Below are 56,371 nucleotides of genomic sequence, written 5' to 3'. Positions count from 1 at the left end.
GCCCCGGTCAGCGCGATGGAAGCAAATGCGGTCGGCTCCACATGTTTGTAGTTCCGCGTAATGTTCAGTGTCACGGCGTAGCAGAGCGTGGCGCCCAGGCATGCTGCCACGGCCCAGAGTTGCGAATTGCCACCCGACGCCAATGCCGGGGACACCAGCAGAGCAGCGCCGGCAAAGCCAATCGCAACCCCGGTGAACTTGGTCCGCGTCGCCCTTTCGCCGCCAATCCAGAAATGTGAGATAACGGCAGTCACCATTGGCGTAAGGGCATTGATGATCGCGGCAACGCCACTCGCCAGGTGCGCCTGGGCCAGCGGAAACAGCGCGAATGGGATGGCATAGGCCACTACGCCCAGAAGCCCCAGTTGCAGCCAGAGCGCAGACTCGCGCGGTATCGGCTTGCGCAGCGCCAACATGGCCAGCCAGCATCCCAATGCGCCTATCGATACCCGGAAGCTGGTGACCCAGAGCGGACCAATCTCGCGGATCAGGACGGCATTGAAGACGAATGAGCAACCCCAGATGCCGCCCAGCAGGACGATCCAGAACCAATCACGCAAGGACATGCGATTCCCCTTTGTGCCCAGACGCTACGCCCGTGCGGAACAAAGGTCGAACCGATTTTGACGATGGTATCGATCAAATCGCGTGATGGTTCCGGCTAGCCTGGAAAGCGGATCTCGCCGCGGACCACCATGGCAAGCGCCCGCGGGTAGGTCTTATGTTCCTCCACCAGGATCCGCTCCGCCAGGGTGTCGGCGGTGTCGCCCAATTCGACCGGTACACGCGCCTGTAGGATAGTGGGGCCATCGTCCAGGTCGGGGATGACCCAATGCACCGTGCAGCCGCTTTCGACGTCTCCGGCGTCCAGCGCCTGCTGCTGTGGCTTCAGGCCCTTGTGAAGGGGCAGCAGGGAAGGGTGGATATTGAGCATCCGACCCACCCACTTCTGCGCAAACCCGGCAGAAAAGATGCGCATGAAGCCGGCCAGGCAGACGTAATCCACGTTCCACCCGGCCAGGGTTTCGTCGATGACCGCATCGAACGCTTCGCGGCTGGCAAAATCCTTGTGCGAGACGGCGGCGGTGGGAATTCCGTGGTCTCGGGCAAAGTCGAGACCGGGAGCGTCGAGCTTGTTGGAGAATACGCCCACGATCTCCGCCGGATAGTCCGGCGCCTCTGCTGCATCGATCAGCGCAGCCATGTTGGATCCACGTCCGGAAATGAGAATGGCGACGCGTTTCCGACTCATGGGTTGGGCTCCGAGGCTGGATCGTAACAGGCAAATTCCTCGGCGGTTGGCCGCTCGATCGTCGCCCAGTACGTGCGAAGGTCGTCGAGGGTCAGGGGTGGCGTTTCCCGGCCCCGCGCCGAGGTGCGTTGATGCAAAATCTCGGGCAACGCGTCGAGAAAATGCAGTTCGACGGCGGCGCCGAGGGCACGGGCACCCTCGCGGAGCAGATCGCGCTCGGCACGCGCCCATGTACCCCATTCGATAATGGCCACGCCACCGAGGCGCAGCAGGTCCTGCGCTTGCTGCCACTGCAGCTTTTCGATGCGATCACGCGCAGTGGTGTCCCAAAGATCGATGCCCAGCGCGTCCATCCAGTCGTCCGGAGAAAAGATGACGCCGTGATGCCGCGCTGACAGAAGCTTGGCCAGCGTTGTCTTGCCTGTCCCCGGTAGACCACTGATGATGATCAGGCGGCCGTTCCCGGCCATTCAGAGCGCCAACCGGCCCTGGAATGTTACAGAATCCCCGGTGCGGGCAGTAAGATTGCCGACCACCGAAGCGATCTCGCCCGCCGCATTGAGGTGCTCCACTAGCCGCTGCGCATCATCGGGCGCCACCGCGACCAACATCCCGACGCCGCAGTTGAAGGTGCGCAGCATCTCGCGCTCGTTCATGCCGCCGACTTGGCTCAGCCAGCCGAAGACCTTGGGCACGGTGACGGCGTCGAGATCGACATGGGCTGCGAGGTGGTCGGGCAGCACACGCGGAATATTGTCGATAAAGCCGCCGCCGGTGATGTGTGCCAGCGCCTTGATGCCGATGCCGGCCTTGAGCGCCGACAGCAACGGCTTCACATAGATGCGCGTCGGCGTCAGGAGTGCTTCCGACAGCGACTGGCCGGGGGCAAAAGGGGCATCGGCAGTCCAGGCCAGGCCGCTCAGCTCGACGATCTTGCGAACAAGCGAATAGCCGTTGGAATGCACGCCCGATGAGGCAATCGCCACCAGCGTGTCGCCCTCGGCGATATCGGCGCGGGGCAGCAGGGAACCGCGCTCGGCTGCGCCCACCGCAAAGCCGGCAAGATCGTAATCGTTGCCGTGATACATGCCCGGCATCTCGGCGGTCTCACCGCCGATCAGGGCGCAGCCAGCAATGCGGCAACCTTCGGCAATGCCGGTGACAATTGCAGTACCCTGTTCGACATCGAGCTTCCCGGTGGCGAAGTAGTCCAGGAAGAAGAGCGGCTCGGCACCCTGGACGATGATATCGTTGACGCACATGGCGACCAGGTCCTGCCCGATCGTGCCGTGGTTGCCGGTATCGATGGCAATCTTGAGCTTGGTACCAACGCCGTCATTGGCCGCCACCAGCACCGGATCCGTGAAGCCGGCCGCCCGGAGATCAAACAGCCCGCCAAAGCCACCGATCTCGCCGTCGGCGCCGGGGCGTCGGGTAGACCGCACGGCCGGCTTGATGGCCTCGACCAGGGCATTTCCGGCATCGATGTCGACGCCCGCCTGCTTGTATGACAGACCGTTTGATGTCAGGTTTTGCGGATCGGACATTGGCCTCAATACCGTGTGGGGAAAGCGTGCGCAAAGCCGTTACCGGAAGACCAAGGCGGTTGCCAATTCCGGAGCCGGAAGCTAGACGGCCTGATAGCTTCTCCACCACATCGACGCAAGGGCTGCCCGGCACCATGACACTGCGAAATCAAGTGCTGATCTGGGTGGCTTTCCTCGTGGTGCTGGTGGTGCTGCTCTGGCTGTTCCGCGGCATCCTGCTGCCCTTCGTGGTCGGCGCGGCGCTTGCCTATCTGCTCAATCCGCTCGTCAATCAGTTGCAGACGTGGCGCTTCAGCCGCGGCTGGGCAACGGCCGTGGTGCTGCTCAGCGTGATCACCATCGTGGTCAGCCTGTTCTTCATGTTCGTGCCGTTGATCGGGCAACAGATCATCGGGCTGATCCAGCGCATGCCCGGCTATGTTTCCGATCTGCAGGGCCTCGCCATCCGCTGGTCTCCCGAAATCAACGAGTGGCTCGGGCCCGAACGAGCCGCCCAGCTCGAAGCAACCATCAGCGACATGGCCAGCCAGGCCTTGGGCTTCATCGCGACTCTACCGGCAGAGCTGGTCAATATCGGCCTCACCGGCGCCGGCGTCATCGGCTTCACCCTGCTGACCCCGGTCGTAGCCTTCTATCTGCTGCTGGATTGGGAGGGGATGGTCCGGGGAATGCAGGGCCTTCTGCCGCGCGACTCGCGGACCGAGATCAACCAGATCCTAAACGACATCGACAAGTCCATGGCCGGCGTCATTCGCGGGCAGGGGGGGGTGCTGCTGATCGATGCCGCCTTCTACGCGACGGCACTGAGCCTGGTCGGCCTCAATTTCGGCCTCGCGGTGGGCCTCATTGCCGGTTTGCTCAGCTTCATCCCGTTCGTCGGCTTCGTGTTCGGGTTTGTGCTGTCGGTCGGTATCGCCATCGTGCAGTTCTGGCCCAACTACTGGATGGTCGTGGGTGTGTGCGCCATTTTTCTGGGCTGGCAATTCGTCGAGGGCAACATCCTCTATCCGAAGCTGGTGGGCGGCTCGATCAACATCAACCCGGTATGGCTGATGTTCGCCCTGTTGGCGTTCGGCGCCCTGTTCGGATTTGTCGGCCTGCTCCTGGCAGTGCCGCTGGCCGCCATCGTTGGGGTGCTGGTGCGCTATGGCGTGGCCAAGTACAAAGCCAGCACCCTTTATCTCGGGCAGAATGGTGGCCCCGGTGACGCTTCCAGCCAATCCTGACCAGCCCAAGGGGCAGTTGACACTGGAGTTGGGTCATACCCCTGCACAGGGAGAGGCCGATTTCCTGGTGGGCGAGGGCAATGCACTTGCCCACGGGCGCATCATGGCGTTTCCTCACTGGCCAGATCCGGTAACGCTGGTCACCGGTCCCGCCAAATCCGGCAAGTCCCATCTGGCTCGCATCTTCGCTGACCGCAGCGGCGCCCGCTTCGCCGGCATTGACGACCTGGAGTTCCTGGCGACCGAAGGGGGCACGCTGCCGGTTATCGTCGAGGATGTCGATCGGTTGGACTATGACGAGGCGGGCCTTTTCCATCTGCTCAATCAATCCATGCGACAACAGCGGCCGCTCTTGCTGACGGCCCGGGAAGACGTTGCGAATTGGCCGCTGGCGACCGATGATGTGCGCTCGCGGGTCCGACGGGCAACCGCGTATGCGTTGGAACTGACGGACGACATTCAATTGTCACAGATGTTCGTGAAACTGTTCGGGGATCGCCAGATCAGGGTCGATCCCAAAATCATCGGCTATCTGGTGGCGCGCATGGAGCGCTCCGCTGAAGAAGTCGTGACTCTGGCTGACCTCATGGACCGCCTCGCGCTGGCCAAGGGGACGGCCATCACGCGCAGTATTGCGGCTGACGCGCTCAACCGGCGCCGCCTCGCACGCGGCGATGCAAGCCTGGAACAGGATTGGGACACCCAAGACGATGAATGAAATGAGCGAGTTCGCCGAAGCCGATGTTTCGGTCCCCGATGTCGAAGCGCTGCGCAAGAGCCCGGCACGCTTCGTCAATCGCGAGGTGAGCTGGCTTCAGTTCAACATGCGCGTGCTCGAGGAAGCCGGCAATTCAAACCATCCGCTGCTCGAGCGGCTGCGTTTTGTTTCGATCTCGGCCAACAACCTCGACGAATTCTACATGGTCCGCGTCGCGGGCCTCAAGGGCCAGCTGCGCGCCGGGCTGTCCAAGCAGAGCGCGGACGGCCTGACACCCGCCGAGCAGATGGAAGAAATTGCCACGCTGGCCCAGCACCTGCAACTCGAACAGCAGGATCATTGGCAGAGCCTGCGCGAGGAACTGTTTGCGCAGAACGTCGTGATCCACGAGGCCGATGACCTGACGCAGGACCAGGTGAACTACCTGCAAAAGCTGTTCCGCGAAGAAATCTTCCCGGTACTGACGCCGATCGCGGTCGATCCTGCCCATCCGTTCCCGTTCATTCCCAACCTGGGCCTGGCGCTGGCTTTTGAGCTGAAGCGTCCCGACAATGACCTGCCGCTCACCGCCCTGGTGCGTATTCCCGGCAATCTGGATCGCTTCATCAACCTGCCGACCGGGCTGGTGTCGGAGGGACGCAGCGAGGTCGTGACCATCGATACGCTGGTCAAGCTCTTCTTCCACAAGATGTTTCCGGGCCACGAAGTGGTCGGTTCCGGGGCCTTCCGCATCATCCGCGACAGCGAAATCGAAATCGACGACGAAGCCGCCGACCTGGTGGTGGAATTTGAGACTGCCCTTCGGCAGCGCCGCCGCGGGCAAGTGATCCGGCTCGAGATCGAAAGTTCGATGCCGCGGGCGCTCAAGCGCCAGATCGGCGAGCAGCTCGGCGTAAAAGAGGGCGACGTCTTCGAGGTCCAGGGCTTCCTTGGACTCGCCGATGCCCGCAAGATTTGCGACATCGAGCGACCCGATCTCAAGTTCACCCCTTACCATGCTCGTTTTCCCGAGCGCATTCGCGACTATAATGGCGACAGTTTTGCCGCCATCCGCGCCAAGGACATCCTGGTGCACCACCCGTTCGAGAGCTTTGACGTGGTGGCGCAGTTCCTGATGCAGGCAGCGCGCGATCCGGACGTCGTGGCCATCAAACAGACGCTCTACCGCACCTCTGCCGACAGCCCGATCATCAAGGCCCTGGTCCTGGCAGCCGAGGCCGGCAAGTCCGTGACGTGCCTGGTCGAGCTTAAGGCGCGTTTCGACGAGGAGGCCAATATCCGCTGGGCCCGCGACCTCGAACGGGCCGGCGCGCAGGTGGTGTTCGGCTTCATCGAGCTCAAGACCCACGCCAAGCTCAGCCAGGTGGTGCGACGCGAAAAGGGCAAGCTGGTAAGCTACTGCCACATCGGCACCGGCAACTACCACCCGATCACCGCCAAGATCTATACCGATCTCAGCTACTTCACGATCGATCCCTCGATCACCCGTGATGTCGCGCGCGTGTTCAACTTCATCACCGGATATGCCCGGCCGACGGAACTGGAGACCATCGCAGTGTCCCCGGTGAACCTGCGGCAGACATTGCTGGACAACATCGCCGCGGAGATGGATTTCGCGAGCAACGGTCAGCCGGCCAGCATCCTGCTCAAGATGAACTCGCTGGTCGACCCGCAGGTCATCGACGCTCTGTACGACGCGAGCCAAGCGGGCGTGAAGATCGATCTCATCGTCCGGGGCATTTGCTGCCTGCGGCCGGGCATTCCGGGATTTTCTGAGAACATCCGGGTGAAGTCGGTCGTTGGGCGCTTCCTAGAGCACTCCCGGATCTATTGCTTTGGCAATGGCGAAAGCATGCCCAACCCACGGGCCAAGGTCTATATTTCCTCTGCCGACCTGATGGGCCGGAACCTGGATGGTCGCGTCGAGGTTATGGTGCCGATTCTCAACAAGACCGTGCATAAGCAAATCCTCGATCGCATCCTGGTTGCGTATCTGCGTGACAACCAGCAGAGCTGGGAGGTATTGCCGGACGGCAGTTCGCACCGTGTGCGCAGTGGTGAGGGGGAAGAGCCCTTCAATGCGCATAACTACTTCATGACCAATCCGTCGTTGTCGGGACGCGGTAGCGCCGGCAGCGATGGCGAAGAGGGCCTGGCTTGAATCAATTCTGGGGCGTCGATGCCGATCCGACTGCGCAGGGCCGCATCAAGGGCGCCAAGCCGGTGGCCGTGCTGGATATCGGGTCCAATTCCGTGCGTCTGGTCGTCTATGAGCGCCATGCCCGCGCCCTGACGCCACTCTACAATGAAAAGTCTGCCTGCGCCCTAGGTCGCGGCGTAGGCCGCACGGGTCGGCTTGCCGATGCCAATGTGGCTCAGGCCCTCGATGCGATAAAGCGCTTTGCCTTGGTTGCCCGCATGATGCGCGTCGGCAAGGTGTGGGTGCTGGCAACTTCGGCCGTTCGCGACGCCGCCAACCGGCAGGAATTCGTGGATGCCGTCGAGGCGCTGATGGACAGCAAGGTCCAGGTGCTGACCGGTGAGCAGGAGGCCCACTATGCGGCGCTGGGCGCAGTCGCCGGCATGCCTGGCTTCGCTGGCGTCGTCGGTGACCTGGGGGGTGGTAGTCTGGAGCTGTCCAAAATAACCGAAGGCAGCGACACCGACGGCGCGTCTTTTGAGATCGGCGTTATCCGGCTGCAGGACGACGGCAATGGCTCGCCTGTGCGGGCCGCGGCCATCGTGCGTGAACGGCTGCTCCAGTCGTCACTGGGCGGGTTGGGGAAGGGTGCCTCCTTCGCCGCGATCGGCGGCACGTGGCGCTCCCTCGCCAAGCTGCACCAGATCGTGCGTAACTACCCGCTCCACATGGTGCAGCACTACATCGTGCCCGCCGCCGACATGATCGCCTTCTGCCAGGACATTGTGGGAGCGGGCTCGCTCAAGGGCTACGAGGGCGCCGAGCATGTCAGTTCGTCCCGCCGCGAACTTGTACCGTTCGGTGCTGCCGTCATGGCCGAGGTCCTCAAGGCCGGCCAGTTCGCCGATGTGGCATTTTCCGCGCTCGGTGTTCGGGAAGGCTATCTCTACGGACTGCTCGACAAGCGTGAGCAGGCCATCGACCCCCTCATCCAGGGCGCCGAGGAACTGTCGGTGCTGCGCTCACGCTCACCGGCCCATGCCAGCGACCTGGTCGAGTTCAGCGGTCAGTTCCTAGATGTCACGGGCACCCCGGAAACGGCCGAGCAGGCACGGCTTCGCACTGTCGCCTGCCTCCTGGCCGATATTGGCTGGCGCGCCCATCCAGACTATCGCGGCCCGCAAAGCGTCGATGCCGTGGCCTATAGCTCGCTGAGCGGTGTCGACCATCCCGGCCGGGCGTTTCTCGCCCAGACCATCGCGGTGCGCTACGACGGTCTCAAGAGCAAGGCGGCCGCACCGCTTGCCGGACTAGGTACACCGGAAATGACGGCACGCGCTCGATTGATCGGCGCCCTGTTCCGCGTTGCCTACCCGATGACGGCCGCGATGCCGGGTATCCTTCCACGCATTCGCTTCGAGGTCGCAGACGGGACGCTGTCGCTCTGTCTCCCCACCGATCTGGCTTTCCTCGACGGCGAACATCTACGCGGCCGCCTGGAGCAACTTGCCGGCGTGGCGAGCTTTAAGACGTCCTCGGTTCGGATCGAATAGCTACTCGGCCAGTGTGGCATCCTTGACGGCAAATTCGAGCACGCCTTTGCGGGTGGCCACCAAGCCAATGCGGCCATGCTTGATATCGAGCGCCTTGTCCCCGAAGAGCTTGCGGCGCCAACCCTTGAGGGCAGGGACGTCCGCCTCGTCGTCGAGCACCAGGGCGTCGATATCGTCGGATGTCGCCAGGATTCGTGCAGCGACACCGTGTTGTTCGGCAACTGACTTGAGCAAGACGCGAATGAGATCGCCCACCGCTCCCTTGGGCGACGGACCGCGATAGCGCTCCGGCATAGTGGGCAAATCGCTCTTGCCCATGGCCTCGACATCCTTCAGCAGCGCCATGATCTCGCCGGCGGCCGAGCTGCGTCCAAAGCCACGGGGCACGGCACGAAGTTTTTCGAACGCGTCCGGCGTCAACGGACGCTGCATAGCCAGCTCGAACAGCACGTCATCCTTGAGCACGCGGCTGCGGGGCTGGTCGCCGTCCTGTGCGCGCTTTTCCCGCCATGCGGCCAGCTTCATCAGTGCCGCCAGGTCGCGTGGCCGGTTGATCTTCATCTTGAGCCGTTCCCACGCCTGTTCAGGCTGGATGACGTAGGTGTCGATACTGCGCAGCACACCGAGCTCGTCTTCCACCCAGTCCCAGCGCCGTGTAGCGTCAACCTGCTTGCGCAGCTCGCGATAGATGTCGCGCAGGTGGGTCACGTCAGCGAGCGCGTAGAGGCGCTGCTTTTCGCTGAGTGGTCTTGCCGACCAATCGGTGAAGCGGGAAGATTTGTCGAGCTCCACATTGGTGATGGATCGAACGAGGTTGTCGTAGGATACGCTGTCGCCAAATCCGCAGACGCTCGCGGCAATCTGCGTGTCGAAGATATTGACCGGGACTTTTCCCGTGAGCTTGACGAAGATTTCGATGTCCTGCCTCGCGGCATGGAACACCTTGGTGACGCCTGGATTGGCCAGCAGTTGGAAAAAGGGGGTCAGGTCCAGCTCGCTTGCCAGCGGATCGATCAGAACCGCTTCATCATCGGTAGCAGCCTGGATCAGGCAGAGTTTTGGCCAATAGGTCGTCTCGCGAAGAAATTCGGTATCGACTGTCACAAAATCGAACTTCGCAGCGCGCTCGCAGAAAGCAGCGAGCACATCTGTGGAAACTATGAGGTCCATACCGGCGTCCGTCTAAAATTCGTCACGATCTTTCCTAGCAGGTGCGCGGGGCCCACTCCATACCGGATTTGTCCAGCAGTTGGGCAGGGTTAGCGTAGCGGACCCGGCCCCAGTTCCGAGGGTGGCTGTTCAACTTGACAAGCGGGGGCTCCCATGCGCTTTTCCCGCCCAAGATTCAGGCCTTTCCCAGAGTTCCGACATGACCTCACATCGCTACCGCTCGCACACCTGCGGCGCCCTTACCGCCAAGGAGGCCGGCCAGACCGTGCGCCTGAGCGGCTGGGTAAACCGCATCCGCGACCATGGCGGCCTGTTGTTTATCGACCTGCGCGACCATTACGGCGTGACCCAGGCCGTCATCGATCCTGATTCTCCCGCTTTCTCGGCGGCCGAAAAGGTGCGCTCGGAATGGGTGATCCGCATCGATGGCGAGGTAAAGCTCCGTGACGCCGCCGCAGTGAACCCCAACCTGCCCACCGGCACGATCGAGGTGTTCATTCGTGAGATCGAGGTGCTTTCGGCCGCCAAGGAGCTGCCGCTCCCGGTATTTGGTGACCAGGATTATCCTGAAGACGTTCGCCTGCGTTACCGCTTCCTCGACCTGCGTCGGGAGAAGCTGCATGCCAACATCGTCAAGCGCACCAAGATAATCGCGGCCATGCGGACAGGAATGACCGGACAGGGTTTTGCCGAGTATTCCACGCCCATCCTGACCGCGTCGTCGCCGGAAGGGGCGCGCGACTTCCTCGTGCCTTCACGCATCCATCCGGGCAAATTCTTCGCCCTGCCGCAGGCTCCCCAACAGTACAAGCAATTGCTGATGGTGGCCGGCTTCGATCGCTACTTCCAGGTCGCGCCCTGCTTCCGCGACGAGGACCCGCGCGCCGATCGCCTGCCGGGCGAGTTCTACCAACTCGACCTGGAAATGAGCTTCGTCACGCAGGAAGACGTGTGGAACACCACCCAGCCGGTGATTACCTCGATTTTCGAGCAGTTCGCCGAGGGCAAGCGCGTGACCAAGGACTGGCCGCGTATTCCCTACGAGACGGCCATCCGCAAGTATGGTTCGGACAAGCCGGACCTGCGCAACCCTATCGAAATCGAAGCCGTGACCGCGCATTTCGCCGGTTCGGGCTTCAAGGTGTTCGCCAGCCAGATCGAAGTCGATCCCAAGGTCGAAGTCTGGGCCATTCCGGCGAAGAACAAGGCGGGTGCCGAGCCGATCGGCCGTGCATTCTGCGACCGCATGAACGCCTGGGCGCAGGGCGAGGGCCAGCCGGGACTCGGCTATATCTTCTTCAAGGACGGGCAGGGGTCAGGCCCTATCGCGAAGAACATAGGCGAGGAACGTACTGCAGCCATCAAGGCGCAGTTCGGCCTGACCGACGGGGATGCCGTGTTCTTCGTCGCCGGGCGACCCGAGAAATTCTACAAGTTCGCCGGTGAGGCTCGCACCAAGATCGGCACCGATCTGGGCGTGGTCGATACCGAGCAGTTCGCGCTGTGCTGGATTGTCGATTTCCCGTTCTACGAGTGGAGCGAGGAAGAAAAGCGCGTGGACTTTGCCCACAACCCGTTCTCGATGCCGCAGGGCGGCATCGAGGCGCTCAACAGTCAGGATCCGCTGACTATCAAGGCGTACCAGTATGACGCCGTCTGCAATGGCTACGAGATCGCCTCGGGCTCAATTCGTAACCAATTGCCCGAGACCATGGTCAAGGCATTTGAGCTGACCGGCAAGAGCCGGGCGGAGGTCGAAGAACAGTTCGGCGGCCTCTATCGCGCCTTCCAGTATGGAGCACCGCCGCATGGCGGGGCTGCCTTCGGTATCGACCGCATCGTCATGCTGCTCTGCGGCGTCGCCAACTTGCGCGAGATCACGGCGTTCCCGATGAACCAGCAGGCGGAAGACCTGCTGATGGGCGCCCCAAGCCCCGCATCGGCCAAGGCCCTGCGCGAACTGAGCATCCGCCTCAACGTTCAGTAGCGCGGGCTCATTTCGCACCTCGGGCGCTCCGGCAACGGGGCCGCCTCACTTTGCCTGCAGATAATCCTTCAGGTGGTCAATAATCGGCCCCTGTTCCTCCTCGCGCCACTGCATCCGCACCTGCCGCTCGACGCCATTGATGACCGCGAAAAACGATAGTCCATCGTCATAGGGCAGGAAGCTTGAGCCAATAAAGGTCCAGTGCTCCCCCTCCGGATGCTCACCGCCATCAAAGTCGCGGAAGTGGCGGACGACGACGTAGTCATGCTCGCTCTGCAAATGGCCGAAGGACCCCGTCGGCCAGGTTCTAGCCAATTGACTTCTCCTTCATTTGCAACCGGTTAACCACCGTTAATGATCCGTTAAATGCTGGTTGATACCGCTTATAGGGCGAGAGACCGCGGCGGATTCGAATCTTGAAGTCCAGATATTCTCACATCCTGACCCTGATCGGAGCGCTGCTCGCGTTCGTGCCGATTATGGCGGTGGATTACCTGCTGGACAGCTATGTCCGGGTGCGAGAAAAAGAGCAGACACGGCAATATGTTGCCGGCGTTACCTCACAAATAGAAATCGGCGTGAACGACGCGATAGGTGCGCTTCGCCGCATCCTGGCGGAAAGTCCGTCCCTGTGCACGCCGACCTTTGTCGCAAATGTGCAGCGTGAGATCGAAACCAGCCTCAGCATGAAGCAGGTCCTGGTCGAGAACTCTGACGGTGTCCAATACTGCGACGCATTCGGACGTACGGTCGCCTATTCGCCGCTGTCGGAAAATCTGCCTGTGCCGGGCCATACGGAGACCATCACGCTCGTGCAGCTTGGTGACCTGGCCATGCCCGCACTCAAGATTACTCAGACTTTCGGCCAGACACGACGCGTCTCGGCCTTCATGCCGCTGATGGGGCAGACGTCGGAAGGGCTGACGCAGGCGCTCCCCAGCGCCGCCATGATGCGTGTGATGCTCACCAACGGCACCCCGGTGCTCACCATTGGCGATCCGGGTGCATATGACCGTCGCACATCCAGCGCCGAGTTCGTCATGGCTGAGGCGTTTGCTGGCGAGCTCCCGCTCAAGGTGGAGTACGCCATTCCCTTTGTCATGGCACGCGCGGCCTACGCCGACCTCGACGTCGCTTTCACGGCCATTGCCTGTGGCATGAGCGCCATCGTCCTGCTGTTGTCGCTGGGCTACGTCCGGCGTTCCCGTGTACCTGCCTTCGACCTCGAACGGGCAATCGCCCGTGGCGAAGTGAAGCCCTATTACCAGCCGGTCATCAACCTGCGGACCGGCGAACTTATGGGCTGCGAAGTTCTGTGCCGCTGGGAGAAGAAGAACGGGCAGATCGTGCCCCCGGGCGCCTTCATCGACTATGCCGAGGTCACCGGCCTTGCCATACCCATGACCCTGTCGCTTATGCAGCAGGTCAAGTTCGACCTGGGCGACCTCAGCCAGATGATGCCCGAACTCAAGATCTCCATAAACCTCTTCGAAGGCCACTTCCGCGACGACAGTATCGTCGAGGACGTCCAGGCCATCTTCGGCAATTCGCCGGTCAATTTCCGCCAACTGGTGTTCGAGATCACCGAGCGGCATCCACTGGCGAACTCGGCCGTCGCCAACAGTGTGATTGCCGGCCTCCACGCCCTGGGGTCGCGCATTGCCATGGACGACGCCGGCACCGGGCATTCCAACCTGGCTTACCTTGCCACGCTAGGCGTGGACATCATCAAGATCGACCGCATTTTCGTCGATATGGTCAAGCCAGGAACGACGCAGGTGCCGGTGCTGGACGGTCTGATATCGATGGCGAAGGATCTCGACTGCGAGATCGTGGCCGAAGGCGTCGAGACCGAGGAACAGGCACTTTACCTGCGGGCCCGCGGGGTAGTGCAGGCGCAGGGGTTCATCTTCGCACCCGCGCTCAAGATTGGCGCGTTCCGCGAACTGGCCACGGCGCTCCACGCGACGGCGACGCCGCGCAGCCGCATTGAAAGCATCGTTGCCAGCGCAGCGTGACGCGTTTTGCGACTTTAGTTGCAGCTTTGCGCCGACTTAGCCACTTTTCAACCGGGGCGATTGGTGGCACCAACGCTGTCCCAAACTATGTCCGCGAAACCAAGCAGCGGGCGAGGAGGACTGCGTGACGACCGACCTCAACGAGCAGCGGAAAGCCCTTCGCGAAGCCGCCCTGCATTTCCACGAGTTCCCCAAGCCCGGCAAGCTCGAGATCCAGCCGATCAAGCCGTTGGGCAACCAGCGCGACCTGGCGCTGGCCTATTCGCCCGGCGTCGCCGCGCCTTGCGAGGAAATCGCCGCCAATCCGGAATCGGTCGCCAAATACACCTCCCGGCAAAACCTGGTCGCAGTCATCTCCAACGGCACCGCCGTGCTGGGCCTGGGCAATATCGGTGCGCTGGCCAGTAAGCCGGTGATGGAGGGCAAGGCGGTGCTCTTCAAGAAGTTTGCCGGCATAGACGTGTTCGATCTTGAGATCGATGAGATCGATCCGCCCAAGTTCATCGAGGCCGTCGCGCCGCTATGGCCGACCTTTGGCGGCATCAACCTCGAGGACATCCGCGCGCCGGATTGTTTCGAGATCGAGGAAGCGCTGCGCGAGCGCATGCCGATCCCGGTTTTCCATGACGACCAGCATGGTACCGCGATCATCGTGGGCGCCGCGGTGCTGAACGGGCTTGAGCTCAAGGGCAAGAGGATCGACGAGGTCAAGATCTGCGCCTCGGGGGCAGGGGCCGCGGCAATCGCCTGCCTCAACGTGCTGGTGGCCCTGGGCGCCAAACACGAGAATATCTGGGTCGCCGACAAGGATGGCCTGGTCACCCACAAGCGCAATGACGTCAATGACAAGTGGCGCGGCCAGTTCCGGCGCACCAGCGACGCCACCACGCTGGCCGAAGTGATCGACGGCGCCGATATCTTCCTGGGTCTCTCGGCCGCCGGCGCATTGAAGCCGGAAATGCTGGCCAAAATGGCACCCAAGCCGCTGATCCTGGCGCTCGCCAATCCCAATCCGGAGATCACGCCGGAACTGGCCAGGGAGACCCGGCCCGACGCCATGGTCTGCACCGGGCGGTCGGACTATCCCAACCAGGTCAACAATGTCCTCTGCTTCCCCTTCATCTTCCGCGGTGCGCTCGACGTGGCCGCCACGACGATCAACGAGGAAATGAAGCTGGCCGCCGTGCGCGCCATCGCCAAGCTGGCCCATGAGCCCGGCCTCGAAGTGTCGCCTTCCGGAGCCCCGGCCGTCTTTGGTCCCGAGCACATCATTCCCAATCCGTTCGACCAGCGGCTGATCCTCCGCATCGCCCCGGCCGTGGCGCGGGCGGCGATGGAATCGGGTGTCGCCAAGAAGCCCATTGCCGACTGGGACGCGTACCAGGACAGCCTCAACCGCTTCGTCTTCCGCTCGGGCCTTGTCATGAAGCCGATCATCGATCGGGCCCAGGGGCAGCAGAAGCGCATCGCCTTTGCCGATGGCGAAGATGAGCGCGTGCTCCGGGCCACGCAGGTCCTGCTGGAAGAGCGTATCGCCCGTCCTATCCTCGTTGGCCGCCCTTCGGTCATCGAGGCTCGTATCGAACGCTTCGGGCTCAGCCTGCGACCCGGTGTCGATTTCGAGGTGGTGAACCCCGAGGACGATCCGCGCTATCGCGACTATGTAAGCTTGTTCCATTCCCTGGTCGGCCGCAGCGGCGTGACGCCGGATACGGCCCGCCAGGTCGTGCGCACCAATACCACTGTCATCAGTGCCCTAGCGGTCAAACGCGGCGAGGCCGACGCGATGATCTGCGGGCTCCAGGGGCGCTTCATCAAGCACGTGCGCGACATCCGCTCGGTCATCGGCCTGCAGGACGGGGTTGCGGACGTTTCGGCGCTTTCCATGCTGATCATGCCCCGTGGTGCGTTCTTCCTGGCGGACACCTACGTCAACCAGGACCCAACGCCCGACGAAATCGTCGGCATTACGCTGCAGGCGCGCAATCACCTCAAGCGCTTCAACATCGAGGCCAAGGCTGCCCTGTTGAGCTATTCCAACTTCGGTTCGCGTGACGGCGACAGCGCCTACAAGATGCGGGAGGCCTACAACAGGCTCAAGGCAATCGCTCCCGATCTGATCGTCGAAGGCGAGATGCAGGGCGACCTGGCACTGAGCCAGGAGCTGCGCGAGCGCTACATTCCCGACAGCGTGCTGGGCGGTGAAGCCAACCTGCTGATCTTCCCCAACCTTGACGCGGCCAACCTTTCCATGACGCTGCTCAAGGAAATGAACAATGCGCTGTCCGTCGGCCCGATACTGATGGGTCCGCGCGCGCCAGCCCATATTCTCGCCCCGTCGGTTACCAGCCGCGGCATCGTCAACATGGCGGCAATTGCAGCCACCGAAGCCATGGGAACCGAAGCATGATCCGCCACACTGTCGTCTTCACCCTCAGGCATGCAGCAGGTTCGATGGAGGAGGGCGCCTTCCTCCGCGACGCCAAGGCCCTTGCCGCAATTCCCGGTGTCCAGAAGTTCGAACAACTCCGGCAGGTAAGCCCGAAGAACGACTATGCGTTCGGCTTCTCGATGGAATTTGCCGATCAGGCTGCCTATTCGGGCTATAACGACCACCCCGACCACGTCGCCTTCGTCCGCGACCGCTGGGTGCCCGAAGTGGCAAGGTTCCTGGAAATCGATTACGTGCCCATCTAGTTTCGGCACGCGCATCGACGCGTAAACGCCTTTGCCGGAGCCGGCGGACATAACGGTTGCAATGGCGGGTGAGGGCGGCCGGCCGAAAGGGTATAACCTCAACCCAGCCTTAACCCCTTGTTGGGCATAGTGGTTGGGTTCAATTTTGGTTAGCCCATGCCCACCCGCCTCAAACGTCCCGCAATTTGGCGTCCGCTGGCTTTGACGGTAGCTCTGCTGGGATTCCAAGGCTATCTCGGCTTTTCGGCAATCGGCGGGCAGTTCGGCATCGAAAGCCGGACGCAGATTCTCCTCGACATCGACCAGCTCAAGGCTCGGTCTTCAGCCCTGCAGGCCGAAATCGACGCCTACCGGCACCGCGCCACCCTGATGGATACGCGGCGGCTGGACCCTGACATTGTGATTGAACGGGCGCGTGCGCTTCTGAACATGGCGAATGCAGACGATGTCATCGTAATGGTCGACCCGCATACGGGTAAACCACTTTCCGGTAAATTCGAAGAATTAGCCACAGATGAGTTAACTCAACTTATCCAAGCTGATTCAACGCTCTAGCGGGCATCCGCGGGCTTGTTGTGGCATTGCTTTCCGCCCGGCGCTTGCACTATGATGCGCAACTGTGGCCAGATCGGGCCAAGCGGCAAATCCATTTCGATGCGGAGCGTTCCCATGGCGCGTAAGGCTGTGGCCACCAAGGCCAAGACGCAATCCAACGTACCCGAATTCACCAAGGAACAGGACCTCGAAGCCTATCGCGAGATGCTGCTGATCCGGCGGTTCGAGGAAAAGGCCGGCCAGATGTATGGCATGGGCCTGATCGGCGGTTTCTGCCACCTCTATATCGGACAGGAAGCCGTGGTCACCGGCATAACCATGGCGTCCGAAAAGGGCAAGGACGCCCAGATCACCGGTTATCGCGACCACGGCCACATGCTGGTCATGGGCCTGGACCCCAAGGGCGTCATGGCCGAGCTGACCGGCCGCCAGGGTGGCCTGAGCAAGGGCAAGGGCGGCTCCATGCATATGTTCAGCAACGAGCATCGCTTCTACGGCGGCAACGGCATCGTCGGTGCCCAGGTGTCGCTGGGGGCAGGGCTCGCCTTCGCCGCCAAGTATAAGGGCGACGGCTCCGTTTCGCTCGCTTACTTCGGCGACGGCGCGGCCAACCAGGGCCAGGTCTACGAGACCTTCAACATGGCCAAGCTGTGGAACCTGCCGGTCGTCTTCGTCATCGAAAACAACAAATATGCCATGGGCACCTCGATCGAGCGCGCCGCGGCAACGACCGATTTCTCCATGCGCGGCGCTTCGTTCAATATTCCGGGCGAACAGGTCGACGGCATGGACGTCCGCATGGTCTATGATGCCGCCAAGCGCGCCATCGAGCATGCCCGTTCCGGCAAAGGCCCGTTCATCCTCGAAATGCTGACCTACCGCTATCGCGGCCACTCCATGTCCGATCCGGCCAAGTACCGGTCCAAGGACGAGGTCACCAAGTACCGTCAGGAGCGCGACCCGATCGAGCAGGTTAAGGCGCGGTTGCTCGACGGTGGTTTCCAGACCGAGGAAGATCTCAAGAAGATCGAGAACGACATTCGTGCCATTGTCACGGAAGCCGCCGATTTCGCCACCAACGATCCAGAACCGGCAGCGTCCGAACTCTGGACCGACATCACCATCAGCGCCTGAGAGCCATAAATGAGCATCTTGCTCGGTGTGATCGCGCTATTCGCCATTCTGTCGCTGGTGGTCGCGGCCATTCAGGCCATTGCCATTGTGCGTCTGGCTCCGGCCAGCGAGCGGCTCGGCTCCTACATGCTGCTGGGCTGGTGGAAGTTCGGTCAACTCGAGCAGAAGGCCGGTCCTGCGGCGGCCGAGCATCTGGCGATCTACAAGCGGGCTGCCATCGCCTTTATCGTCTTCATCGTGCTGGGCGTTGCGCTCAGCGGGTGGGTGGTCAATCAAACACCGGCCAGCGCCAGCGCTTCGGCCGAGCCGCGGTTGATCAACGATCCGCGCGTCATTCCTGCCAAATTCGCCCTCAATACTGACCTTCGCCGCGCGGCCGTTGTGCCCGGCGTGCCCAATATCCTGGAGAGCTGATATGCCCCAAATCCTGATGCCCGCGCTCTCGCCCACCATGGAAGAGGGCAAGCTTGCCAAGTGGCTCGTCAAGGTCGGCGACTCCGTCAAGTCCGGCGACGTGCTGGCCGAGATCGAAACCGACAAGGCGACGATGGAAGTCGAGTCGGTCGATGAAGGCGTGGTCAAGGAACTGCTGGTTGCCGAGGGCACCGAAGGCGTGAAGGTCAATACGCCAATCGCACTGGTGCTGGCCGAGGGCGAAACGGCCTCCACCGCACCGGTAGCGCAGACGGCGCCGGAGCCGTCCGAAGCGCCCGTGGTGGCCGCAGAGAAGGCGGCCGAAGCCGCGCCGTCGGCCGCTGCTGTACCGGCCGCACCCAAATTCGAAGCCCAAAGCGATCCCGACCTGCCCGAAGGCGTCGAGATGGTAGAAATGACCGTGCGCCAGGCGCTGAACGAGGCCATGGCCGAGGAACTGCGTCGCGACCCCGACGTCTTCGTCATGGGCGAGGAAGTTGCCGAATACCAGGGCGCCTACAAGATCACGCAGAACCTGCTGCAGGAATTCGGCCCCCAGCGCATCATCGATACCCCAATCACCGAGCATGGCTTTGCCGGTCTCGCCGTCGGCGCCGCCTTCGCGGGTCTCAAGCCGATCGTCGAATTCATGACCTGGAACTTCGCCATGCAGGCGATCGACCAGATCATCAACTCGGCCGCCAAGCAGCTCTATATGTCTGGCGGCCAGGTGACGGCGCCGATGGTGTTCCGTGGCCCGAACGGCGCCGCGGCCCGCGTGGGTGCGCAGCACAGTCAAGACTACTCGGCCTGGTACAGCCACGTCCCCGGCCTCACCGTCATTGCCCCCTATAGCGCCGCGGACGCCAAGGGCCTGCTCAAGGCGGCGATCCGTTCGCCGAACCCGGTGGTCTTCCTCGAAAACGAAATCCTCTACGGCTCGACGGGCCTGGTGCCCAAGGTCGACGATTTCCTGCTGCCGATCGGCAAGGCCCGTATCGCTCGCAAGGGGAAGGATGTGACCATCGTCTCGTTCTCGATGGGCATGCGCTACGCTACCCAGGCGACCGAGAAGCTGGTTGCCGCCGGCGTCGACGTGGAACTGATCGACCTTCGCACGCTGCGCCCGCTGGACAGCGATACTGTCATCGAATCGGTCAAGAAGACCGGCCGTCTGGTGACTGTGGAAGAGGGCTGGCCGCAGGGTGGTATCGGCGCCGAAATTTCGGCTCGCGTCATGGAACAGGCTTTCGACTATCTCGACGCCCCGGTGATGCGCGTCACCGGCAAGGACGTGCCCATGCCCTATGCCGCCAACCTCGAGAAGCTGGCGCTGCCGAACGTCGATGAAGTGATTGCGGCGGTGAATGCCGTGACCTACCGCTCGTAAGGAGAACCGGGATGCCAATCGATATCACCATGCCGGCGCTCTCTCCGACGATGGAAGAGGGCAAGCTTGCCAAGTGGCACGTCAAGGAAGGGGACAGCGTCTCTTCGGGTGACGTCATCGCCGAGATCGAAACCGACAAGGCCACGATGGAAGTCGAAGCGGTCGACGAGGGCAAGATCGGCAAGATCATGGTCGCCGAAGGCACCGAGAACGTGAAGGTCAATGCCGTGATCGCGGTGCTGCTGCAGGAAGGCGAGAGCGCCGACACGGTCGCTGCGCCCAAGGCCGCTCCCGCTCCCGCACCGGAAGCCAAGACAGAGCAACCCAAGGCGGACGCTGGCGCGACGATGCGTGAGAACACCGCGACGCAAGCGGCTCCGACCGCAAACGCCAATACCGGTACCAGCGCCCCAACGGCGGCCACCAAGCCTGCCGATGGCAATTTCCAGGGCAACGGCAAGGTGTTTGCCTCTCCGCTGGCCCGCCGGTTGGCCAAGGAAGCCGGCATTGATGTCTCGGGGATTTCCGGCTCCGGTCCCAAAGGCCGGGTGGTCAAATCCGACGTCGAAGCTGCCAAATCCGGCAAGGCGCCGCTCAAGGCGGCCGCATCCGCTCCGGCTACCGGGGCGGGGGTCGCGGCGCCTGCCGGCGGCATGACCAAGGCGCAGGTGCTCGCCCTCTATCCGGAAGGCAGCTACGAACTCGTGCCCAACGATGGCATGCGCAAGGTGGTGGCCGCGCGCCTCACCGAATCCAAGCAGACCGTGCCGCATTTCTACCTGACGCTCGATTGCAAGATCGACGCGCTGCTGGCCGCCCGCGAACAGATCAATGCCTCCGCGCCCAAGGGCAAGGACGGCAAGCCGGGCTACAAGCTGTCGGTCAATGACTTCGTCATGAAGGCCTGGGCTGTGGCTCTGCAGCGCGTGCCGACGGCCAATGCCACCTGGGCGGGCGACTCGATCCTCTATCACAAGCGCAGCGACGTGGCGGTTGCAGTCTCGGTGCCCGGCGGCTTGTTCACGCCCGTGGTCAAGTCCTGCGATACCAAGACGCTTCGGGAAATCTCCGAAGAGGTCAAGGATCTGGCAACTCGCGCCCGCGGCAAGAAGCTGGCGCCGCATGAATATCAGGGTGGCTCGACCTCGGTTTCCAACCTGGGCATGTTCGGCATCAAGGAATTTGCCGCGGTCATCAACCCGCCCCATGGCACCATTCTGGCCGTCGGCGTGGGTGAGGAACGCGTCTATGCCGACAAGGGCGAGATCAAGATCGCCCAGTTCATGACCGTTACCCTCAGTTGCGATCACCGCGCTGTCGACGGCGCGCTGGGGGCGGAAGTACTTGGGGTGTTCAAGGGCCTGATCGAAAACCCGGTGATGATGCTGGCCTAAGGGGCGAAGCACATGAAAACCATTCTCGCATATGGCGACAGCCTGACTTTCGGAGCCAATCCACAGAGCGGCGGCCCCCGCCATGCCTACGAGGATCGCTGGCCGACAGCTCTCGAGCGGGGCCTGGGTGGGAAGGTTCGCGTGATTGCCGAAGGGCTGGGCGGTCGGACTACCGTCTCAGACGATTGGTATGCCAATGCCGATCGCAACGGTGCCCGTATCCTGCCGACGCTCCTGGAGAGTCATTCCCCGCTGGACATGGTCATCATCATGCTCGGCACCAATGACCTCAAGCCCGCCATTTGCGGCTCGGCGCTCGAAGCCTCGTTCGGCATGCGGCGCCTGGTTCAGCTGATCCGCGGCCACTATGCCGGCAAGGGCGAGACCGCACCGCAGATCATTCTCGTGGCCCCGCCACTGATTTGCGACAGTGACAACGCCGACATGATAGGTCACTTCGGCGGCCTGGCGCATGGCCTGGAACAATCAGGCCAGTTTGCCACCCACTATGCGCGGCGCGCGCAGGAGTGGAATACCGGTTTCTTCGATGCCTCGACGGTGGCCAAGGCCGATCCGCTTGATGGCGTCCATCTCGACGCGGCCAATACCCGCGCGATCGGCGAGGGGCTCGTGCCGGTCGTCAAATCCATGCTGGGTCTTTGACCCACTCACTCGACTATTCTGGAGGCCCAAATGGCTGACCAATACGACCTTCTCGTCATCGGCGCCGGCCCCGGCGGCTATGTTGCCGCCATCCGTGGCGCGCAGCTCGGCATGAAGGTGGGCATCATCGAGCGTGAGCATATGGCAGGCATCTGCTCCAACTGGGGCTGCATCCCGACCAAGGCGCTGCTGCGCTCTGCCGAAATCTACGGCCACATGAGCCACGCCAAGGACTACGGCCTGACCGCCGAGACGTTCGGCTTTGACATCGACGGGGTCGTCAAGCGTTCACGCGCCATTGCCGCGCAGATGAACAACGGCGTCCAGTTCCTGATGAAGAAGAACAAGGTCGACATCATCTGGGGCGAGGGTGTCATCACCAAGCCAGGTGAAGTCAAGGTGGCGCCGACCAAGAAGGCCATCCAGCAGCCTCAGGTGCCGCCGCCGAAGAATGCGCTGGGCGAAGGCACATACAAGGCGAAGAACATCATCATCGCCACCGGGGCCCGTCCGCGCGTCCTCCCCGGCATTGAGCCCGACGGCGACAAAATCTGGACGTACTTCGAGGCCATGAAGCCGGCCACCATGCCCAAATCGCTGGTCGTGATGGGCTCTGGCGCCATAGGCGTCGAGTTCGCGTCCTTCTACCGCTCGATGGGCGCTGAAGTGACAATCATTGAGCTACTGCCGCAGATCATGCCGGTAGAAGACTCCGAGATCGCCGCCCTTGCCCGCAAGCGGCTCGAGAAGCGCGGAATCAAGATCTTGACCGATGCCAAGGTCGCCAAGGTCGAAAAGACCAAGGACGGCGTCGTCGCCCATGTGGAGACCAAGGATGGCAAAAGCCAGCAGATTGCCGGCGAGAGGCTGATCTCGGCTGTTGGCGTGCAGTGCAATATCGAAGGCCTTGGCCTCGAAACCGTCGGCGTCAAGACCGAGCGCGGCGCCATCGTCATCGACCACTATGGCGCGACCAACGTCGCCGGCATCTGGGCCATCGGCGACGTCGCTGGTCCCCCAATGCTGGCGCACAAGGCCGAGCACGAGGCCGTCATCACGGTCGAAAAGATCGCTGGCATGAACGTCCACGGCCTCGACAAGACCAAGGTTCCCGGCTGCACCTATTGCGAGCCGCAGGTCGCGTCGGTCGGCCTTACGGAAGCCAAGGCCAAAGAGGCGGGTCGCGAGATCAAGGTCGGCCGCTTCCCCTTCGTGGGCAACGGCAAGGCGATCGCCCTTGGCGAACCGGATGGTCTGGTAAAGACCATCTTCGATGCCAAGACCGGCGAGTTGCTGGGGGCCCACATGGTAGGCGCCGAGGTGACCGAGCTTATCCAGGGTTTCGTCGTTGCCATGAACCTCGAGACCACCGAGGAAGACCTGATGCACACCATTTTCCCGCATCCGACGCTGAGCGAAACGATGAAGGAAAGCGTTCTGGATGCCTATGGTCGCGCGCTGAACATCTAGCGCCGGCCCGAGGCAAACAACGCAAAGGAGTTATCCACATGGTCAAGGCGATCCAAGTCGGCCTGGGACACTGGGGATTCAGCTGGACCAAGGAAGTTATCCCCAAAGTTCCCAACATCCACATGGTTGGCTATGTGGACAGCAGTCCCGAGGCCACCAAGCGGGTTCAGACCGAACTGGGCATCGAAGAGAAGCGCTGCTTCAGCAGCCTGGACGAGGCTGCGCAGGGGGTGGAGGCAGACCTCGCCATTTGTACGCTGCGCACCGAGGCGCATTACCCTGTCGTCAAGCGTTGCCTGGAATTGGGCTTCAACGTCCTGGTTGAGAAGCCTTTCACTTCGACCATCGCGCAAGCCAAGGAACTCGTGGAACTCGCGCGGGCAAATGGCCGCGTGCTGATGGTCAGCCAGAACTATCGTTTTCAGCCGGCACCGATCGCGGCGGCCGAACTGATCGGCGCGCAGAAATTCGGTCCGGTAAACCTGGTTTCCATCGAGTTCCGACGCCATGCCCCCAGCCAGGGCTACCGCTATTGGGACATGCCTGATCCACTCCTGGCTGACATGTCGATCCACCATTTCGACCTGATGCGCATGGTGTTGAACGACAATCCCAAGCGCGTCTCCTGCCGCACCTGGAACCCGCCAGCCAGCCCGTTTGGCCACCACCCGATTGGCGTGGCAACGCTGGAATTCGAGAAGGGGACGATTGTCTCCTATCGCGGCAGTTGGATGAGCTCCGGCCCGGTGACGCCCTGGGCGGGTGAGTGGACCATGGACTGCTCGGAGGGCGAGATCGTCTGGAGTTCGCGCGACCATTTCATGGGCAAGGCCGGCCCCGACAGGCTGAGTCTGCGCGAGCGGGATGGCGAGGCTGTGCCCTTTCCCCTCGAACCAATTGAATTTGCCGACCGCACCGGCACCCTGGCGGCCATCGCCAAGGTTATCGAGACGGGCTCGATTCCGGCGCGCTTCAGCTCGGGTGAGGATAACCTTCACTCCCTTGCTCTCGTGCAGGCAACGATCTTGTCCGCCGCGCGCAACGGCGAATGGGTCGAAATCGCAGAGGTTCTGCAGTGACTGCGCATAGGGCCGCAGATCAGGTCGAGGCAGGGGGTAGGGGCTTGAAGGGCGCTCGCCGAGAGGCAATATCTCGTGGAGCGTTTGAGAGGGCAAAGCATGGCACTACCGGAACGGCAGTCCACAGGCGGGGGCTTCACCATGGGTGGCAATAATAATCGCGCGATCCTGATCTTTCTGGGAATCGGCATCTTGGCGGGCTTCCTCGCCAGCCTGGTCGTCGGAGGCGGCGGGCTTATCACTTACCTCGTGAGTGGGGTGATCGGTTCGTTCGTGGGAGGGTATCTGTTCACCGCGCTACGGATTGATCTGGGAATTCGCAACGATGTGGTTCGCCAGATCGTCACCTCGACCGTCGGCGCCATCATCGTCGTGCTGCTGGCACGGCTGATTGCCTAAACAGTCAGGACATCCATTGGTCACTCTGATCGACACCTCCGCGCTCAAGCCACGCCACCCTGAAAAGGCCAATCGGCCCGAAAGCGTGGTGTTGCGCAAGCCGGACTGGATCCGCGTCAAGGCGCCGGGTTCTCCGGTTTACAAGGAAACCCAGCAGATCGTGCGCGAGAACAACCTCGTCACCGTCTGCGAGGAGGCCGGCTGCCCCAATATCGGGGAGTGCTGGTCCAAGAAGCACGCGACCATGATGATCATGGGCGAGATTTGCACGCGCGCCTGCGCCTTCTGCAACGTGCGCACCGGCCTGCCGGGGCCGCTCGACCCCAATGAACCTGAGAACGTCGCGCGCGCCGTGGCCAAGCTTGGCCTCGAGCATGTGGTCATCACCTCGGTGGACCGGGACGACCTGGCCGATGGTGGGGCGCGCCACTTTGCCGATGTCATCCTGGCCATCCGTGCTGCGACGCCCAAGACAACCATCGAAATCCTGACGCCGGACTTCCTCCGCAAGGAAGGCGCGCTGGAAATAGTCGTGGCCGCCAGGCCCGACGTGTTCAACCACAACCTCGAGACGGTGCCGTCCAAGTACCTCAAGGTGCGCCCGGGCGCCCGCTATTTCCACTCCATCCGCCTGCTGCAGAAGGTCAAGGAACTCGACCCGACCATGTTCACCAAATCAGGCATCATGGTCGGCCTCGGCGAGGAGCGGAACGAAGTGCTGCAGCTGATGGACGACCTGCGCTCGGCCGATGTGGATTTCCTGACCATTGGCCAGTATCTGCAGCCGACCAAGAAGCATTATCCGTTGCAGCGCTTCGTGACGCCGGACGAGTTCAAGTCCTATGCCACGGTGGCGTCGGCCAAGGGCTTTGCGCTGGTCTCGTCCAGCCCGCTGACCCGTTCGTCCCACCATGCCGGCGAAGACTTCGCCAGGCTCAAGGCCGCCCGCATGGCCAAGATGGGTCACTAGGCGCTGTTGTGAGCGCCTCGAGCATTTAGTAGACCTCATGGTGAGCTTGTCGAACCACGAGGTCGTGGCAAGATTTATGTGCCCGACCTCGTGGTTCCACAAGCTCACCATGAGGTCTCATTTCTTCCAGAGCCCAAACTAATGAAGCGTTTCTTCGAGCGGCATGTGCCGCACCTACCCAACCGCATGTACGACATCGTCGCCGATCTCGGCGACTACCCGCGCTTCATTCCCAACTGCAAGGCGATGGAAGTCCGCGCCGACCCCGCCGCCGGCGCGGCGGACGTGCGCCTGGCGCGGATGACACTATCCTTTGGGCCGGTCACCCAGGCTTATACCAGCCGCGTTACCCTCGACGACAAGGCGCTCACCATCAAGGCCAAGGCGGTGGATGGGCCCTTCGCCTATCTCGACAGCGTCTGGAGTTTCGAGCCCGAGGGCATGGGCACCCGCGTACGCTTCGAGATCGACTTCAAGATCTCCAACCCGCTGATCGCAGCGGTAGCCGAACCTGCTTTTGCTGCCAAGCAAGACGAAATTATGCAGGCTTTCGTCGACGAGGCCGACCGGCGCTACGGAGACTGACTTCGCGCTGGAAGGTCATGAGGACTTAGTCCGCGTCGCTGGTCAGCACCTGCAGCACAAGGTCGAGCGCCGCACTAACGCTTGCGCGCCGAATTTCGTCCCGGCCGAGGTTGCCGAACTTGTGTTCGATGACCAGCGTGGCAAGTTCGGAGGACACGGCGATATAGACCAAGCCTACCGGCTTCTTCTCGCTGCCACCATCGGGGCCGGCAATGCCGGTGACGGCAACCGCATAATCCGCCCGGGCAGTGTTGCGAGCACCATCGGCCATGGCGCGGGCAACCTGATTGCTGACTGCGCCATAGTCGCGGATCAGGCGAGCCTGGACATGGATCATGCGGGACTTGGCCGCATTGGCATAGGTGACGTATCCCCCGTAAACGGCCGCCGATGCGCCGGGAATGTCCGTCAGGGCAGAGGCAACCATGCCGCCAGTGCAGCTTTCCGCGGTGACGATACTCTGCTTTTTCTCGGTGAGGATCTCGATGATCTGCTTGCCCGCGTCGACCGGGGCCGGTTCCGCTTTCCTGGCTGACATCAATCGACCCTCGGCACTTCTACGCTTGCGCTCGCCATCGCCACGATACCTTCCTCCCGCCCGGTAAACCCGAGCTGCTCGCTTGTCGTTGCCTTGATCGCGATCCTCGAGGTCGCGATGCCAAGTGTCTCGGCGATGATCCCCTGCATCGCTGAGACATGCGGTCCGATCCTCGGCGCTTCGCAGACGATTGTCACGTCCAGATTGACGATGCGCCCGCCGGCTTTGGCGACCAGGTCACCGGCATGCTTGAGGAAGACTGAAGACGCGGCGCCACGCCACTGCATGTCGGAGGGCGGGAAGTGCACCCCGATGTCCCCTTCGCCAATGGCGCCCAGGATGGCGTCGGTCAGCGCGTGCAGCGCAACGTCGGCATCCGAATGCCCCCTGAGCTTGGCCTTGTGCGGAATGCGGACGCCGCCCAGCCAGACAGCATCGCCGGGCTCGAACGGATGGACGTCAAAGCCGGTGCCGATGCGGGTTTCCATTTGCCTGTCTCCGGAAATGATACGCTCTGCCCGGGCAAAGTCCTCGGGATGGGTGATTTTGATATTGTCGCGATCCCCCTCGACCATGGCGACGCGCAGGCCGGCCCATTCGGCGATCTCGGCATCGTCGGTAAACTGGCGGCGAATGGTCGAAGCACGCATATGGGCCGAGAAGATTTGCCCGAAGCGAAAGCCCTGCGGCGTCTGCGCGGCGAAGAGCTGGTTGCGATCCTCGGTAGTACTGACCTGCTGGCCGTCCAACGAGCGCTTGATGGTGTCGGTGACCGGCGCAACGGGTAAGGCGCCCTCATAGCGCTCGAGCGCGGCGATAACGTTGGCTATCACAGTGGTCGTGGCGAAGGGACGTGCTGCGTCCTGTATCAGCACGAGATCGGGCCGCAGCGGCGCCAATGCCTTCAATCCTTCGAGCACCGAAGCCTGCCGCGTGGCTGCGCCGACAACCGGCGCCAGCAGCCGCTCATCGGCGAGCCGCAGGGTCGCATAGCGCTCCGCATGATCGGGATGGATGACGGGCACGATGGCCGTGATGCTCGGCAGGGCCAGGAACGCATTGATGGTGCGAGCCAGCACTGGCTTGCCAGCAAGCTGGCGGTATTGCTTGGGATCACCAGAACCGTCCGCGTTGACGCGCTTTCCCTTGCCGGCCGCCACAACGATGACTGCTATGGATTTTTCGCGCATGGAACCGGCTGACTCGGACTTGAAACCGTCATCTGGTCGTGGTCTAGCGCCCGCCACAGCATGCGGCAAGTGCAGGGCAGCCGCACCGCCATGAGCACCACATAGGGTGTTGCACTGTCAGGCGTTTTGGCTATTGTGCGGGCACTATTTCGAAAGTGATCATTTCTGGGGCAGTTTGTGTCTGTTGATGCCTGCAAGTTGAGCATCGGTGACCACTTGGTGCGCAACAACGCGTTCCTGGCGCCGATGGCAGGAATCACCGACCGCCCGTTCCGCAAGCTCGCCGAGCGCTTCGGCGCCGGCATGGTCGTGTCGGAAATGATCGCGAGCAACGCGCTGGCAGTTGGCAATCAGGACATGGCCCGCAAGCTCGGCCGGCCAGGTACGCTGCCTCATATGGTCCAGCTCGCCGGCTGTGAGGCCGAATGGATGGCCCGCGGCGCCCGCATCGCGCATGACGCCGGTGCCGACATCATCGACATCAATTTCGGCTGCCCCGCGAAACGCGTGACCAACGGTTATGCCGGATCGGCGCTGATGCGGGTTCCCGACCATGCGATGACGCTGATCGATGCGGTGGTGAAAGCCACCCCACTTCCAGTGACCGTCAAGATGCGGCTGGGCTGGGACGATGACAGCCTCAATGCCGCGGAGATGGCGCGACGCGCGGTCGATGCCGGCGTGAAGATGATCACCGTGCATGGCCGTACCCGGCAGCAGTTCTACAAGGGCTTTGCCCGCTGGGATCTGGTTCGAGCCGTGGTCGAGGCGGTGGACGTGCCGGTCGTGGTCAATGGCGACATCATCGACCTGGCAAGCGCACGCGAAGCCCTGCAGCAGTCAGGCGCTGCGGCGGTGATGCTGGGCCGCGGCGCGCAGGGGCGACCCTGGGCCGTGGCCCAGATCGGGGCAGGGCTGACGGGGCAGGCGGCTCCAATCGCTCCACAAGGCGCGGAACTGGCCCAACTGGTCGCAGAGCACTACCAGGACATGCTGATCGAGTATGGCACCGCCGTCGGCCTGCGCGCCGCGCGCAAGCACCTCGACTGGTACGTCGAGGGCGCCGGTATCGTGCTCGACAAACCCACCCGCAACGCCTTCCTTAACAGTGAAGACCCCGATGACGTCATCCGTCAGATCGGCACTATCTTCTCCAGCGAACAAAGGGCCGCAGCATGAGCGCCATTGAGGCAGCGGCGCCCGCCGTCAGCCCTGTTCCGTCAACGGCGGTACTGCAGGCGCTGCCGCAGCCGATCATCGTTTGCGCAGAAGACCGCCAGATCGCCTTCGTCAACTACGCGGCTGAAGCCTTCTTTGGCGCGTCGCTGAGCGTGCTGACCCGTCAGCGGCTCGATGACCTGATTGCCTTCGGCTCGCCAATCATCAGCCTGGTCGAAACCGTTGCCGCGCGTCGCGCACCCATGACCGAGTATCGCGTGCGCATCGGCTCCTCGCGCTTTGGCGACGAACGGATCGCGGATGTTTTCGCCAGTCCGCTATCGGACAATGACGGCCGGGTAGCGCTGCTGATCCAGGAACGCACCATGGCCGACAAGATTGACCGGCAGATGGTGTCACGCGGCGCGGCACGCTCTGTGACGGGCCTGGCCTCCATGCTGGCCCACGAGATCAAGAACCCGCTCTCTGGCATCCGTGGCGCAGCGCAACTGCTGGAGCAGACAGTCAACAACGACGAAATCCCGCTGGCCCGGTTGATCCGTGAGGAAACCGATCGCATCGTCCACCTGATCGACCGGGTGGAAGTGTTTGGCGACGAGCGGCCGATGGAGCGCGAGCCGATCAACATCCACGTGGTGCTGGATCGGGTAAAGCTGCTGGCCCGCAACGGCGTGGCGCGGGGCATCGCCTTCTCGGAAGAGTACGATCCGTCACTGCCGCCGGTCTATGGCAACCGCGACCAGTTGATCCAGGTATTCCTCAATTTAGTGAAGAATGCCTCGGAAGCCCTTGAACGTACACAGAAACCTGAGATCAAGTTCTCGACCGCGTTCCGGCCCGGCATTCGCATCAGCGTCACGGGCGTGTCCGAGCGCATTTCGCTGCCGCTCGAGATCGTCATCGAGGATAATGGCCCTGGTGTGCCGCCCGATATCCTGCCGTTCCTCTTCGATCCGTTCGTCACCACCAAGCAGAACGGCTCCGGTCTGGGGCTGGCGCTGGTGGCCAAGATCGTGGGCGACCATGGCGGCGTCATCGACTGCGACAGCCGGCCAGGCCGGACCAAGTTCAGAATATTGCTTCCCGTTGCGAGCGGGGCATTCCAGGCACCACTTGATGAGGAACCGGCCAAATGAGCCATGTCGTCCTGCTCGCCGATGATGACGCCGCGATCCGCATGGTGCTCAACCAGGCCCTGACGCGCGCTGGATACGAAGTCCGGCCCACAGGCAACATTTCGACCATGTGGAACTGGGTTAGCCGGGGGGAGGGCGATATCCTCATCACCGACGTGGCCATGCCCGACGGCAATGCCTTCGAGGTAATGCCAAAGATCAAGAAGCTGCGTCCCGATCTGCCGATGATCGTGATGAGCGCTCAGAATACATTCATGACGGCTATTCGCGCCTCGGAAGTTGGCGCCTACGAATACCTGCCCAAGCCGTTTGACATCACCGAGGTGCTCTCGGTGGTGGCGCGGGCGCTGGCCGATGCTAAGAAGCCTACCAATGCCGAGCGCAAGGCCGAAGAGCCGGGCGAAACCATGCCGCTGGTGGGTCGCTCGACGGCGATGCAGGACATCTATCGCGCCTTGGCGCGGCTGATGCAGACCGATCTCACCGTGATGATCACCGGCGAAAGCGGCACCGGTAAGGAGCTCGTGGCCCGGGCGCTGCATGACTTCGGCAAGCGCCGTAACGGCCCGTTCGTCGCCATCAACATGGCCGCCATTCCGCGCGACCTGATCGAGGCGGAGCTGTTCGGCCACGAGAAAGGGGCTTTTACCGGCGCCAACACCCGTTCCTCCGGCCGCTTCGAGCAGGCTGAGGGTGGTACGCTGTTCCTCGACGAAATCGGCGACATGCCAATGGATGCCCAGACCCGTCTGCTGCGCGTGTTGCAGGAGGGCGAATACACCATGGTCGGCGGTCGCAGCGCCATAAAGACCAATGTGCGCATCGTCGCAGCGACTCACCGTGACCTCAGCCAGATGATCCGGCAGGGCCTGTTCCGCGAAGATCTCTACTACCGCCTCAATGTGGTGCCCATCCGCCTGCCGCCGCTGCGCGAGCGCGTCGACGACGTGGGCGACCTTGCGGCGCACTTCCTCAAGGTCGCACAGCGCGAGGGCGAGCCGATCAAGTCGATATCGCCTGAAGCCATTCGGTTGATGCAGAATTACTCCTGGCCGGGCAACGTTCGCGAACTGGAAAACCTCGTTCGCCGGCTATCGGCACTCTATGCCGATGAATCGATTTCGGCCGAGATCGTCCAGAACGAGCTCAACATTGCCGAGCGCCCGACCGTGGCGGGCGCTGCCGGACCGATGGACGTGTCGATGGCGGTGGAAACCCATGTCGGGCAGCTTCTGCGCGAGTATGAGCCGAACCTGCCGCCACCGGGCCTCTACCAGCGCGTGATCGACCGAGTGGAGGCGCCGTTGATCGCCATGGCGATCAATGCCTGTGGTGGCAACCAGATCAAAGCAGCGGACCTGCTCGGCCTCAACCGCAACACGCTGCGCAAGAAGATCCGCACGCACAGCATCGAGATCGTCAAGCATAGCCGCCGCAGCTAGCGCGCCGGTTTCCTGCCTGGCATGCGGTCCCACCGCCCCGAATGACGCAGCTTGCGAGACTGCTGCTGCAGATGACCGGAAAGCAGCGTCTCGACCGTTTCCGCTGCTGGCTTGCTCACCAGCGGCGCCACGACCAGTCGCCCGCCGACATTGGCGTGGATGGTGTTTCCTTCGACGAAATAACTTGCCCGATAGGCGCTTCCTTCGTGCTGGACCTCGACCTCCAGGACCACACTTGCCCGTTCCATCCCGTCTCCTCCGCAACAGGATCAGGATGACGCTGCTTCAGTCGCCAGGTCAAATGAACAATCGCGGAGCGTCGATGCCAGCTACTTGCGGCGCCGATTTGCCGCTTGAAGCACCAGCGCGGCGGGAAGGGCAAAGGCAAGGGTAGCCCATGACAGTCGTTTGGGACGGTCGTCCGCCGGCAGGGTTTGTTCAACCTTGTCTCGCGCCGGGGGCCACACGCGGCCCACGCTGTCGGCTACATGCGCACCGCGCTGGCCGAGCGGCTCTGATGGACCGGTCGTGGAGTCGCGGGCGGTCTGGTGCTCGATTTCCGAATTGATCTCGGCACCCACGATGATCAGCGTCGCGGTAATCCACAGCCAGGTCATCAGGCCAATCGTGGCGCCAAGCGAGCCATATGTGGCGTTGTCATCGGTGAAGTTGGCCACGTACCAGGAAAATACCCCCGATACGGCGGCGAACATCGGCACGGTCAGAAAGACTCCCGGGGTGATCCAGCGCCACTTTGCCAGTTGGCGGCTCGGGCCCCAGCGGTAGAGCGCGGCAAGCCCCGCCAGCACGACGAGCAGGAGCACGACATAGGAGGCAATCCGGACGGTCCATTCCACGCCTATCCCGCCCGGAAGGAACCGGACGGCGGCAGGCAGGAGCAGAAGCACTGCCACAACCAGGCAGGCAGCAAGAGCGGCTCCCAGAGTGAAGAGCAGTGCCAGACCGTTGAAGTGGAGGAATGAGCGCTTCTCGACCTCCCCATAGGCGATGTTCAGCGCTTCAAACATGGCCTTCACACCAGCACTGGCGCTCCACAGCGCGAGGACCAGCGAGAAAATGAGAGCGAGGCCCAGCGTGTTGTTGCTCTGTCCCGTGATTCGAACGAGCTGATCTCGGATGATGTCGAGGACGCCCGAAGGCACTATGCCGGCCAGCATCTGAACCTGGTCGATCACGCCGGCGGGGTTGTTGAACAGACCGTAGATTGACACAATGGCGGTCAGTGTCGGCACCAGGGCCAGCAGCACATAGAACGCGACGCCTGCTGCCGTGAGCAGAATACGGTCTTCTGCTATGCTCCGGTAGAGGCGCCAGAGAATATCCAGGCGCCCAGCCCAGGGAATTTCCGAGGGCGCGTTAGCCCGGCGGCCACGGCCGGGCTGTGCTGCGTTTTGCCTGTCGGCCTCAGTGGGAAGCGGATTGTCCGCTTCCCGTCGCTTAGTGGCCAATGTTGCCTGACCCTTCGAGGCCATCCTTGGCCTGCTGGTAGAGTTCGCCACCCTTGGCGGCAACGGTTTCGTGCAGTTCGGCGACCTTGTCACGGCCCTTTTCGTAAAGCTCGTGAGCTTGCTCGCTGGCTTTCTCGCGGAGCGCTTCCGCCGCCTCACCCATTACTGCGTCTTCCTGAGGCGTATGCGGCAATGCGGCGCCCAGCGCGGCCCCGAAGGCGAAGGCCAAGGCACCGCCGATCAGGGGTTGGTCACGGAACTGGTGCAAGATTGTTTCATTGAGCGCACTGAACTGATCCCGCGCTTGTGTGCCGGTAGCACCCGCCTTTTCGCGTCCCGACGCAGCGAGGGACTTTACGCTGTCGCGGGCGTCATGCAGCTTATCCTGGGCGGCATGCCAAACGTGGGATGCCCAGCCGGCCGTTTCGTCGAGCAGGTTGCCCGCCTCGTCCTGAAAATGCTCGATGCGCTCGCCCGCTGCATTGGCAAACCCCTTGAAGCGATTGCCGGCCTTGTCGGTAAAGTGGCCGGCGCGCTTGCCCAGCGAGTCCGACGGAGCGCGATAGGTTGTGCCCAGGTCATCGCTGAACTCGCTGTACCAGCGTCCGTCTTCCTCGACGTGGCGCTGGCGACGCAGGGTGGTACCGCTGATGGTCGCGACCGGATAATCCACGTAGGTCCCATCGCTCTCCGAGTGGCTGCCATAGCCCCGGTTGGTGTTGATGGACCGGTCCCACTCGCGATCAGCTGCTTTCTCGCTGCCAGTAGCGGGCTTGGCCATCAGCCATGCCAGGCTTACGCCAAGCAGGGCGACGGGCAGGGGGTTGGCGGTCACGTTCTTCTGCAGGCTCGATATAAACTCCCCGCCGCCGCCCTTGGTGTAGGCAAGCAGTTCATCGACCAACTGGCCCGGCGACAGCTTCTGCTGGATTTCGTCGATCGTGCTTTCGACGCGGCTGCGCTGCTGCTCCAGCTCGAGTTGCAGTTCGGCGGCGCTTTTCTTTTCGCTATCGTAGGCCATCAGAGCCTCTCCTTGACGATGTTGGCGTCGCGGCTCAGCGAGCCGGCCGTAATGTTCATGTTCAGGTTGCGTGCCTTGAGGGCGTTGAGCCCCTTGGAGGCGAAAATCCAGGCGACGACGCCGACCACCACACCGACGATGGCTGCCGCCAAGGCATTTGCCAGTGTTGGATCCATGTTCCGGCTGACGAAAAATGCTGCCAAAACTGAGACTACCGCAGTCAGCAATACGCCGAGAGCGCCGAGCGCCAGCACGGTGCCGATGAGCAACGAAACCACACCGGCCATTGTTTCTGACAGCTTCTCGGAGGCTTCGGCCTTGGCCAGCTGGATTTCCTTGCGGAACAAGGTCGAGATGTCGCCGGCTAACCCTCCGAGAAGTTCTGCGAGCGGGCGGCCTTCTTCTGTCCTAGCCATCGTTTGCCTCCCAGCTCTGCCGCGAGGTCGTGGTGCGTGCCACCGATCCGGGGGTCGTCGCGCTCGCGGATCGCTCGCTGCGATGGGTCGAAGCCTGCGCGAACCGGCTCGCCATGAAGCCCGCAAGCGCTGCGGCGCCCAGGAAGGCCAGGGGCTGTTGGCGGCCGAAGGACTGGGCCATGCCCATCACTTCGTCCACATCCTTGCCTTCCACGTTTCGCCCGAAACGAGAAAGCCCGCCGGCCAGGTCGCGGGCATAGCGTGCGATGGACTGTTGTTCGGATTGATCGAGTTCGTCGGCCACCTTGCCAATCGCGTCGGCCACGCCATTGACCTGGCTGGCCAGCAAATCCTTCTGCTCGGCGGCGAAAGACTTTGCTTTGTCCGTCGCTGCGGCGACCTGATGTTCCGCCTGCCCCTTAAGGTCGCGTACATCTGAGGCGGCCTTTTCAGTGAGGCTTTGCAGGTCCTGCTTGGCAGTTTCGACGACGGCATTCTTGTCGTCCTCAAGTCGTACGGCCAGTTCGTCAGCCGCACTGTTGCTGGTGGATTGAGGGGTTGGGTTTGGAGAGTCGATAGGGTTCATGACGGTACTCCTCGCTTTGAGAAGCAATGATCCCCGCCCCCGCTCGTTCCGCTATGGCTACGCTTTTATTTTGGCCGCCCAGTGAATTGGCCAGCATCCGCAATCCGAGAGGGCTGAGATCAGTGTCACATTTTGGCAACATTTATCTTGAAGGGTCGAGCAAATTGGGTCAGGCTCTGCCCCTGCGGCGGAAATGGAGTGCCCCTGGGCATCAATGAGTGACATTGCAGCGAAAGGCGAAGCGGACCTGAAGGGCGTCGCGCGCGATGTGACCCCACCGGTCAACTCGCCGTTTGCCGCTGCGCGCAACAATCGCTCATTGCGCATACTGGGCTTCATCGTGGTGTTTGCCTCGGTGCTGATGTCCTCGCTTTCGTTCCTGATCCTGTCGGGCACGACCAATATCGAGCCATCGACGACCGTCTGGACCGTCATCTGGATCGTCACCGGGGTGCTGGTCCTGCTGGTGATTGCTTTGGTCGTCACCGAAGCAGTTCTGTTGATCCAGGCGCGCCTGCGGGGCCAGGCTGGCGCGGGCATGCAGATCCGAATGGTGACGATGTTCGCGCTGGTCGCGGCAATCCCGGCGGCGATCGTCGCGGTCGTCGCCACGATCGCCCTCAACCAGGGCCTCGACCAGTGGTTCTCCGAACGGACACGGGCCATGGTCGAGAGCTCACGGCTGGTTGCCCGCTCCTACATGCTCGAACACGCCCAGGTGTTGCGCGATGACATCATCTGGGTGGCGGAGGAACTCGAACAGGCCCACGGCACCTATGACGCCGACAAGGAGCGGTTCCAGCGCATCCTAACGGCGCTGGCCGTAACCCGCTCCTTGCCCTTCACCTCGCTGGTCAATGCAAAGGGCGACACCCTGATGCGAGCCCAGATAGCGGTGCAGGGCGCCTATCCACAGTTGCCGGACGGGATCACCGACGGTCTGGTGGAAGGCATACCGGCGGCAATTGCGCCGGGCCGGATCAACCTCGTCGGCTCCGTCATCAAGCTGCGTGGCTACGAGGATACCTACCTCTTCGTTGCCCGGCCCGTGGAGGCCGAGGTGCTCGAATATATGCAGCTGACGGACGAGAACATTACCGAATACCGCGAATATGCGTCCAACCGGTTGGTGTTCCAGATCACCTTCACCATCATGTATGTCGGCTTGGCCGTCGTACTGCTGCTGGCGGCACTGTGGATCGGCATCGCCCTGGCCAACCGCTTCGTCGACCCGATCCGCAATCTCATGATCGCCTCCAATCGCGTCAGCAGCGGCGACCTAGACGTGCAGGTACCGGTGCAGGAGGGCAGGGGCGACTTGCGCGATCTCAGCAACGGCTTTAACCGCATGACCGAGCAGCTCAAGAGCCAGCGCGAGGCCTTGCTGACCGCAAGCGAAATGAATGAGAAGCGCCGGCAGTTCACCGAGGCGGTGGTGGAGGGCGTGTCCGCCGGCATTATCGGCCTCGATCCGTTCGGCGCCGTCACCCTGGTCAATGCCCGAGCCTGCGAGATGCTGGGTCGCGATGAAATCGCCCTGATGGGCGAACCCATCGAGAAGGTGATGCCGCTGCTGGCGCCGACGCTGGAACGGGCTCGCTCAGCCCGGCGCGGCCAGGTACGTGACCAGATCGAACTGGGCAACGAAACCGAGCGCCGCACCTATCAGGTGCAGCTCACCCGAGAGGGCTCGATCACCGAGTCCAAGGGCTATGTGCTGACCTTCGACGACATCACCGACCTCGAATCGGCGCAGCGGACCAGCGCCTGGGCCGACGTGGCGCGCCGCATTGCCCATGAAATCAAAAACCCGCTGACGCCGATCCAGCTCTCCGCCGAGCGCCTCCGCCGTCGCTATGGCGCGCGATTGGAGGACGACCGCGACGTGTTCGACAAGTGCATCAACACCATCGTCCGACAGGTCGGCGATATTGGCCGCATGGTCGATGAGTTCTCGGCATTTGCCCGCATGCCCGAGGCCGCACCCGATATGGCGGACCTCAACGACACCGTTCGCCAGGCAGTGTTCCTCGAAAGCGTCCGGCTGCCGGAAATCACCATCAACACGGTTCTTCCCGAAGACCCGATCTACGCGTGGTTCGACAGTCGCCTCATATCCCAGTCGCTCACCAACCTCATAAAGAATGCCGTGGAAGCGTTTGAGACTGTGGAGAAATCAGATAGCTGGAACCCGACGATAACGGTCGAGGCGCAGATCGAAAACAATCATGCGCGGGTGGCCATTTCCGACAACGGCAAGGGCTGGCCAAAAGACAACCGCCAGCGGCTGCTGGAGCCTTACATGACGACTCGTGAAAAGGGCACCGGCCTGGGCCTGGCCATCGTCGCCAAGATCATCGAGCAGCATGGCGGGATCGTCGAGCTTATCGACGCCGAGCCCGATCCGACCGGTCGCGTTGGCGCCTGCGTGACCTTCACACTTCCCTTGCAATCGCCCACCAGATCTTCAGAGGCAGCCGGTCCCAACCAAGGGGACCGGACACCCGCCCAACAGGAGGAACCGCTCATCGCCGCGGTGGTTCATAAGTAATGGCACTCGATATTCTGATCATCGACGACGAAGACGACATCCGCGACCTCATCGCCGGCATCCTGGAGGATGAGGGATTTGAGACCCGGCAGGCCCATGATGCCGATAGCGGCCTCAACGAAATCGCGCGCCGGCGGCCCAGCCTGGTGTTTCTCGATATCTGGATGCAGGGTTCGCGTCTGGATGGGTTACAGCTGCTCGATGTGTTCCAGAGCCAGCATCCGGACATGCCGGTGGTGATGATCTCGGGCCACGGCAATGTGGAGACGGCTGTTTCTGCTATCCGCCGCGGTGCCTACGACTATATCGAAAAGCCGTTCAAGATCGATCGGCTGCTGCACATCACCCAGCGCGCCATGGAAGCCACGCGTCTGCGCAACGAAGTTGCCGAGCTCAAGGAACGCTCGGCCACCAAGAGCGCGGATATGGTGGGCACCTCGCCGGCCCTGCAGCAGGTGCGCGGCATCATCGAGAAATCGGCTCCGACCAATTCGCGCATCTTCATCTCCGGCCCGTCGGGCGCGGGGAAGGGGCTCGTTGCCCGCCTGATCCACCAGCGCAGTCCGCGTTCGGAAGCGCCTTTCGTCGAGATCAATGCCTCGCTTTATGCCCCAGAGGAAGTCTCGGTCGTCCTCTTCGGCCGCGAGGCTCGCGAAAAGAATGGCATGCTCAAGGTCGAAGTCGGGGCCCTGGAAAAAGCTCACGGCGGGACGCTCTACCTATCCGAGGTCACGACTCTGCCGGCCCAGACGCAGGCGGCGCTCCTGCGTACACTAGTGGAGAACCGCTTCAACCGCGTCGGCGGCACGCAGGCCGTCCCGATCGACGTGCGCATCATTTCATCGAGTTCGCAGAACGTGGCGGCACAGATTGAGACCGGCGAACTGCGGTCGGATCTGTTTCACCGTCTGTCCATCGTGCCGCTGCCTTTGACGCCGCTCAAGGAACGGCGTGAGGACGTACCCCCGCTGGTGAATGTGTTCATCGAACAGGTCTGCCGCATGCACAACCTGCAGCGCGTAACCGTCGGCGACGATGCCATCGCGGTTTTGCAGGCGCAGGAATGGCCTGGCAACGCGCGCCAACTTCGCAACTCCATCGAGCGCCTGCTTATTTTGATGAAGGACCAACAGCCAGCAGACGGCATTATTACTGCAGCCATGCTGCCTTCCGATATTGGTGAGGTGCTGCCCACCGTTGGCGACACCGACGCCTCTGCCCACCTGATGAGCCTTCCGCTTCGCGACGCTCGCGAAGTGTTCGAACGACAGTATCTGCTGGCCCAGATCGAACGATTTGGCGGGAACATCTCCAAGACCGCGGAGTTTGTTGGAATGGAGCGCAGCGCACTGCACCGAAAGATCAAATCGCTCGGTCTCTGAAAAACGAATGAAAATACCGGCGGCCATGCGCCGGGCGCGGTAGGCACGAAAAATGATATGTGCCATAGTGATGTACGCGCGTGACTTCACGCCAGCAGGGACTGGGCGGCAGTCCCAAGGCTGGAATGGCAGGTGGTTGTAACGACGACAGCGACAAGCAATGCCGCGAAAAGAGGCCTGAATGGCGAACGAAAAACAACAAAATCTCCAAGATTCCTTCCTCAATCATGTTCGCAAGCAGAAGGTGCCGGTCACGATTTTTCTGGTGAACGGCGTTAAACTTCAGGGTGTCATCACCTGGTTCGACAATTTCTGTCTGTTGTTGCGCCGCGATGCGCAGTCGCAGCTCGTTTATAAGCACGCCATTTCTACGATCATGCCGGGCGCGCCGATCCAGCTGTTTGACCCAGAGCAGAACCACGACAGCGACTGACGGGCGATACCTTGACCGAATTTGACGACGACGAGGCCGTCCAGCGGGGCGGCCCAAAGGCGTTCATCGACCAGCGCGCTCAGCCAACCCGGGTCGGGTTGGTTGTGCCCGACGTCCGAGGGCAGCTCTCGCAACACTCGATCGAGGCCCGCAAGGCGGAATTCGAAGGGTTGGCCGAGGCTATCCGGCTGGACGTAATCTTCTCAGAAGTCGTCAAGGTGCGTGAAATCAAACCTGCCACCTTCATCGGCGGCGGACACACCGAATCCCTTGCTGCCAGGGTGAAGGCGGACAAGATCGAGCTACTGTTGATCGATGCCACGCTTACGGCGATCCAGCAGCGCAATGTCGAGACCGAGACGGGCGCCAAGGTTCTGGATCGCACGGGACTCATCCTCGAGATCTTCGGCGAGCGTGCCGCGACGCGTGAAGGCGTCTTGCAGGTCGAATTGGCCCACCAGAACTACCAGAAGGGGCGTCTGGTGCGGTCCTGGACCCACCTTGAGCGGCAGCGCGGCAGCGGCGGCAGCGGCTTCATGGGCGGACCGGGTGAAACCCAGATCGAAAGCGATCGGCGCCAGATCATGGACCGGATTGTCCTTCTCGAAGAGCGACTGGAAAAGGTTAAGAAGACCCGTGCACAGCAGCGCCAGCAGCGCGGCGGCACGCCGATCGTGGCTTTGGTCGGCTATACGAATGCTGGAAAGTCCAGCCTGTTCAATGCATTGACCGGGGCAGGGGTCTTCGCCAAGGACCTGTTGTTCGCCACCCTCGACACGACCGTGCGGAAACTCCAGTTGCCGCACGGCCGAGAGATCATCCTGAGCGATACAGTGGGTTTCGTTGCCGACCTTCCCACCGACCTGGTGGCGGCATTCCGCGCCACACTGGAAGAGGTGCTGGACGCCGATGTCATCCTGCATGCGCGGGATATTGCCAATCCTGACCACATCGCCCAAGCACATGATGTGCTCAAGGTGCTCGCCGATCTAGGTGTTTCGGCCGACACGACGCCGATTATCGAAGTGTGGAACAAGATTGACCTGGTCGGACCGGATGCGGTGCTGGGTGTGGTGCCTGCGGGCAAGGTTGCCGGCGTCGTCCAAGCGTCAGCGCTGACGGGGCAGGGCCTCGACGAGCTGAAACTCGCTATCGAACAGGCACTTGCCGAAAAGAGCCGGACTTACCACGTGCATGTGCCGCATACGGCTGGCGCCGATATCGGCTGGCTTCACGCGCATTCCGAGATCATTTCGCGCGAGGAGCCGACCGAGCAGGGCTCCGGTTTTGTCGTGCGCGTCGATCCGCGCCACAGGGCCGCGTTTCTCGAGCGTTTCAACGGAAGGTTTGAGGCTAGCTAAGCCTTGTCCGCAGCGCGGATTTCGTTCCAATAGCCATCAAGGCGCGCCAGGCCCGCGTCTTTTGGCTCTATCCCGTCTTCCCGGCAACGTGCCTCCACATGGTGGAAGCGGCGGGTGAACTTGTTGTTCGCGTCGCGCAGCGCAGCCTCGGGGTCAATGCCCGCATGCCGCGCCAGATTGGCCACGGCAAACAGCAGATCGCCAATCTCCTCATGGACCGCGTTGGCATCGCCTGAGGAATGAGCGACGATCACCTCGTCGAGTTCCTCGTCGACCTTCGCTCTCACCGCGTCCAGATCAGGCCAATCAAAGCCGACCTTGGCGGCCCGTTTCGTTAGCTTGCCAGCGCGGGCCAGTGCAGGGAGCACATTGGGCACGTCGTCCAGGATCGAGGGGGCCATGTCCCCTTTGCGGGACGCTTTGGCAGCCCGCTCCTGTGCCTTGATGGCTTCCCAGCGGCCCTCAGATGCCACGGCGGTGCCGGCCTCGACGTCGCCGAAGACGTGTGGATGGCGGCGGATCAGCTTGTCAGTAATGGCATAGATGACGTCGCCGATATCGAAGTGACCGGCCTCGCTGGCCATCTGGGCGTGGTAGATCGGCTGTAGCAGCAGGTCGCCGAGTTCTTCCCGAAGATCGGAAAAGTCCTGGCGCTCAATGGCATCAGCGACCTCATAGGCCTCCTCGATTGTGTAGTGCCGGATGGTCAAGAAATCCTGCTCGAGATCCCAGGGGCAGCCGCCAACCGGGTTTCGCAAGGCGGCCATGATTTCGATCAGGCGGGAAATATCACGGGACGGCTGCATGGTCGGTCTCAGGCTGGAGAATCGTTTTGCCAGTCTATCAGCAACGCTGTGGCGACCTTAGCCCTCGGACCGCGCCGCGCTATCGCGATCACGCTCATAGTGCTTCATGTCTGGAAAAGGTGGCAGCCAGGCCTCGCGTCTGATGGTCCATAGCTCGTAAGTCGGCTTGAGCCGGTCTGGTTCGTCGAGCGATCCCAGATTCACCTCGATCTCGTCTCCGCTACGCGAAAAGACCGAGGAGCCGCAATTGGGACAAAAGCACCGTCCGGCGTAGCTGCGCGTCTGGCCATGAACGACAACCGCATCCTGCGGGAATATCGCTGATGCGTGGAACAGCGCACCATGATGCTTGCGGCAGTCCATGCAGTGACAGATGCCAACTCGATAGGGTCGTCCCGCAGCCACGATGCGGACCTTACCGCACAAGCAGCCACCTTCGAACCGATCCATACTCATGTCACTCCAGACATTCGGTCGCGTTGGGGACACTGCCGTGATGGCGGGGCAGAGCCAAACGAAGCCGCGGACAAAGCCGAAGTCAGTATCCAACGCGTTTGCGCTTCATTCGCATAATATATATTATGGAACTAAAATGCGCACATATTGGCCGATGTTCGAGGCCTTCAGCCATTCAGTCTAGGCCGGCTCTACCGCCTTGTCCCGTGTGCGCCAGCTGCCATCCTTCCACTCGCGCACCGTGATGACGATGCGATTATCCACGACCTCTATGAGGTTGTAGGCGTTGGGCTCTCCCCGCAGCCGCGTCGAGATTGCCGACGACGCCTGCGCAATCAAGATCGGTGCGACCGCCGACTTGCTCAAACCGACGGGCTGCCCCTCGCGAGCCGCGGAAAGGTCTTCGTGCTTGCGCACGTAGGACAAATGGAAATGCCCCGACAGCACCAGACGCACGCCCAGCTTGGCGAACGTAGCCAGTGCTTCGTCGGCGCGCTTCACCCGTTTGGTCCTCTGCATCATCGGCTCGGTAGGAAAAAGCAGCGGATGATGCGCCACGATGATGCGCAGCGAGTCTGGGGACGCCTGGTCGAAACGAGCCGCGAGGTCGTCGAGCTGACTCTTCGATATGGTGCCGTGACCCCAGTTCCATTCGAGGCGTGCCCGCCGCGACGTGCGCAGGCCAACCAACACGACACCATCCATCTCGAGGAACGGTTCGAGATCGCGCGCAATGTATTTTCGGTAGAGCCCATAGGGATTGATGAAGCGGCGCAGGATATTGATGGCCGGAACATCGTGGTTGCCGGGTACCGCAAACACCGGGGCATGCAACTGGTCTAGGAATTCGCGCGCCTGCTCGAACTCCTCCTTGGTGCCCACCTGGGTGAAATCACCGCTCGCGACGATGAGGTCTGGTTTCTGCGCATTGATGTCATTGGCGAAACCGGATGCCAGCACCGGGTCATGATGCCCGAAATGGAGATCAGACAGGTGCAGTATTTTCATTGAGGGCCTCCACGACGGCAGCATTGGGCTGCACGATCACCGAAAGCGCCTTCGCCCGGATGGAAAACTCCAGCGGCGTACGAAGGGTTTCAACCTCGCCGTCAAACATCACCTTGAGTAGTTCCTTATGCGTGGTGATCGTCACCGCATCGACGCTCTCAATGGACAGGGCATCGTCGTTTCGCCAACGGCCCAGGAGCATTGCCACGGTCAGCCGCAGGACGTCGCCCGGCGTCAGGTGCCGGAGGATGTAGAGGGTCAGCGTGCCCTTATCGAGCGACGAACGCGAAAAGAACTGCCCCAGCCCCTCGTCGTACGAATTGCTTGCGACCGCAATGGCCTGCACACGTTCGACCCGCGTCTCGCCATCGGGCCGGCGGATGAGCACCGCCATCCGCTTGGCGCGCTGTAGACGGCGCATGAAGTACCTGAGGAAGCCGATCTTTGCCCCAAGGTCGCGCCGGTCGCGGATGAATTCCCGCCCTGCGGCCACAGCCGGAATGACGCCCACCACCACCTTGTGCAGGAATGTGCGGCCATTGACCTCGCCGACATCGATAAGCTGGGGTTGCCCGTTGGCCAACGCCTGCACGGCCTGGCGAACTTCGAGCGGAATATTGAGGTCCTTGGCTAGAGCGTTGACTGTGCCAAGAGGCAGAATGGCCAGGCTCTTGGATGTTCCCGTCAAGGCCTCGGCGAGCGCAGTGATGGTGCCGTCGCCGCCGGCGGCCACGAGGATATCCGCCGGACTCGCCACCGCATCGGCAACCCGCTGACCAAGGTCGATATCGCTGCGGGCGTCGATGTGACAGCGCAGTCCCGCATCCTCGAACATCCCCCGCAGCGCGTCAGCGGTCACCCCCTGCGCACTCGCCGTTCCAGCGCGTTCGTTGAATATGACGTAGTAGTCGAAGTCCTGCATTGCTGACCGTCCATCGCCCCTGCCCGCTAGCTGGTGCAATGTATGGCGCGACAGTCCGTTGCATAGCGTTGCTCACCGCTCCAAGCATGTTGCGCGGTGGCGACACGTTTAGCTGGAAAGAGCCTCCGCTACCGCCAGGTCAGCCATGGTCAACGCGGCCTCCCGCGTCTTGGCGGCCGCGACGAAGCGCCCGTTGTGACAAAACGTTGCGCCGCTTACGCCGCTGGCGGCCTCGAGGTCACCATTGGTCAGGCCGGCCCAAGCCGCAGGCAGGTCAGCGCGCACGTCAAAACCTTCATCTGAAGTCCGGATCGTGGTGAGGCACCAGTCCTTTTCGCGCGGATGCACGACGAAAAGCAGATGATCGGCGCCTGCTTTCTCGATCGCCGGGCGGAACGGCATCCCCATGGGCAATTCCAGTACACGCCCCTGCCCGGTCGCCTCGATGGCCTGCTGCACGATGGACTCCGCGCGCAGCTTGGCGGCGCTCCGGCCAATGGCGGCCTCGACGAAACTGCGGGCAATCGCCAGCGCGCCATTGAACGCTTTGGTTTCGGCTTCGGGATCGGTATCGTCGAAGTCGGGCTTGAGCGTTTCGAGCAAAACCGGCAGCGTCAGGCCACCCAGCGGTCCAGAGGGACTGAGCGCGCCATTGTCGGTGAGGTCGATCGGCAGCACGAAATTGGCGTCCAATGATGCATGTATCGCGTCGATATGAGCCGCAAGGACGTCACAAGCTGCCAGGTAGTCCCGGCCAAAATGCTTCCAGATCAGGCCGAACGAGCTATAGGGCTGGCCATCCTCGCGCAGCGGCGCACCACGCTGGTGATGGTCGAATATCCCAGCCACGGCATCATAGGCGCCGCCCACGTCATAGATGACGCGATCCGGCCCTGGGGTGATCCACTCGGGCGCGCGGCTGCGCACGATCCGGGCAGCCGGGAAAACCCGCGTCAGGATGACGCTCGACAGCAGTTCGTCGGCATGGAACCCACCCGAATGAGTGACGAGAAAAGCTGGGGTCATGCCGGTATGCGCCTTGAGTGATGGGCCGGAAGTTGGCACCAGATAGCCATTGCAGCGCGTCATCTCAACCGCCATTCACGCATTGCACGAATCCGTTGGACAATTTTGACCATTTGGTCAAAAGTAGCACGACGCCGCCGAGCATTTGGGAGAATGGGCATGCGCTTCGGTTACAAGGCCTCGGCCGAGCAGTTTGCACCCAATACCCTGATGAAATTTGCGATCGAAGCCGAACAGGCCGGTTTCGAGTCGGTCTTCATCAGCGACCATTTCCAGCCCTGGAAACATACGGACGGCCACGCGCCATTTGCGCCGTCCTGGATGGCCGCGGCCTTGGCGCGGACGGAGAAGCTGATCGTCGGGACTTCGGTGCTCACGCCAACCTTTCGCCTCCACCCTTCGGTCGTCGCCCATGCCTTTGGCACCCTGGGCGCCATGTTCCCCGAGCGCGTCATCCTCGGCGTCGGCACCGGCGAGTCGCTCAACGAGGTCCCGTCCACCGGCATGGTCTGGCCCGAACTCAAGGAGCGCTCCGCCCGCCTTCGCGAGGCCGTGACGCTGATCCGTCGGCTATGGAGCGAAGAGCGCGTCACCTTCGAAGGCGAATTCTACCAGACGCAGAACGCGACCATATACGACAAGCCAGAGAAGATGGTGCCGATCTACCTGGCAGCCGGCGGGCCGCTCAACGCCAAATATGCGGGCCGCGCCGGCGATGGCTTCATCTGCACGTCCGGAAAAGGCGCAGAGCTTTATGTCGACCAATTGCTGCCAAATGTCGCCATCGGTCGCGCCGAATCCGGCCGCGAAAACCTGCCCTTCGAACGCATGATCGAGGTCAAGGTTTCCTTCGATACCGACCCCGATGCGGCCCTGAACAATACGCGCGGCTGGGCGGCCCTGTCGCTATCCGCCGAGGAAAAGCATTCGGTGGAGGACCCGGCCGAAATGGAACGGCTGGCGGCGCAATTGCCCATCGAGCGCATCGCCAAGCGCTGGATCGTCTCCAGCGACCCGGACGAACATGTCGCGGCGATCAAGACCTACATGGATTACGGTTTCGACCACCTGGTTTTCCACGCGCCGGGCGACGACCAGAGCCGGTTCATCTCGCTCTATGCAAAAGAGATTCTGCCCCGGTTGCGTGCCCTCGCGCCGCAATATGCGAGCTAACCGATGGCCATCCCCCGCTACACCGTCTGGGGCTTGCCTGGTATTCCGGAGATCGGGCCCGGAGATGACCTCGTCAACCTGATTGGCGCCGCTGTCGAGGTGTCCGAAAGTGAGGATAGCGACGCCGCCCTGCGGGACGGCGACATTCTTGTCGTCACCAGCAAGATCGTCTCCAAGGCTGAGGGCATGCAGGTGCCGGTTGCGGATCGCGAGCGGGCGATCGCACAGGACACGGTGCGTGTCGTGGCCGAACGCGTCCATCCAGGCGGCGTAACCAAGATCGTCGAGACACGACATGGCCTCATCATGGCTGCGGCTGGTATCGACACCTCCAACGTCCCCGACGGGCTGGCCCTTCGCCTGCCCGAAGATCCCGACCGCTCGGCCCGCGCGCTGTGCGAGGGCCTTCGAAAGCGGTTCGGCGTGTCTGTGGGCGTCATCATCACAGACACACTGGGCCGCCCCTGGCGCGTCGGCCAGACCGACGTGGCCATCGGCGCTGCCGGCATGATCGTCACCGATGACCTGCGCGGCGGCGTCGATGCCAATGGCCGCCCGCTCAACGTCACCATCACCGTTTTGGCCGACGAACTGGCGGGCGCTGCCGACCTCGTCAAAGGCAAAGCCACCGGCATTCCGGTTGCCGTGGTGCGGGGTCTTGCGCGCCTCGTGACTGGGCTCGATGCTCCCGGCGCCCGCACGCTGGTGCGCTCCGTGGACGACGACATGTTCCGCTTCGGTTCGGCCGAAGCCTACCGGCTCGGCTATGAGGCAGCACTGGCCGAGCTTCGCGCTCAACCTGCTCCAAAATCCAAAAGCGTCAAACAGGAATGAACCCCGTGCGTCCCCTGCCCCAACTGCTCGGCTTGGCCGTGCTCGCCTTGTTCCAAGCCCCCGTCATGGCCCAGACCAGCTACCCGCTGATGCTGGACAATTGCGGGGTAGAAGTCATGCTAGACGCGGCGCCGCAACGCGTGGTCACGATCAAGTCCACCGCCACCGAAATGCTGCTCGCCCTGGGGCTGGAAGGCCGCATCGTTGGCGTGGGTTTCCAGGACGGGCCTGCCCCGGAGCCGTGGACTGCAGCCGCCGCAGCGCTGCCTATCCTATCAGATAAGTTGCCGTCGCAGGAAGTGGTGCTCGAGGCGGAGCCAGATTTTGTCTATGGCGGTTGGGAAAGCAATTTCGCAGCCGATGGCGCGGGCGAGCGAGCGACCCTCGCGACCCTTGGCGTTGCTACCTATGTGTCGCCGGCTGCTTGCCGCTCGATCAAGCCGGCCAAGCTCACCTTCAACGAGGTCTTTGCTGAAATCGACGAAATGGGCACGATCTTCGACGCCACGCCAGCAGCCGAGGCTCTGATCGCCGAACAACGCGCTGCGCTTGCCACGGTCACGCCGGATACGCGCGGGCTTACCGCGCTCTGGTACTCGTCCGGCACCAAGGCGCCCTATGTCGGCGCCGGCAGCGGCGCACCACAGATGATGCTCGAGGCACTGGGTCTCGAAAACATCATGGCTGAGGTCGATGAGGGCTGGGTGGCGGCGAGCTGGGAGGCCGTCGTCGATGCCAACCCCGACGTCATCGTGCTGGTCGACGCCGTCTGGAACTCAGCTGACCAGAAAAAGAAGCTCTTGGCGGAAAATCCCATCACCAGCCAACTCGATGCTGTGGTCAACCAGCGCTACCTCATTCTGCCCTTCCCTGCCTCCGAAGCCGGGGTCCGTAATGTCGGCGCCACGGTCGACATGGCGGCGCAACTGAGCGGCCTCAGCGTCACGCCGTGAACCAGCGGACTCTGGGCACTCTCTGCTTGGCCATGGCGGCACTGCTGCTCGCCAGCCTGGTCTTGGCGGTGACCTTTGGGCCAGCGGATATTGGGCCGACGGAAGTCTGGCAGACTATCGGATATCATCTTGGCGTTGTCGCCGAGAACCCCGTCAGCCGCCTGCGGGACGCCATCATCTGGGAGTTGCGGTTGCCTCGCGTGGTCACTGCGGCAGCGGTCGGAGCCGGACTGGCACTCTGCGGCGCGGTCATGCAGGCGCTGACGCGCAACCCCCTCGCCGATCCCTACCTGCTGGGGTTGTCCTCAGGCGCGTCGCTCGGCGCCGTGGCATTCCTGCTGCTCGGCGCCGCTCTCCTGATGCCGCTGGGCGCGTTTCTTGGCGCTGGGGCGGCCATGGCGCTGACACTGCTGGTGACCCAACTGCTCGGTGGCGCCACGCCGACGCGGGCGATCCTCGCCGGGATCTGCATTTCTGCGCTCGCCGCGGCCGCTACATCCTTCCTGATCTTCTGGTCGGCGACCGGCGACTCCTACCGCGAAATCCTGAGCTGGCTCATGGGTTCGCTCAGCGGCGTCGTCTGGTCCGAGGCCCTGCTGGTGCTGGCGGCGCTGGCGCTGGCGGGGCTGCCCATCCTGTTCTCCGGCCGTGCTCTCGATGCGTTCGCCTTCGGCGACACCGCCGCGGCATCGCTCGGCGTCGATATTGCCAGGTTGCGCTGGCTGCTGCTCGGCGGCACGGCCCTGCTGACCGGCGTCCTCGTCTCCATCGGCGGCGCCATCGGCTTTGTCGGCCTCATCGTCCCCCACGTGGTACGGCTGATAACCGGCTCGCGCCATTGGGTACTGCTCCCCCTCGCCATGCTGCTGGGCGCCAGCTTCATGATCTGGACCGACACCGCCGCCCGCAGCCTGTTCGCCCCGCGCGAACTGCCCGTCGGCATCATCACCGCCCTGATCGGCGCACCGATCTTCCTTGCCGTCCTGCTACGCTACAGGCGGATCACATGACCGGCGGCCTCGCGGTCCGCGATGTCAGTGTGCGGCTGGGCGCGCAGACAATTCTCGATGCGGTCGACGTGGTCGCCGAACCGGGCACTGTGACTGGCCTTATTGGGCCCAATGGCGCCGGCAAATCCACCCTGCTGCACACTATTCTGGGCCTGACCCCCACCGAGGGAGGCTCGGTCACCTTCGAGGGCGCCGACCTGCTGGCGATGCCGCGCCGCAGCCGGGCACAGATTGCCGCTTTCGTGGAGCAAAGCGCCAGCACCGAGGCAAGGTTGACCGCGCATGAAGTGGTCATGCTGGGCCGCATCCCGTTTCAGACCGTGTGGCAGGTCGCACCCACGCCCCAGGACACACAAGTGGCCGACGCGGCCCTGGCCTCCGTTGACATGACGAGCTTCGCCGGGCGGCTCTATCACACCCTGTCCGGGGGCGAACAGCAGCGCGTACAGATTGCTCGCGCTCTGGCCCAGCAGCCACGCCTGCTGCTGCTGGATGAGCCGACCAGCCATCTCGACATCCATGCGCAACTGGCGACGTTGAGCCAGTTGCGGCTGCGCGCCGTGGCTGGAACGACGGTGGTGCTTGCCCTGCACGACCTCAACCTGGCGGCCGGATTCTGCGATCGTCTCGTCCTGCTGCACAACGGCAAGGTGGTTGCCACTGGAACCCCCGAGGAGGTGCTGACCCCTCCCCTGCTACGCTCGGTCTATGGAGTCGAGGCGACGGTCTTGCGCCATCCCGACAGCGGACGGCCGCTGATCGCCTACGACCTGCACGGCTAAATCGAAGTGGTCGCGCGATTGCGATTGACAATCGTGCGGCGGCAACTCAAAAATTTGATCGACTGGTCAAATTTCGGCCGGTGGCATCGGGAGGCGCGCATGGAATTCGGCATCACCTTCAAAGGATTCATCGAAGCCGAGCGAGCCCGCTATCTGGTGCGTGCGGCGGAATATGCCGGCTTCAGCTATTGCTGGTTCTATGACTCCCACATCCTGTGGCGCGATTGCTATGCCGCAATCGCCATGTGCATGGAACACACCACCAAGATGCGCTTCGGCCCGCTGGTGACCAATCCCGATGTCCGCGATTGGTCGGTCGCCGCGTCGATTTTTGGTTCGCTCTCCAAACAAAGCGGCGGGCGTTTTGACCTGGCCGTTGGCCGCGGCGACAGCTCCATGCGCGTCATGGGCAAGAAGCCGGCTACCCTGGCCCGCGTCGCCGACTTCATCGCTAAGACCCAGGCCATGGTGCGCGGCGAGGAAGTCTCCTATGGCGAAATCCCAGCAGCGGTGAAATTCCCCTGGGCCGTCGGCCACGAAATGCCGAGCTGGATCGCTGCCTATGGGCCGCTCGCCCTCAAGACCGCCGGCGAACATGCCGACGGCGTGGTGCTGCAGCTGGCCGATCCTGGGCTCTGCAAGTGGTTCACCGACCAGTGCATCGAAGCCGGAAAGGCGGCGGGCAAGGACATGTCCAAGTTCCGCTCCATGGCTGCCGCGCCGGCCTATTTCGGCGACAAGGCGCGCGCCATTGAGGCGACCAAGTGGTTCCCGGCCATGGTGGGCAATCACGTCGCCGATATCGTCGAGAAATACGGTGCCGACAGCGATCAGATCCCCAAGAGCCTCACCAGCTATATCGAGAAGCGCCGTGGCTACGACTATTCCAAGCACGGGCAGTCGGATAACCCGTTCCTCGACTTCATTACGCCTGACGTCGTCGAAAACTTCTGTGTGTTGGGTGAGCCCGACGACCACATCGCCAAGATGCATGCCCTCAAGGATGCGGGCGTGACCCAGTTCAACATCTATCTCGATAGCGGTGACGAAGAAGAGATCATCGCCAATTACGGCCGGCACGTCATACCGGCCTTCCGCTAGGCGACACGACAGGTCAGCGGTTTAGAATCTGCCCTGTCTTCACGTCGATCCGCATACCGTCGAAGGCCGGTGTCACATTGGCGGGCGTCTCAGCTTCGGTGCGCGCGTAATCCAGGTCGATATGCATGTCGCTGAGCACCGCCTGTCGCGGGTTAAAGCGCGCGATCCACGCGAGCGTTTCGGGCAGGCTCAGGTGGCTTGGATGCGGCGTAGGACGCAGGGCATCCAGGATCCAGAGGGCGAGGCCGCTTATGGCTGGAAAGGACTGTTCGGGGAAACCGGAGAGGTCGACCGAATACGCGAAGTCCTGGATTCGGAAGCCGAGCGAGGTGATGTTGCCATGCTCCTGCCCGAAGGCCAGCAGGTCGATGCTGCCGCCGGGCCCATCGACGACAAGGCGCTGCCCGGCGCTGACCTCGTGGCCATTCAGGATCGGGGGGTAGTCGCTACCGGGTGGCGTGGAGAAACAGTAGCCGAAGGCTTCATGCAGCCGGTGGCCGGTTTCGGCCGTATAGTAGACGTCTACCCGCTTGCGGTTATGGAGGGCCAGAACCCGCAGGTCGTCGATGCCGTGGATATGATCGGCATGCGCGTGGGTATAGAGCACGGCGTCGACCCGATCGACCTGGGCATCGAGCAACTGCTCGCGGATATCGGGGCCGGTGTCGATGAGAACACGGGTGGGTTCACCCCACTCTTCTGCCCATCCTTCGATCAGCAAGGCGCAGCGGCGGCGCCGGTTCCGCGGTTCATCGGGGTCGCAGGCGCCCCAGACATTGCCGATCCGCGGCACGCCGCCGGATGATCCGCAGCCGAGGATGGTCGCGATTATCCGCGCGGCCGCTGGCATGACTCAGACCGCGCCCGCTTTGCTGAACAGCCGGTAGAAGTTGGTGGTGGTTTCCCGACCGAGCTGCTCGAGGCTTACCCCGCGCACCTCGGCCAGCTTCTCGGCTGTGTGGCGCACGAAGCTGGGCTCGTTCGAATGACCGCGATGCGGGATCGGCGCCAGATAAGGTGCATCAGTTTCAACGAGATAGCGGTCGGCGGGGACGAACTTGGCGACCTCGCGGATCTCTTCGGCATTCTTGAAGGTGATGATGCCGGAGAATGAAATGTAGCCGCCCAGGTCGAGCGCAGTGCGCGCCAGGCCGACGCCGGCGGTGAAGCAATGGAGCACGAACGGAAAGGCGCCCTGCCCGGCTTCCTCCACCAGGATCGCGGCCATGTCATCATCGCATTGGCGGCTGTGGATAACCAGTGGAAGACCAGTGATCCGCGAGGCGGCGATATGGCGCCGAAGGCCGGTGGCCTGGGCCTCGCGCGGGGCGTTGTCGTAGAAGTAATCCAGCCCCGCTTCCCCGATCGCAATGCAGCGCGGATGGGCACTTAGCCGAACAAGATCATCTACTTGAATATGGAGCTCCTGATCGGCGTGGTGCGGATGTGTCCCCACCGAGCACCAGACGTTCGGGTAACGTTCCGCGATTGCGGCATAGGTGGAAAACTTCTCCACATGTGTGGAAATCGTCACCATTCCGTTGACCCCGGCAGCCGCGGCGCGGGCGAGCACGCCGTCGATATCACTGGCCAAAGCCTCGAAGTCGAGGTGGCAATGGCTGTCGATCAACATGCTATTCGGCCTTGCGTTCGAGACGCGCGAACACGCCTTGGGGCACGGGCAGAGCAAGCATTGGCTTCAGGCGTGCCGGCTCTTTGCTTGCGGAAAGCGTGCGATCCGCCTCCTCGATGCCGAGCTGGTCGAGCAAACGGGCCGCTGAACCCGGTACGAAGGCCAACATGGGGATGGCGAGCCGACGTACGGTGTCCGCCGTAACGTAGAGTACGGTCGCCATGCGCTCCGGGTCGGTTTTTTTCAGGGCCCAGGGCTCCTGCCCGGCGAAGTAGTTGTTGGCCGAGCTCAGGGCCGCGATGATTGCGCCGGTCGCCTCATGGACAAGTTGCTCATCCATTGCCTTCTGCGCCGCGTCGATCGCCTGCCCCACTTCGTCGATCATCGCCTGGTCGGCGTCGGTCAACGGACCGGGCTGCGGCACTTTCGCATCGCAGTTCTTGTTGATCATCGACAGCGAGCGCTGCGCGAGGTTGCCGAGGTTATTGGCGAGATCAGCATTGACGCGCAACACGAGCTTGTCGTGGCTGTAGTCGCCGTCATTGCCGAACGAGACTTCGCGCAGGAAGAAGTAGCGCGCCGCGTCAACGCCGAATTCTTCGACCAGCTCGAACGGGTCGATGACGTTGCCCAGCGATTTGCTCATCTTCTGGCCATTGACCGTGAGAAAGCCATGGGCAAAGACGCGGTGCTGCACCGCGATGCCGGCGCTCATCAGGAAAGCGGGCCAATAGACGGTGTGGAAGCGGATGATGTCCTTGCCGATGACATGGAGGTCAGCCGGCCAGAACTTGCGGAACAGCTCGCTGGCTTCGTCCGGGAAACCGACGCCGGTGATGTAGTTGGTCAGGGCGTCGACCCAGACATACATCACATGGCCCGGCGCGTCGGGTACCGGGATGCCCCAGTCGAAGGTGGTGCGCGAGATGGACAGGTCCTGCAGCCCGCCCTTCACGAACGAGATGATCTCGTTGCGGCGCTCCTTGGGCGCAATGAAGTCGGGATTGGACTCGTAGAGGTCGAGCAGTTTCTGCTGATAGGCCGAGAGGCGGAAGAAGTAGGTGGGCTCTTCCACCCAGGTCACCTCGGCGCCGGAAGGGGCAAACTTCTTGCCATCCTTGTCGGTCAGCTCGTCTTCGTCGAAATAGGCCTCGTCGCGAACCGAGTACCAGCCCTTGTAGGTCGACTGGAAGATGTCGCCATTGTTGCTGGCAGCCATCTTTTTCCAGATTGCCTGGCTCGATTGGTGGTGGCGCTGCTCGGTGGTCCGGATGAAGTCGTCGTTGGATATATTGAGCGCTTCGGCCAGCCGGCGGAACTCGGCGGAGTTGCGGTCGGCCAGTTCACGCGGCGTCACACCCTGCGCGGCCGCCGTCTGCACCATCTTGATGCCATGCTCGTCAGTGCCGGTAAGGAAGTAGACCTCGCGGCCCTCCAGGCGCTTCCACCGGGCGATGGCGTCGGTCGCGATCATCTCATAGGCGTGGCCGATATGCGGCGCGCCATTGGGATACGAGATCGCTGTGGTGACGTAGAACGGCTTGGTGGTCATTGGGGCTCGGTAGAATTGGGGGCGGTCATTGCAGCATGCTTCCTGATCGCGTCGAAAATCGCGACGAGGGTCTGCTTCATGTCCAGATTGATTTCATCGGCCTCGGCGAAGAGGGCGTGAGCCTTGTCCCATAGCTCGTTGGCGGAGGCAAGGCGCATACGGGCTTGTGGCTGCATGGCGGCGCTGCGGGCCTCGTCGGCAATCCAGTCGCCCAACATCTCGCGCGCAAAGCTGAGCTCGGTGCTCTGGGTATCGGCGCCAAGCACATCGGCCAGTTTCATGCTGACGGCGGCGGCATGCTGAGCCGGGTTCGACAGCCAGGCCTGGAGGGCGCCCAAGGCAGAGTCCGGCTCGAGCGCCAGCGTCTCGAAGGCGCGCCGTGGTCTGCCGCCGGCCAAGGCCACGGCACGATCCAGCTCAGTCTGCCCCAAGGCCGGATCATGCTCCAGCAGCACGGCCCGTACGTCGTCGGCAGCGACCGGTCGGAGCGCCAGGTTGTGGCACCGCGACTTGATGGTGGGCAGGAGCTGGCCCGGCCTGTGCGAGATCAGGAGGAAGATCGTGTCCGCAGGCGGTTCTTCCAGCGTCTTGAGCAACGCATTTGCGGCGGACGGATTGCAATCGTCGATGCTGTCGATGATGGCGACGCGGTGCCCCGACCGGCCCCTTGTGTGATGGAGCGAGTCCCGGATATCGCGGACGTCTTCTACGCGGATGACGGTGTAGTAGCCCTTGCCATCCTTGGGCCGACGGCGCAGCAGGAACAGATTCGGATGTGACAGGGCCGCCACCTGCTCCTGCACCCGATGCGCCGGCTCGTCGCCGGTGCTGGTCAGGATGGTTGCAGCAAGCTCAAAGGCGAAGGTAGCCTTGCCGATGCCCTGCGGCCCATGCAGCAGGATGGCGCCGGGCAGCCGTCGATCGGCCAACTGGGCAAGAATGGCAGTCCGCGCATTGTCGTGCCCGCGCGCCCGTTGGCGCTGTTCGGGCGGGGCAATCCCCTCAAGCGCATCCGGGTCGTTCACGCCTGCGAACCGCGCAGCAATTCGGGGAAGCGCTGACAGACCGCCTCCCAGATCGCCGCCTCAAGCGCCTCTTCGGATTGCGCCGCCGAGATCACGACGCAGCGGTCGGGATTGTCTCGTGCAATGGCCAGGAAGCCCTCGCGCAGACGCTTATGCCAGTCGAGCTCTTCCTTTTCAAAGCGATCGCCGGTCAGCGCCAGGCCATCTTCGATGGCTCGCTCGGCCACGCGTTTGAAGGCGGCTTCGGGATCCATGTCCAGAATGATGGTGAGATCGGGCGCGTGGCCATCCAGCGCCAGCGATTCAAGGCCGGCAATCAGCTTGGGATCGACGCCCCCGGTGAGCCCCTGATAGGCACGCGTTGAATCGTGGAAACGGTCCGACAGCACCCAGACACCGTTGCGCAGGTTGGGCGCGATGAGCTGGTTGACGTGATCGAGCCGCGCCGCGGCAAACAACACGGCCTCGGCGCCCGGTCCCCAGCTTTCCGAACGACCCTGCAGGATGAAGGAGCGGATGGCCTCGGCCTTGGGCGTACCGCCCGGCTCGCGGGTGCGCACGGCCGCGATGTCATGCCGCTGCAGGTTCTGCAGCAGACGCTTGACCTGGGTGGATTTGCCGACACCTTCGCCACCTTCGAAGGTGATGAAACGGGCGCGGGTGGCTGTAGAAGTCGGTGCCTGTTGCAACATCAGTTCAGAGCCTAACGTCCTCACCTGCCACCGAGCGTCACCCTCGGGCTTGACCCGAGGGCTATGCACTTACGGAGCAATCGTCAAGTAAAGAGCCCTCGGGTCAAGGCCGAGGGTGACGTCCTGTGGCTCCCAACGCCCTGCCCGGAGCGAATTTGCCTCCGGCCGGTGCTACATCCAACCCAGCGCCAGCTGCTTGAGGGCGTCAGTGGCCTTGCGGACGATATCGCCCTCCTCGACCGTTTCGGCGGCATAGAGCGGCGCGGTCTGGACCAGCTGTTCGTCGCAGAACACCCGCAGCTCCGCGATCTTGTCGCCTTCCATGACGGGCGG

At 62.7% G+C, this 56,371-nt stretch carries 56 protein-coding genes (2 of these 56 cut by a window edge); 32 read left to right on the top strand and 24 right to left on the bottom strand.

The features are described from left to right. The 4 genes from JI749_RS11640 to purM form a co-directional block, all read right to left on the bottom strand. Window positions 1–566, bottom strand: the 5' portion of a protein-coding gene (locus JI749_RS11640; RefSeq protein WP_201653846.1) for a DMT family transporter. 325 nt of this gene lie to the left of the window's left edge; 566 of the gene's 891 nt are visible here — the first part of the coding sequence; its start codon is at window positions 564–566; its stop codon lies off the left edge, out of view. Between the two features lie 95 nt (window positions 567–661). Continuing rightward, entirely contained in the window at window positions 662–1,252 is a 591-nt protein-coding gene (gene purN, locus JI749_RS11635; protein WP_201653843.1) for a phosphoribosylglycinamide formyltransferase, read from the bottom strand. Beyond that, window positions 1,249–1,722, bottom strand: coding sequence for an AAA family ATPase (locus JI749_RS11630; RefSeq protein WP_201653840.1), 474 nt, complete (start codon window positions 1,720–1,722; stop codon window positions 1,249–1,251). The genes purN and JI749_RS11630 overlap by 4 nt, the downstream gene beginning before the upstream one ends. Continuing rightward, a complete protein-coding gene (purM, locus tag JI749_RS11625; RefSeq protein ID WP_201653837.1) occupies window positions 1,723–2,799 on the bottom strand; it encodes a phosphoribosylformylglycinamidine cyclo-ligase in 1,077 nt (358 codons plus the stop codon). It lies immediately after the preceding gene. Between the two features lie 134 nt (window positions 2,800–2,933). Between purM and JI749_RS11620 the strand changes: the two genes are divergently transcribed. Genes JI749_RS11620 through JI749_RS11605 form a run of 4 tightly spaced genes read left to right on the top strand, consistent with a single transcriptional unit; the run spans window position 2,934 to window position 8,436 of the window. Next, window positions 2,934–4,025, top strand: a complete 1,092-nt coding sequence (locus JI749_RS11620) for an AI-2E family transporter (protein ID WP_201653834.1) — start codon at window positions 2,934–2,936, stop codon at window positions 4,023–4,025. Beyond that, entirely contained in the window at window positions 4,003–4,743 is a 741-nt protein-coding gene (locus JI749_RS11615) for a P-loop NTPase family protein (protein ID WP_201653831.1), read from the top strand. The genes JI749_RS11620 and JI749_RS11615 overlap by 23 nt, the downstream gene beginning before the upstream one ends. Continuing rightward, the gene (locus JI749_RS11610) at window positions 4,736–6,904 is read left to right on the top strand and encodes an RNA degradosome polyphosphate kinase (RefSeq protein ID WP_201653828.1); all 2,169 of its coding nucleotides are present in this window, start codon (window positions 4,736–4,738) and stop codon (window positions 6,902–6,904) included. The genes JI749_RS11615 and JI749_RS11610 overlap by 8 nt, the downstream gene beginning before the upstream one ends. Beyond that, a complete protein-coding gene (locus JI749_RS11605; RefSeq protein WP_201653825.1) occupies window positions 6,901–8,436 on the top strand; it encodes a Ppx/GppA phosphatase family protein in 1,536 nt (511 codons plus the stop codon). Before JI749_RS11610 ends, JI749_RS11605 begins: the two co-directional genes overlap by 4 nt. Here JI749_RS11605 and rnd read toward each other — a convergent pair whose 3' ends face one another. Next, the gene (rnd, locus tag JI749_RS11600) at window positions 8,437–9,606 is read right to left on the bottom strand and encodes a ribonuclease D (protein ID WP_201653822.1); all 1,170 of its coding nucleotides are present in this window, start codon (window positions 9,604–9,606) and stop codon (window positions 8,437–8,439) included. A gap of 199 nt (window positions 9,607–9,805) precedes the next feature. Here rnd and aspS point away from each other — a divergent pair, with 199 nt between their 5' ends. Next, on the top strand, window positions 9,806–11,593 hold the full coding sequence (gene aspS, locus JI749_RS11595; RefSeq protein ID WP_201653819.1) for an aspartate--tRNA ligase: 1,788 nt from the start codon (window positions 9,806–9,808) through the stop codon (window positions 11,591–11,593). A gap of 45 nt (window positions 11,594–11,638) precedes the next feature. On the opposite strand, the gene JI749_RS11590 is transcribed toward aspS, so the two are convergent. Continuing rightward, window positions 11,639–11,908, bottom strand: coding sequence for a DUF3601 domain-containing protein (locus tag JI749_RS11590; protein WP_201653816.1), 270 nt, complete (start codon window positions 11,906–11,908; stop codon window positions 11,639–11,641). 101 nt (window positions 11,909–12,009) lie between these two features. On the opposite strand from JI749_RS11590, the gene JI749_RS11585 reads away from it, so the two are divergent. The 14 genes from JI749_RS11585 (at window position 12,010) to JI749_RS11520 (ending at window position 26,361) form a co-directional block, all read left to right on the top strand. Beyond that, entirely contained in the window at window positions 12,010–13,611 is a 1,602-nt protein-coding gene (locus JI749_RS11585) for an EAL domain-containing protein (protein WP_201653813.1), read from the top strand. 124 nt (window positions 13,612–13,735) lie between these two features. After that, the gene (locus JI749_RS11580) at window positions 13,736–16,021 is read left to right on the top strand and encodes an NADP-dependent malic enzyme (RefSeq protein WP_201653810.1); all 2,286 of its coding nucleotides are present in this window, start codon (window positions 13,736–13,738) and stop codon (window positions 16,019–16,021) included. Then, window positions 16,018–16,308 (top strand): Dabb family protein, encoded by a 291-nt coding sequence (locus tag JI749_RS11575; RefSeq protein WP_201653806.1) that lies wholly within the window; start codon window positions 16,018–16,020, stop codon window positions 16,306–16,308. The genes JI749_RS11580 and JI749_RS11575 overlap by 4 nt, the downstream gene beginning before the upstream one ends. Window positions 16,309–16,464: 156 nt before the next feature. Beyond that, window positions 16,465–16,863: an FtsB family cell division protein gene (locus tag JI749_RS11570; RefSeq protein WP_201653803.1), complete on the top strand. Its 399-nt coding sequence runs from the start codon at window positions 16,465–16,467 to the stop codon at window positions 16,861–16,863. Between the two features lie 114 nt (window positions 16,864–16,977). Further along, window positions 16,978–17,997, top strand: a complete 1,020-nt coding sequence (pdhA, locus tag JI749_RS11565; RefSeq protein ID WP_201653800.1) for a pyruvate dehydrogenase (acetyl-transferring) E1 component subunit alpha — start codon at window positions 16,978–16,980, stop codon at window positions 17,995–17,997. 9 nt (window positions 17,998–18,006) lie between these two features. After that, the gene (locus JI749_RS11560) at window positions 18,007–18,411 is read left to right on the top strand and encodes a hypothetical protein (protein WP_201653797.1); all 405 of its coding nucleotides are present in this window, start codon (window positions 18,007–18,009) and stop codon (window positions 18,409–18,411) included. Window position 18,412: 1 nt separating this feature from the next. After that, window positions 18,413–19,801 carry a pyruvate dehydrogenase complex E1 component subunit beta gene (locus JI749_RS11555; protein ID WP_201653794.1) on the top strand — a complete coding sequence of 463 codons (1,389 nt, stop codon included), beginning with the start codon at window positions 18,413–18,415 and terminating at the stop codon, window positions 19,799–19,801. A gap of 11 nt (window positions 19,802–19,812) precedes the next feature. Beyond that, window positions 19,813–21,195: a pyruvate dehydrogenase complex dihydrolipoamide acetyltransferase gene (locus JI749_RS11550; RefSeq protein ID WP_201653791.1), complete on the top strand. Its 1,383-nt coding sequence runs from the start codon at window positions 19,813–19,815 to the stop codon at window positions 21,193–21,195. A 12-nt stretch (window positions 21,196–21,207) separates the two neighbouring features. Then, entirely contained in the window at window positions 21,208–21,858 is a 651-nt protein-coding gene (locus JI749_RS11545; RefSeq protein WP_201653788.1) for an SGNH/GDSL hydrolase family protein, read from the top strand. A gap of 30 nt (window positions 21,859–21,888) precedes the next feature. Then, entirely contained in the window at window positions 21,889–23,328 is a 1,440-nt protein-coding gene (lpdA, locus tag JI749_RS11540; protein ID WP_201653785.1) for a dihydrolipoyl dehydrogenase, read from the top strand. Between the two features lie 38 nt (window positions 23,329–23,366). Then, the gene (locus tag JI749_RS11535; protein ID WP_201653782.1) at window positions 23,367–24,407 is read left to right on the top strand and encodes a Gfo/Idh/MocA family protein; all 1,041 of its coding nucleotides are present in this window, start codon (window positions 23,367–23,369) and stop codon (window positions 24,405–24,407) included. 141 nt (window positions 24,408–24,548) lie between these two features. Further along, window positions 24,549–24,806 (top strand): GlsB/YeaQ/YmgE family stress response membrane protein, encoded by a 258-nt coding sequence (locus JI749_RS11530; protein WP_201662772.1) that lies wholly within the window; start codon window positions 24,549–24,551, stop codon window positions 24,804–24,806. Between the two features lie 16 nt (window positions 24,807–24,822). Further along, window positions 24,823–25,776 (top strand): lipoyl synthase, encoded by a 954-nt coding sequence (gene lipA, locus JI749_RS11525; protein WP_201653779.1) that lies wholly within the window; start codon window positions 24,823–24,825, stop codon window positions 25,774–25,776. A gap of 141 nt (window positions 25,777–25,917) precedes the next feature. After that, complete coding sequence (locus JI749_RS11520; RefSeq protein WP_201653776.1) at window positions 25,918–26,361, top strand: type II toxin-antitoxin system RatA family toxin; 444 nt, start codon at window positions 25,918–25,920, stop codon at window positions 26,359–26,361. 25 nt (window positions 26,362–26,386) lie between these two features. On the opposite strand, the gene JI749_RS11515 is transcribed toward JI749_RS11520, so the two are convergent. Both JI749_RS11515 and JI749_RS11510 read right to left on the bottom strand, forming a co-directional pair. Continuing rightward, window positions 26,387–26,899 carry a CinA family protein gene (locus tag JI749_RS11515; RefSeq protein ID WP_201653773.1) on the bottom strand — a complete coding sequence of 171 codons (513 nt, stop codon included), beginning with the start codon at window positions 26,897–26,899 and terminating at the stop codon, window positions 26,387–26,389. Then, on the bottom strand, window positions 26,899–28,089 hold the full coding sequence (locus JI749_RS11510; RefSeq protein WP_201653770.1) for a bifunctional 2-C-methyl-D-erythritol 4-phosphate cytidylyltransferase/2-C-methyl-D-erythritol 2,4-cyclodiphosphate synthase: 1,191 nt from the start codon (window positions 28,087–28,089) through the stop codon (window positions 26,899–26,901). The genes JI749_RS11515 and JI749_RS11510 overlap by 1 nt, the downstream gene beginning before the upstream one ends. A gap of 177 nt (window positions 28,090–28,266) precedes the next feature. On the opposite strand from JI749_RS11510, the gene dusB reads away from it, so the two are divergent. From dusB to ntrC, 3 genes are read left to right on the top strand one after another with little or no spacing between them, the layout of a single operon-like run. Next, window positions 28,267–29,268 carry a tRNA dihydrouridine synthase DusB gene (gene dusB, locus JI749_RS11505; RefSeq protein ID WP_201653767.1) on the top strand — a complete coding sequence of 334 codons (1,002 nt, stop codon included), beginning with the start codon at window positions 28,267–28,269 and terminating at the stop codon, window positions 29,266–29,268. Then, window positions 29,265–30,404: a two-component system sensor histidine kinase NtrB gene (locus JI749_RS11500; RefSeq protein ID WP_201653764.1), complete on the top strand. Its 1,140-nt coding sequence runs from the start codon at window positions 29,265–29,267 to the stop codon at window positions 30,402–30,404. The genes dusB and JI749_RS11500 overlap by 4 nt, the downstream gene beginning before the upstream one ends. Next, window positions 30,401–31,846 (top strand): nitrogen regulation protein NR(I), encoded by a 1,446-nt coding sequence (gene ntrC / locus JI749_RS11495; RefSeq protein WP_201653761.1) that lies wholly within the window; start codon window positions 30,401–30,403, stop codon window positions 31,844–31,846. Before JI749_RS11500 ends, ntrC begins: the two co-directional genes overlap by 4 nt. On the opposite strand, the gene JI749_RS11490 is transcribed toward ntrC, so the two are convergent. The 5 genes from JI749_RS11490 to JI749_RS11470 form a co-directional block, all read right to left on the bottom strand. After that, complete coding sequence (locus JI749_RS11490; protein ID WP_201653758.1) at window positions 31,843–32,094, bottom strand: hypothetical protein; 252 nt, start codon at window positions 32,092–32,094, stop codon at window positions 31,843–31,845. The genes ntrC and JI749_RS11490 overlap by 4 nt on opposite strands. Before the next feature lie 81 nt (window positions 32,095–32,175). Continuing rightward, complete coding sequence (locus JI749_RS11485) at window positions 32,176–33,339, bottom strand: YihY/virulence factor BrkB family protein (RefSeq protein ID WP_201653755.1); 1,164 nt, start codon at window positions 33,337–33,339, stop codon at window positions 32,176–32,178. After that, a complete protein-coding gene (locus JI749_RS11480) occupies window positions 33,305–34,336 on the bottom strand; it encodes a DUF3618 domain-containing protein (protein WP_201653752.1) in 1,032 nt (343 codons plus the stop codon). Before JI749_RS11480 ends, JI749_RS11485 begins: the two co-directional genes overlap by 35 nt. Next, entirely contained in the window at window positions 34,336–34,752 is a 417-nt protein-coding gene (locus JI749_RS11475; protein ID WP_201653749.1) for a phage holin family protein, read from the bottom strand. Before JI749_RS11475 ends, JI749_RS11480 begins: the two co-directional genes overlap by 1 nt. Next, window positions 34,745–35,338, bottom strand: a complete 594-nt coding sequence (locus JI749_RS11470) for a nutrient deprivation-induced protein (RefSeq protein WP_201653746.1) — start codon at window positions 35,336–35,338, stop codon at window positions 34,745–34,747. The genes JI749_RS11475 and JI749_RS11470 overlap by 8 nt, the downstream gene beginning before the upstream one ends. 214 nt (window positions 35,339–35,552) lie before the next feature. Between JI749_RS11470 and JI749_RS11465 the strand changes: the two genes are divergently transcribed. From JI749_RS11465 to hflX, 4 genes are all read left to right on the top strand, one after another. Then, entirely contained in the window at window positions 35,553–37,889 is a 2,337-nt protein-coding gene (locus JI749_RS11465) for a sensor histidine kinase NtrY-like (protein ID WP_201653743.1), read from the top strand. Continuing rightward, on the top strand, window positions 37,889–39,271 hold the full coding sequence (ntrX, locus tag JI749_RS11460) for a nitrogen assimilation response regulator NtrX (protein WP_201653740.1): 1,383 nt from the start codon (window positions 37,889–37,891) through the stop codon (window positions 39,269–39,271). Before JI749_RS11465 ends, ntrX begins: the two co-directional genes overlap by 1 nt. 181 nt (window positions 39,272–39,452) lie before the next feature. Beyond that, window positions 39,453–39,704 (top strand): RNA chaperone Hfq, encoded by a 252-nt coding sequence (hfq, locus tag JI749_RS11455; protein ID WP_056230518.1) that lies wholly within the window; start codon window positions 39,453–39,455, stop codon window positions 39,702–39,704. Window positions 39,705–39,715: 11 nt separating this feature from the next. Continuing rightward, entirely contained in the window at window positions 39,716–41,065 is a 1,350-nt protein-coding gene (gene hflX / locus JI749_RS11450) for a GTPase HflX (protein ID WP_201653737.1), read from the top strand. Here the strand turns inward: hflX and mazG are convergent. The 5 genes from mazG to JI749_RS11425 all read right to left on the bottom strand — a co-directional run bounded on the left by mazG (window position 41,062) and on the right by JI749_RS11425 (window position 45,283). Continuing rightward, window positions 41,062–41,871: a nucleoside triphosphate pyrophosphohydrolase gene (mazG, locus tag JI749_RS11445; protein ID WP_201653734.1), complete on the bottom strand. Its 810-nt coding sequence runs from the start codon at window positions 41,869–41,871 to the stop codon at window positions 41,062–41,064. The genes hflX and mazG overlap by 4 nt on opposite strands. Before the next feature lie 57 nt (window positions 41,872–41,928). Further along, the gene (locus JI749_RS11440) at window positions 41,929–42,321 is read right to left on the bottom strand and encodes a GFA family protein (protein ID WP_201653731.1); all 393 of its coding nucleotides are present in this window, start codon (window positions 42,319–42,321) and stop codon (window positions 41,929–41,931) included. A 186-nt stretch (window positions 42,322–42,507) separates the two neighbouring features. Beyond that, window positions 42,508–43,335 (bottom strand): metallophosphoesterase family protein, encoded by an 828-nt coding sequence (locus tag JI749_RS11435; RefSeq protein ID WP_201653727.1) that lies wholly within the window; start codon window positions 43,333–43,335, stop codon window positions 42,508–42,510. Continuing rightward, complete coding sequence (locus tag JI749_RS11430; protein WP_201653724.1) at window positions 43,313–44,257, bottom strand: diacylglycerol/lipid kinase family protein; 945 nt, start codon at window positions 44,255–44,257, stop codon at window positions 43,313–43,315. The genes JI749_RS11435 and JI749_RS11430 overlap by 23 nt, the downstream gene beginning before the upstream one ends. A gap of 108 nt (window positions 44,258–44,365) precedes the next feature. Next, complete coding sequence (locus JI749_RS11425; RefSeq protein WP_201662769.1) at window positions 44,366–45,283, bottom strand: MYG1 family protein; 918 nt, start codon at window positions 45,281–45,283, stop codon at window positions 44,366–44,368. Between the two features lie 159 nt (window positions 45,284–45,442). Here JI749_RS11425 and fgd point away from each other — a divergent pair, with 159 nt between their 5' ends. The 6 genes from fgd to JI749_RS11395 all read left to right on the top strand — a co-directional run bounded on the left by fgd (window position 45,443) and on the right by JI749_RS11395 (window position 51,136). Continuing rightward, entirely contained in the window at window positions 45,443–46,456 is a 1,014-nt protein-coding gene (gene fgd, locus JI749_RS11420) for a glucose-6-phosphate dehydrogenase (coenzyme-F420) (RefSeq protein ID WP_201653721.1), read from the top strand. Between the two features lie 3 nt (window positions 46,457–46,459). Continuing rightward, window positions 46,460–47,290: a coenzyme F420-0:L-glutamate ligase gene (gene cofE, locus JI749_RS11415; protein ID WP_201653718.1), complete on the top strand. Its 831-nt coding sequence runs from the start codon at window positions 46,460–46,462 to the stop codon at window positions 47,288–47,290. 5 nt (window positions 47,291–47,295) lie between these two features. Beyond that, window positions 47,296–48,243 carry a putative F420-0 ABC transporter substrate-binding protein gene (locus tag JI749_RS11410; protein ID WP_233280740.1) on the top strand — a complete coding sequence of 316 codons (948 nt, stop codon included), beginning with the start codon at window positions 47,296–47,298 and terminating at the stop codon, window positions 48,241–48,243. Continuing rightward, a complete protein-coding gene (locus JI749_RS11405; protein WP_233280739.1) occupies window positions 48,240–49,253 on the top strand; it encodes a putative F420-0 ABC transporter permease subunit in 1,014 nt (337 codons plus the stop codon). The genes JI749_RS11410 and JI749_RS11405 overlap by 4 nt, the downstream gene beginning before the upstream one ends. Further along, entirely contained in the window at window positions 49,250–50,035 is a 786-nt protein-coding gene (locus JI749_RS11400) for a heme ABC transporter ATP-binding protein (RefSeq protein ID WP_201653712.1), read from the top strand. The genes JI749_RS11405 and JI749_RS11400 overlap by 4 nt, the downstream gene beginning before the upstream one ends. 99 nt (window positions 50,036–50,134) lie before the next feature. After that, a complete protein-coding gene (locus tag JI749_RS11395) occupies window positions 50,135–51,136 on the top strand; it encodes a TIGR03842 family LLM class F420-dependent oxidoreductase (RefSeq protein ID WP_201653709.1) in 1,002 nt (333 codons plus the stop codon). Between the two features lie 13 nt (window positions 51,137–51,149). Here JI749_RS11395 and JI749_RS11390 read toward each other — a convergent pair whose 3' ends face one another. The 6 genes from JI749_RS11390 to JI749_RS11365 form a co-directional block, all read right to left on the bottom strand. After that, a complete protein-coding gene (locus JI749_RS11390; protein ID WP_201653706.1) occupies window positions 51,150–51,986 on the bottom strand; it encodes an MBL fold metallo-hydrolase in 837 nt (278 codons plus the stop codon). Window positions 51,987–51,989: 3 nt separating this feature from the next. Continuing rightward, window positions 51,990–52,769 (bottom strand): TatD family hydrolase, encoded by a 780-nt coding sequence (locus JI749_RS11385; RefSeq protein ID WP_201653703.1) that lies wholly within the window; start codon window positions 52,767–52,769, stop codon window positions 51,990–51,992. 1 nt (window position 52,770) lies between these two features. After that, complete coding sequence (gene metG / locus JI749_RS11380; protein ID WP_201653700.1) at window positions 52,771–54,321, bottom strand: methionine--tRNA ligase; 1,551 nt, start codon at window positions 54,319–54,321, stop codon at window positions 52,771–52,773. Next, on the bottom strand, window positions 54,318–55,346 hold the full coding sequence (locus tag JI749_RS11375) for an AAA family ATPase (RefSeq protein WP_201653697.1): 1,029 nt from the start codon (window positions 55,344–55,346) through the stop codon (window positions 54,318–54,320). Before JI749_RS11375 ends, metG begins: the two co-directional genes overlap by 4 nt. After that, window positions 55,343–56,038, bottom strand: a complete 696-nt coding sequence (gene tmk / locus JI749_RS11370; RefSeq protein ID WP_201653694.1) for a dTMP kinase — start codon at window positions 56,036–56,038, stop codon at window positions 55,343–55,345. The genes JI749_RS11375 and tmk overlap by 4 nt, the downstream gene beginning before the upstream one ends. Window positions 56,039–56,209: 171 nt before the next feature. Further along, window positions 56,210–56,371, bottom strand: partial view of a D-alanyl-D-alanine carboxypeptidase family protein gene (locus JI749_RS11365; RefSeq protein WP_233280738.1) — the 3' end only. The gene runs 984 nt beyond the window's last position; only the last 162 of its 1,146 coding nucleotides appear in the window; its start codon lies beyond the right edge, outside the window — the gene reads right to left on this strand; its stop codon occupies window positions 56,210–56,212.

Source organism: Devosia oryziradicis, assembly GCF_016698645.1.
Taxonomy (GTDB): Bacteria; Pseudomonadota; Alphaproteobacteria; order Rhizobiales; family Devosiaceae; genus Devosia; species Devosia oryziradicis.
Note: the sequence above shows the minus strand (reverse complement) of the source record. Positions and strands in the feature narration are given on the sequence as shown.

What these genes read in the sequence shown, in the direction of transcription:
- purM (WP_201653837.1), bottom strand. Translation starts at nt 2,799, where the DNA reads ATGTCCGATCCGCAAAACCTGACATCAAACGGTCTGTCATACAAGCAG.
- JI749_RS11470 (WP_201653746.1), bottom strand. Translation starts at nt 35,338, where the DNA reads ATGAACCCTATCGACTCTCCAAACCCAACCCCTCAATCCACCAGCAAC.
- JI749_RS11535 (WP_201653782.1), top strand. Translation starts at nt 23,367, where the DNA reads ATGGTCAAGGCGATCCAAGTCGGCCTGGGACACTGGGGATTCAGCTGG.
- JI749_RS11550 (WP_201653791.1), top strand. Translation starts at nt 19,813, where the DNA reads ATGCCAATCGATATCACCATGCCGGCGCTCTCTCCGACGATGGAAGAG.
- JI749_RS11620 (WP_201653834.1), top strand. Translation starts at nt 2,934, where the DNA reads ATGACACTGCGAAATCAAGTGCTGATCTGGGTGGCTTTCCTCGTGGTG.
- JI749_RS11390 (WP_201653706.1), bottom strand. Translation starts at nt 51,986, where the DNA reads ATGCCAGCGGCCGCGCGGATAATCGCGACCATCCTCGGCTGCGGATCA.
- JI749_RS11570 (WP_201653803.1), top strand. Translation starts at nt 16,465, where the DNA reads ATGCCCACCCGCCTCAAACGTCCCGCAATTTGGCGTCCGCTGGCTTTG.
- pdhA (WP_201653800.1), top strand. Translation starts at nt 16,978, where the DNA reads ATGGCGCGTAAGGCTGTGGCCACCAAGGCCAAGACGCAATCCAACGTA.
- JI749_RS11630 (WP_201653840.1), bottom strand. Translation starts at nt 1,722, where the DNA reads ATGGCCGGGAACGGCCGCCTGATCATCATCAGTGGTCTACCGGGGACA.
- JI749_RS11425 (WP_201662769.1), bottom strand. Translation starts at nt 45,283, where the DNA reads ATGACCCCAGCTTTTCTCGTCACTCATTCGGGTGGGTTCCATGCCGAC.
- JI749_RS11395 (WP_201653709.1), top strand. Translation starts at nt 50,135, where the DNA reads ATGGAATTCGGCATCACCTTCAAAGGATTCATCGAAGCCGAGCGAGCC.
- fgd (WP_201653721.1), top strand. Translation starts at nt 45,443, where the DNA reads ATGCGCTTCGGTTACAAGGCCTCGGCCGAGCAGTTTGCACCCAATACC.
- JI749_RS11435 (WP_201653727.1), bottom strand. Translation starts at nt 43,335, where the DNA reads ATGAAAATACTGCACCTGTCTGATCTCCATTTCGGGCATCATGACCCG.
- JI749_RS11440 (WP_201653731.1), bottom strand. Translation starts at nt 42,321, where the DNA reads ATGGATCGGTTCGAAGGTGGCTGCTTGTGCGGTAAGGTCCGCATCGTG.
- JI749_RS11610 (WP_201653828.1), top strand. Translation starts at nt 4,736, where the DNA reads ATGAATGAAATGAGCGAGTTCGCCGAAGCCGATGTTTCGGTCCCCGAT.
- JI749_RS11480 (WP_201653752.1), bottom strand. Translation starts at nt 34,336, where the DNA reads ATGGCCTACGATAGCGAAAAGAAAAGCGCCGCCGAACTGCAACTCGAG.
- JI749_RS11400 (WP_201653712.1), top strand. Translation starts at nt 49,250, where the DNA reads ATGACCGGCGGCCTCGCGGTCCGCGATGTCAGTGTGCGGCTGGGCGCG.
- cofE (WP_201653718.1), top strand. Translation starts at nt 46,460, where the DNA reads ATGGCCATCCCCCGCTACACCGTCTGGGGCTTGCCTGGTATTCCGGAG.
- JI749_RS11465 (WP_201653743.1), top strand. Translation starts at nt 35,553, where the DNA reads ATGAGTGACATTGCAGCGAAAGGCGAAGCGGACCTGAAGGGCGTCGCG.
- JI749_RS11515 (WP_201653773.1), bottom strand. Translation starts at nt 26,899, where the DNA reads ATGTCAGCCAGGAAAGCGGAACCGGCCCCGGTCGACGCGGGCAAGCAG.
- metG (WP_201653700.1), bottom strand. Translation starts at nt 54,321, where the DNA reads ATGACCACCAAGCCGTTCTACGTCACCACAGCGATCTCGTATCCCAAT.
- JI749_RS11555 (WP_201653794.1), top strand. Translation starts at nt 18,413, where the DNA reads ATGCCCCAAATCCTGATGCCCGCGCTCTCGCCCACCATGGAAGAGGGC.
- mazG (WP_201653734.1), bottom strand. Translation starts at nt 41,871, where the DNA reads ATGCAGCCGTCCCGTGATATTTCCCGCCTGATCGAAATCATGGCCGCC.
- JI749_RS11385 (WP_201653703.1), bottom strand. Translation starts at nt 52,769, where the DNA reads ATGTTGATCGACAGCCATTGCCACCTCGACTTCGAGGCTTTGGCCAGT.
- purN (WP_201653843.1), bottom strand. Translation starts at nt 1,252, where the DNA reads ATGAGTCGGAAACGCGTCGCCATTCTCATTTCCGGACGTGGATCCAAC.
- JI749_RS11520 (WP_201653776.1), top strand. Translation starts at nt 25,918, where the DNA reads ATGAAGCGTTTCTTCGAGCGGCATGTGCCGCACCTACCCAACCGCATG.
- ntrC (WP_201653761.1), top strand. Translation starts at nt 30,401, where the DNA reads ATGAGCCATGTCGTCCTGCTCGCCGATGATGACGCCGCGATCCGCATG.
- JI749_RS11545 (WP_201653788.1), top strand. Translation starts at nt 21,208, where the DNA reads ATGAAAACCATTCTCGCATATGGCGACAGCCTGACTTTCGGAGCCAAT.
- JI749_RS11430 (WP_201653724.1), bottom strand. Translation starts at nt 44,257, where the DNA reads ATGCAGGACTTCGACTACTACGTCATATTCAACGAACGCGCTGGAACG.
- hfq (WP_056230518.1), top strand. Translation starts at nt 39,453, where the DNA reads ATGGCGAACGAAAAACAACAAAATCTCCAAGATTCCTTCCTCAATCAT.
- rnd (WP_201653822.1), bottom strand. Translation starts at nt 9,606, where the DNA reads ATGGACCTCATAGTTTCCACAGATGTGCTCGCTGCTTTCTGCGAGCGC.
- JI749_RS11500 (WP_201653764.1), top strand. Translation starts at nt 29,265, where the DNA reads ATGAGCGCCATTGAGGCAGCGGCGCCCGCCGTCAGCCCTGTTCCGTCA.
- JI749_RS11485 (WP_201653755.1), bottom strand. Translation starts at nt 33,339, where the DNA reads ATGGCCTCGAAGGGTCAGGCAACATTGGCCACTAAGCGACGGGAAGCG.
- JI749_RS11510 (WP_201653770.1), bottom strand. Translation starts at nt 28,089, where the DNA reads ATGCGCGAAAAATCCATAGCAGTCATCGTTGTGGCGGCCGGCAAGGGA.
- JI749_RS11575 (WP_201653806.1), top strand. Translation starts at nt 16,018, where the DNA reads ATGATCCGCCACACTGTCGTCTTCACCCTCAGGCATGCAGCAGGTTCG.
- JI749_RS11530 (WP_201662772.1), top strand. Translation starts at nt 24,549, where the DNA reads ATGGGTGGCAATAATAATCGCGCGATCCTGATCTTTCTGGGAATCGGC.
- ntrX (WP_201653740.1), top strand. Translation starts at nt 37,889, where the DNA reads ATGGCACTCGATATTCTGATCATCGACGACGAAGACGACATCCGCGAC.
- JI749_RS11560 (WP_201653797.1), top strand. Translation starts at nt 18,007, where the DNA reads ATGAGCATCTTGCTCGGTGTGATCGCGCTATTCGCCATTCTGTCGCTG.
- lpdA (WP_201653785.1), top strand. Translation starts at nt 21,889, where the DNA reads ATGGCTGACCAATACGACCTTCTCGTCATCGGCGCCGGCCCCGGCGGC.
- tmk (WP_201653694.1), bottom strand. Translation starts at nt 56,038, where the DNA reads ATGTTGCAACAGGCACCGACTTCTACAGCCACCCGCGCCCGTTTCATC.
- JI749_RS11490 (WP_201653758.1), bottom strand. Translation starts at nt 32,094, where the DNA reads ATGGAACGGGCAAGTGTGGTCCTGGAGGTCGAGGTCCAGCACGAAGGA.
- JI749_RS11475 (WP_201653749.1), bottom strand. Translation starts at nt 34,752, where the DNA reads ATGGCTAGGACAGAAGAAGGCCGCCCGCTCGCAGAACTTCTCGGAGGG.
- aspS (WP_201653819.1), top strand. Translation starts at nt 9,806, where the DNA reads ATGACCTCACATCGCTACCGCTCGCACACCTGCGGCGCCCTTACCGCC.